Here is a 57,671-nt window from a genome sequence, read left to right as displayed (position 1 = left end):
ATATTGCGCAACAGTTTTACTTCGAATCTCGACACCCTTCTGAATTAATAAAGATACTCTCACCGATACATTTTCGAAGCGAAAATGAGTTCCAGAACTGGCTTTGTCAGACAGCGAATCTTTCGGAAGCTATTTTTAAGTATCTCTATTTCTCTCCCTCTCAACTATGCTGCCATCTTCTTGATATCGATCATCTTGCGGAGCTTAGAACGATAGTCCAAGGCATTGTAGATGAAGAGAAGAGGCATGAAAAGATTGAGGCAAGCAATCGCTCGGCACGATCTTTGCTTGTTGTAAATCGGTTCTTCTTTACTGAGCCCTTGTCGCGTGTGTATTCGCGGTATGGTCCCGAACTAGGGAAGGAGCGCTTTGACGAAGAATATGCGAAGATTCAGGCCGATTTACCGTTCGCCGAGCGTGCTTCGCGAGTCTATCAATATGCGGTTCGCGCGAACCTGGTATCGGCAATCGACTTTATGGGTATCTGCAAGCGACTTGCGATACAATATCACGCGATAGATTATATTGAACCAAAACAGATTTTTGAGCTGATTGTCGACGTAGGAGATATTTTTGACTGTAGAATAACAGAGCAGATGCTCTCGAACTGGCTTAGCCGGGGCAGATTGTATGGCGAGCTCGAAAAGCACTTAGGGGAGGCAGAATGAGCGTGGAGCACGAATTTAGACACGAGGATATAGAGCTGATTCGGATGTTAGGTAGGAGCCTGTCGGGCTCCGAAGAAACGGAGATATCGGACGAATCACTTTTAAGGCTCATCTTTTTCTCAGATCGCAGTGAATTGGAGCGATTTGCGAATGAACTCGCATCTTCTCCCACTTTATCGCGAAGATTTCTATCGCTGCAGAAGGAGTGCGACAAGTACTCAGCACAGCCCATCACTCAGACTCCAATCAAGAGCGGCGATGAAGTCTTAGCTTATGTTTCGGGCGCGATTGAAGAATCGACACTAACCGCAATCGCAGCGCGACAAATGAGCGATGAGGGATGGTCCTCCCCAGATAGCAGCATGCGTGAGATAGATGCGCTTCAAGCGGCGGCGATAACCTTGACGGGACACTCGCTAAGGGCTTCAATGAGCGACATTTACGTTTCGTCCTTTAGAGGAGCGGCAGTAGCCTCACCGATGTCAGGCGACGCCGAAGCAAGCTCTTCGCAAATCGATCTGCTTGACCCTTCTGCAGAGATTGACGCGGACGGGACGCTCCGATTTTCGGCAGAGTTCGATAGCAAATACGCTTTTGCACCGGGAACGAAGCTTGGGCTGCATCTCATAGACCCTTGCGGTGGCAGCCTCCTGTTGGGAACGGCAGCTTATTCCAGCCGGTGGTCCATTGCGATCGAGGGCTTTGAGCAGCTAGCCAGGCTGGAAACGAAGATCGTGCCATCCAAACTCTTTGCCGTGTGCGTCGAGGGTCACACCCCCAGAGTCGAGCAGTGGAGGTCTTACGTTTACGACAGCACCATGTCGGATGGTGAGGCAAGCACTCCAAGCTCAGAATTGCTTATCTGGTCCCCGCCCCGGGTGGAGGATGGGTCGTTGATTTTTGGTGTCGATTTTCCGGATGGAATGCTTGAGGTGCATGAGGATGACTCGCTTCGGCTCAACATGCGGATCGGATGGAGAAAACAGGCATTAGCCCAATGGCCGATGTCGGCATTCCTCAGTGACCGGTACACTTTCCGTGTGCCGTTCCCCTACATCGACAATCAGGGCATTCCTTTCGGATCGCTGTTATTCTTCGAAATCTGCTAGGGCGGCCGAAGTTAGGGCATGCCGGAGTACTTGATAAAGCTTGAGCCGAATGGTGAAGCCGTTAGGCAAACCTTTGTGCCGGCATTCGGGCGCAAGGTTTCTGTTCGAGATATCGACGGTAGCTTGCTGAAAGATGTCGCGGCTCGTTGGACGTCTCTTCGCACCCCAGGTGCTCATCAGTCGATTGATGAAACAACCGTTGCCAACATAGCCCGCGATCTCACAGATTCAATCCTTGGGGCAAAGGAAGCTTATCTTCTGCAAGAGGGCATTCAGCGGTCGATGGGTTCGGAAGATCGCCTGAGTATTGTTTTCGAGCTTGGCGATAGCAGTCTTATGGCATTGCCGCTGGAGTTGCTCTCACTTCAGAAGGGGAAGAGCGCTGGATACTTGGCGCTTGATCCCAGTCTTTCCATGGAGCGGAGGCTCGTCGCAGGGAAGAAAAAGATTGTTCTGCCGGAAGATCCAGTTCGTATTTTGATCGTCACATCCAATCCAGCCCATGCTGGTGCGAACGACCTTCCCGGCATTCAGCAAGAGACGCGCTCGGTGCTGGCTGCATTGCAGAGATTCCGAGCCCAGGGCGTCGAGGTTCGACTCTGCGAAGACCCCACACCCACAACCTTTGCGCAGGAGGTTGCCTCCTTCCGACCGGCAGTCATGCATCTTTCGGGTCATTTCGTCCCTACTGCCGAGGGGTTTGGCTATGTTGTGCGCGACGAAGGTGGGAAAGGTATCGCAGCTCTATCTGCTGAGGATATACGCAGTGCAGCTCTAAAATCTGAAACTGCGCTGTGTGTGCTCAATGGCTGCCGGAACAGTGGAATTGGGTCGGGAATAGCGGAAGGGATCGCGTCTACTGGCGAAATCTCCGTGATCGGACACCAGTTCGAGATTCTTGATGACGACGGAGTGTTCTTCGCCGAGAACTTCTATCCGGCGTTGGCCAACGGGTTTCGAGTGCGAGAAGCCTTGACCCTCGTTCGTCGCAGAATGTCAACACGCTCGCTGGCCTGGTTGGCTCCGATTTACTACGCGCACACCCCGAACCTCCGGCTTACGCCGGATCAACTGAACCGTAAGCGAACGAAAGCTCCAAAATTTGTCGGACGCAGAGCGATTTCGGAAGAGATTGCGCGAGCGATCCTGTACGACGACTCGACAGTGGTGAATGTTTATGGGGCATCGGGTATCGGCAAGTCGGCGCTCGTTTCATGGTTGGGCGCGGTGTTTGGCGAATATCAGGGATTGCAGGTCACTGCACTTGATGGCGCGGAGATGGGATTTGACGATCTCGTTTCCGGGGCAGAGCGCTTTCTTGATGCTGCAGAACTTGCTGAGGACTCGGAAGAGGGCGCTGCCCGTCCGGTTGACCGCATTCTGATTGTCGATCATTGGCCGACGGGGAAGGATGCAGGCGAGCTAATCGCACGATTCGAGAAGGATGGACCCAATCGTGGAGCGAAGGCGATCCTTGTGACTTCCCAGGCCATCGCCGGATCAGGGGTTCGGTCGTTTGAACTTGGGCCGATGCGTCTTGCGGGTCAGAGCGAGGAGATACAAGAGGCGACGCAGCTCTTCATCGATCATTGGAATGGGGACACGCTTTCCGAGTCGAGGACTCTTGAAGCGATTAACGAGATATGCCGTCAACTGCGGGGGCACCCCGGCCTGATTGAATCGGCTGCATCTCTTGCAAATTTTGTCCCGATAGAGGAGCTTGCCGGACAGATTCAATCTTCTCCCAGTGTCTTGGCTGGGCGGTTTGGTGAAAACGCGGCTGTGCCCGAAGCAACTTTGCAGGCGCTCCCTTCAAACCTGAAAGAGATCCTGTTGGCGGCGTCATTTTTTGCTAGCGATTTTTCGGCGGCGGAGTTAAGCCAGGTCAGCGGCGTTGCTCCAGCCAGCGTCGGCACGGCATTGTATGAGCTCATCGAGTCGGGTCTCCTTGTTGCGGCCAGCGACAATTCTGAGCCGACGTATGCGTTGCTTGCTCCAGTTCGTGCCGGACTGATGGCGATGGACAATCCTTCCGGGGAGAGTCATCAAAGGAGCTTCACGGACCTGATTCTTCAAACCGCTCGGGCGATGCAGAGCCTAAACCAGACCGATAAGTGGCAAGAAGCCGCTCGCCTCCTCCAACGCAAGAAGGGCGACTTCGTGACGGTGATGCGTTTTCTTGTTGAGACTAAGAACGACTCCGGAGTGCTTGAGGCGTTTAGCCTTCTTGGACGATCCTTGTTTGAGGCAGGGGAGTGGCATCACTTTGAGGGGATAGCGTTGCCTGCCCTTGAGGTGGCACGCCGCACGGGCTCCGCCGAAGACGAGATGAAAGCCTTGGGTCTTCTTGGGGCGCTGCGCGCCGTGCAACAGAACTATTCGGAGTGCTACACAATGTGGCGCCGACGTGCTGAACTCGCCCATGACCTTGGTGATCTGAGAACCGAAGCCGACACGCTGCTGGATATTGGATGGCAACTTCGTGAATCTGCCGACCCGCGTGCAGTTGAGCACATCCGTCAGGGTCTAAGAGCTGCGGTTCAGGCAAGAGCGCGAATCTATATCGCTACGGGGTATGCCCAGCTTGCCGTTGTTCACGCAGAAGAGGGGGAGAACGACGAGGCAGCAAAGTACATCCGCAAGGCAGACCGACTGTCGAAGAAGATCGTTGGCGACGATGCGATCCTTTTTGTTCTGGTGAAGACGGGGGACGCCGCGACTGTCATTGGCGATGTCCGCACTGCGGTGGGCATTTATCTGCGAACGCTGCCCTTGGTTTGGGAGAGCGCTCGACAGCAGCATAACGTGGAGGTTGCCTATAAGCTTGCGGTGCTGTTGGACCGATACGAGAGCTACGCTTTGGCTTTGGTTGCCGCTGAACTGGCGATTCGAGCCGGGCGCGGGAAGGGTTGGACCTATGAGCGGGAAATAGACCGGCTTAACGCCTCCCTTCAGAAAAAAGCGGCGGCCTCTGGGGGTGTGGGTGAGGACCTTTCCGGGCGGGCGACGTACGAGCTTCGCAGGGGGCTTGTACGTGGATTACAAGATTTTTTGAAAAAACAGCCGGTGGTTTGACAGTTTGACCACTTTAGAGAGCTTCTCTACATATAGACAATCGCTACTTAAGGATGAAGAATGGCGGACGGCAATATCACGCTTCTGGCACCAAATATATCGGACGACGACCGCTTGTGGATCGCCCGATGCGACTTGAACGGTTTGCGTGAGTTTATCGCCAACCCGATTCAGTGGGTTGCAAACTTGTCTCGGGATGCGCAGGGCGCGCCTCGGTATATCCTGACCTCGACCTACGTTGTGGAGTTCCGCCCGAAAATGGCGACTCCGCAGTCAAGTTCGGCGGTTGTGATCGAGGGCATCAGCAGCACTCCGTTTGTGACCGTGCGAATCTCGGCGGGTGCGCCGACACCCCCACCCAATCTTGCCCAATGGGATGCTTGGGGAGACCAAGATGTCGCCATTCGCGGTGTCTCGGCCGAGGGTCTTATCTACGGGCATCTCAAGATCGTGAATGCTACCGACGCGCCCGCTGTGCGAGTCTCGAAGCTCTTTGAGATGCTGGTCGGATTGTCGAGCGATCTCTCGCTCATGAATCGTTTGCTGAATCGGCGGGCTCGCAACGCGATCTTTGTAACCGCGATGTCGGCAAATGGGGTGAATCCGCCCTTTGTTGCCGAACAGCCTCCGACCCCTATTTCGTTTGCGCCAGTCCAAAACGGCGCCGATTCGATCACGATCGTGATGGAAGGTGATGCGAACGAGCAGATCGAAAGCTGCGCGATGTTCGTTGGAACGCAGGATCCGCCGCTCTCGCCGGTGATTATCGAGACGCTTGGGATTAAGACGTACTACCCGGAGATCTGAACTCTGTAACTCAGTTTCTACCCAACTCCTAAACGTGAAATTGGCCGCGACCTTTGGGGAGGCGAACCGCGGCCGTTTCTTTGCCTTGGCGTCATACCCTCCCTGCTCCACTCCGTATCGTCGACGGGATGGTGTAACCTCTAACCCGAATCCATCGGGCATGCTTTGGCACTGGGCGGTGGGCAAAGGATTCTGCGGGCGTGTTTACCATTGAACGGATTGAGTTGTTGTTGCTCATTGCGGCGCTTGTCGCGATGGTAGCGCGAAGACTGCGGCTGCCATATACGGTCGGTTTGGTTGTTGCAGGTACAAGCCTTGCTGCTCTTGGCATTCAAACGGGTGTTGAACTCACTAAAGAGCTGATCTTCAATCTTTTCCTGCCGCCGCTCGTTTTCGAGGCGGCCTTGTTTATTGAGTGGAAGCGGTTACGTCTTGACCTTGTTCCTGCGCTCGTCCTTGCTACCGGTGGTGTAACGTTGGCAACAGGCTTGACAGCCGCAGGGATGCACTATCTCGCTGGGTGGATTTGGCCCACGGCGCTACTGTTTGGCGCGTTGATCTCTGCCACTGACCCGGTTTCTGTCATTGCTGTCTTCAAGGAGTCAAAGGTCGAGGGTCGTTTGCGCCTTCTTGTGGAGGCCGAGAGCTTGCTAAACGACGGCGTTGCTGCTGTTATCTTTGGGGTCCTTGTCGCTTGGGTCTCTGGGCATCAACTCACTGCGGCAACGGTCGGTGTGGACCTCCTTCGAGAAGTCGGCGGTGGTGTGGCATTCGGTCTTGCAACAGGAGGCGCAGTTCTCTTTCTTGCGGGAAGAACAACCGACCATCTCGTCGAGATAACTTTCACAACCCTCGCTGCCTTCGGGTCGTTCTGGCTTGCTCAGCACTTCCATTGCTCAGGTGTATTGGCGACGTTGGTTTGTGGTTTGATGCTGGGCAATATTGGAACGTTAGGTGCATTTACAGACAAAGGCAGAGAGGCTGTTCATGCGTTTTGGGAGTACGCTGCTTTCGTCGTCAACTCGCTTATTTTCTTGCTTATCGGAGTGAGTGAGCAGGCCTTGTTCAATCACTTTGGAACACTGGCTGTCCCTCTTATCATAGCTATTGTGGTTGTGACGCTCTCACGGGGAGTGGTTGTCTATCCTTTGGCGGCTCTCTTCAACAAGTCTCGGCGGCCCATCGAAACCAAGCATGTTCACATACTGTTTTGGGGTGGGTTGCGTGGAGCGCTGGCCTTGGCGCTGGCGCTGGGTTTACCCGCCGACCTTCCCAATCGCACCGAGATTATTACGGTCGCGTTCGGAGTTGTGGCGTTTTCGGTGATCGTTCAGGGCGTGTCCATGCCATGGCTTCTCAACAAGCTTGGCTTGATTCAGAAGCCAGGAACAAGGGAACCAGAGCTGGAAGGGAACAACGGGGTTTGAGTTGGGCACACAAGTAACCCCAATCCGAGATCAGTAGATAACGACTAGCCCGACACGCTGATAAGGCTAGCAACGCTAGTTGAGATTGAGGTTCGTGCCAGGCTCTGACTTACAAACTGCCCTTGCCACCGCCTCCGCCTTTGGACTTGTCGGGGAATTTGGGCGTGGCAGGAACGGGGTTCGGGTTCTTGCGAATCTCCTCTTGCAGGTATTTGATCGCTGCTTCCAGCTGGGAGTCTTTGCCTGCGTAGGTGGCGTGAGGGAGGTTGTCTACGACAATATCTGGCTCGACGCCGTGGCCTTCGATGAGCCACTGGCCTTCGGGGCCGAAGACGCCGAACTCTGCGGCGGTCGCGATGCCGTTATCGACCAGCCCGTTCGATCCGGTGAGCCACACTTCGCCGCCCCAAGTGCGCGTGCCGATCACCTTGCCGAGCCCTAGCCTGCGGAAGCCCTCGGAGAAGGCCTCGCCGTCCGAGGCGGTCCACTCGTTGCAGAGCACGACCATGTGTCCTCGGAAGGCGTACTGCATGTTCCAGGTGCTCATGCCCTTGTGCTGGTTCCAGTACATCCATGCCCGGCGCATCAGCTTTTCGAGAATCCAGCTGTCGATGTTTCCGCCTGCGTTGTGGCGTGCGTCGATGATGAGACCCTGCTTGTCGAAAGCGGGGAAGAAGTCGCGGGCGAACTGGCTGTAGTCACCCGATCCCATCGCGCGAAGATGCAGATAGCCGATGCTTCCTTTGCTCGCCTCTTCGACGGCCTTGCGCCGCGAGTATTCCCAGTCGCTATAGCGCAGGTTGCGGGCCTGCCCCAGCGACAGCGGGGTGACGATGACGTCGCGCGCCTTCGTCTTGTCTGCGGCAGGGTAGACGCGGAGACGAATCTGCTTGCCTGCTTTCGTTCGCAGCAGGGCGGCGGCGTCCGGCACCGAAAGGGTGGAAACCCCGTCGATCTGGGCGATGACGTCGCGCACTTCAAGCATCACGTCCGAGCGCAGGAGGGGGCTCATTTCTTCGGGGAGATCGGGGTCGTTGCGGTAAATGCGGGTGATGCGGTACCCGCCTGCGGCTGTGTCCTTCTCCCAATCCGCGCCGAGACCGGCTGCGTCGATACTGCCGCCTGCTCCACGGATGTCTCCGCCATAGACGTTGGTGTGAAGAATGGAGATTTCGCCGACCATCTGGGCAAGGAGGTCGGACAGTTCGGCGCGGTCGGTCACCCGGTCGACGAGCGGGCGATACTTGGCCTTCATCGCAGGCCAGTTCACACCGTGCATGTTGGGGTCGTAAAGATAGTCGCGATGCAGCCGCCATGCCTCGTCGAACATCTGCCTCCACTCCTCTCGGGGGTCGAACGAGAAGCTCCAGCCGCTTAGGTCCACGCGGCTTTCTTCGGGGTTGGGCGTAGCGCCGTTCGCGTCGAAGACGAGGATGTTTGAGCCGAGACCGGCAAGAATCTTCTTCCCGTCAGGGGTCGTCTCAAAGGAGCCCGCTCCGGGAAGGATCGGGTCGATCTGGACGTTTTGGCTGCGGATGGCGACGGAAACGATCGCAGGCGCGCCGTTTCCGGGCGTTGGGGAGCTGACGAGGTAGAGCCGTCCGCCGCATACGGCGAGGTTCCGGTAGTTGCCGGAAGGGACCGGGACGGGCTGCAGCCGATCCTGAATGCCGTCAAAGTCGATCTTCGGCAGTTCTGGCTTTTCACCCTCAGCGGGTTTCTTGGGGGTGTCGGGGACAGTCAGCTCGTCGTCCGGCTGGAAGGGGGAGCGAAGTCCCTTCTGCAACGGGATGAAATAGATCTGGTCCTGCTTGTCGAAGAACGGCTCGGGAGCCCGCGTTCCCCAAGGGCTGCCGACGAGCGAACGGAGACGGCGGTCGGAAAGGAAGTAGAGGAACTTGCCGTCCAGTGAGAACGTGGGGCTGGAGTCGTTGAAGCGGTCGGTCGTGACGGTGTGGGTTTTGCCTTCCTCGACGGAATAGATGCGGATCTGTCCGAAGGTGTTCGGGGGACCCCAGACGTAGGCCAGATAGCGTCCGTCGGGCGACCATGCCAGGTCGCCGATGTCGTCGGCTTCCGACTCGTCAACCTTTTTGTTCGCTTTCGTTGCCGTGTTGTAAAGGAACAGGCACTTGTTCTTATCGGTGTGGGCGATCCATTTTCCATCCGGCGACGGTCGGGATTGCCACTTGAGAATCTTGCTGTCGGTGGTGAGCTGCTGAGGCGCGAAGTCGGCTTCGCCGAGAATCCCAAGCTTCCACAGCTCGACTTCGCCGCTTTCGTCGGAGAGGGCGACGAGGGATTTGCCGTCGGCGAGGAACCGGGCGTCTCGGTAGCGCACGCTTTTGCGCCGCGTCGCCTCGACGATCCTGCCTGGCTTGACGGGTGCGACGAAGACCTGCCCGCGCGCGGTGAGGACGATCTTCGTGCCGTCGGGGGAGATGTGGGCGGCGGTGGTCCAGGCTAGCGGCTCGGTAACCCATCGCTCGCGCATCTGGTCAAAGTCGGAAGCGAGGCGGATGGGGATGAGGCGTTCAGTTCCGGTCTTGAGGTCGAGAACACGCAGGTCGGCGCCGTGCTGGTAGACGATGCGTCCAGTCCCCAGCGAGGGCGACTGCACGTCGTAATCCGAGTGCTTGGTGTGTTGCTTCAGGTCTTTGCCTTCGGGGTTCATTGACCAGATATTCATCACTCCGTCGCGGTCGCTTTCGAAGTAGATGCGTCCGTTCCAGCACATCGGGTCGCGGCTGGTGCCCTTATAATCGGCGGTGAGGGGCTTGGCCTCCTTGCCGTCGCCGTCCCATCGCCAGATGTTCTGGGCGGTGCCGCCCTTGTACCGCTTTGCGTGGCTGCCTTGGAAGGCGAACCGGGTGAAGAAGAGGCGACCGTCTTCGGCGAACGAGCCGTCGCTGGCTTGGGAGAGTGGAAGGATGCGGTGCTGGCGGTCAGTCGGACTGACGACGCAGAGCTGCATGTTGGGGAGGGTCGATTCGGCGGAGGTAGAGTAGATCACCCTGCCGTCTGCCGTCCATCCCCGGACGGTCGCATTCCGTCCGTAGGTGAGCCGGGTGGGAAGTCCGCCGTCGATGGGCATGGTGTAGACTTCGGTTGGGCCTTCGTAGGACGCGGAGAAGGCGACGAGCTTTCCGTCGGGCGAGATGGCGGCGCTGGTCTCGGCGTTGAGATGGGTCGTCAGGCGTTGAGCCATCCCGCCGGATGCGCTGACCCTCCAGAGATCGCCTTCGGACGTGAAGACGACGGTGTCTCCGTGGATGGTGGGGAATCGGTAGTAACCCAGCGCTCCGCCCTGATTCTGCGAACTTTTCTTAACGGCTGCGGCAGAGGAGGGCGTCGGGGTTGCGGTCGCGTCCCTTGATGCAATTTCATGCGCGAAAGCAATTCCGGCGATGAGGGCAAAGCCACCAAACAGGAGGCTCCGAGAGCGAAGTCCGAAGACGCTTTTCAGCATGTTTCGACTATACCGAGCCGTGCGTCATACGCTAACTCTCATCTTAAAAAAACGTACATGCTTGCACGAAAGCGCGGCAGTCGGTAGGCTGATGCAATGGATATCGGTTGGATGGATCTTTGCTTAAGGGTGGCAAGCGTTAAGAGATCGCGCGAATTCTATGAAGGATTGGGATTTCACAAAGTAGAAGGAAAAGACGATGAGGGTTGGGCCGTGATGACAAACGGCGATGCTCGGATTGGGTTGTATGAGGCTCAGCACATGGGCAAGGATGCGTTTTCACTCAACTTTCGGGGGTCGGATGTGATGGCAGTTGCCGAAGAGTTGAAGGCTAAGGGTTATGAATTCTATGACGGCCCGACCCAGACGGAGCAAGGAAGTTCAGCTTGGATGAAGGACCCGGATGGCTACACGCTCTTCTTTGATACGATGGTTGGGGAAACCAAGAAAGAGTAGTTTTCGAGCCTTACCGCCAGACTGACTTAACGCCGCGAACGGCAGGCTTGATGAGACCTCCCACCAGAGCAAGGGGAGGATCAATCTGGGTGAAGGCGTGAAGGACAGAGTAGAGGGAATGCGCCGAGAATCGCGGTTCGCGTGTGATGACGTAGATTGGCTCCCAGGCTTCAGGAGCGAATTTGGCCTTAAATGCCTCAAGACCATCAAACCCATAAAAGCGACTTCCAAACCGACGAGCGTACTTGAACACGCGGTCCACCCAAACGGGGTTGAGCGACTGCCCAGCCTCCTGCAGATGTGAGAGCGGGACAAGGCCCATCGTAAGGTAGCTTTCTCCCTCTTCGGCAAGACTCCTTGCGGCGGTGTCCATAAGGAGTTCGACTGTGCCGTTCGGAGCATCAGGAGTTCGTGGAAACTGCTCGGTCAGCCACCCCTGACGTGTGGCGACGGGGGCAAGGGTTAGGAATGCAACAGGTTTACCCTCTCGGAGAGCTACGAAAAGGCGACGCCCCTTCAGGTCGCCCAAGGTGTCTGGCTCAACAAGAAAGTGCAGCGCGGGCAGGCCGCGAGTAGCCAGCCATCGGTCGAGACATATCGTCAACTGGGGGTGATTTTCTGCCTTGGCCCAGGGCCATTCTTCAATAGTGACTCCTTTGTTTCTTGCGCGGGCAAATTGGGCTCGGAGGGATCGGTGGTTAGCCGTCCGCTCGTTCCAATGGGCGAGGTTCCACACGGGCTGCGAACCTACCTGGATGCATGAATGTCCGGGTGAATGAATGAGATGTCTCTGAACCCGACCTGCTGAACCGAAGTAGCAAAGCCGATAGCCCCCATCTGTGCAAGCCCGTTCCCATTCGGTAAATGCGCTACGAAGTTCGTTGGGATGGCAGATCGGCCCACCGGCAACAATCCGAGCGCGTCGCCTTTCGACGTAACCCACGACGGATTCACCGTTTTCGGCAAACCAGAGCTTGAACCCAGGATTGATGATTTGGTATGCCGTTGCATTCCACCCATGCCGCAACACTATCTCTCGGGCGCGTTCTTTGGCGGTTGTTTCGTCAGTCATGCCAGCTACGAAAACTATACCGACGGCCCTGAGTCACCTTCGCGCATTACACCTAGACTTGGGGCAATTCAGGCGGTAAGATTGACGGGTGCCTTCTCCAAAAGCGACGGATAGTTCGTCGGAACAGGCGACTCGTTGGAGACTTCTTAGCCGCTTAGATCGTCGCCGCACACTCCTTCTCGCGGGCGTCGTTGGCGTCATCGCGGGCCTTGTCGCGGTTGCTTTTCGCTATATCATCGTTGCAACCGAACACGCGAGTTTGTATTTTGCCAAGGCTCTTGACACGTCGAACTTGTTCATCCTGCTGGGGATCTTAGTTGCCGGTACGGCTTTGGGCGGTTTGGCCGGCTGGGTTACTGAGCGCTTCTGCCCGGAGGCTGCTGGCAGCGGTATCCCCCAGACGAAGCTCGCGATCTTAGGCATCCGACCCTTGCGGTCGGTTCGCGTGTTGCTCGTCAAGCTCGTGGGTGGCGTTCTTGCTTTGGCTTCGGGAATGTCACTGGGAAGGGAAGGCCCGACGATTCACATGGCGGCAGCTTCCGGCGAACTCTTCGGCAGATTGGTAAAAGCGCCGCGTCGTTCACGGCGAGCGTTGCTAGCATCTGGGGCGGGGGCTGGGCTTGCCGCGGCATTTAATGCTCCCCTTGCTGGATTCCTCTTTGTGATGGAAGAGCTCAAGCGTGAGATGTCACCGATCACGTATGGCACGGCTCTGATCGCGTCCGTTTCTTCTGTGGCAGTGGCTCGCTTTGCGATTGGTCAAGAGTCGTCATTCTTGTTGCGCGAAACTCCCATCATTCCGCTCCGAAGTTTGTGGATTGTTGTTGTCGTCGGTATTGTCGCGGGCTTGATTGGCATCCTTTTTAATCGAATGCTCTTGCGGGGGATGGACGTTCGAAAGAAGTTCCGCATTCCTCGGTGGTTGGCTGGCGGAATCGTCGGGGGTTTTGCTTCGTTGATGCTTGCTCTCTATCCACGGATCGCGGGTGGTGGTCACACCGTCGCCGAGAGCGTTTTGCGCGGAGGTTTTGACAACATCGCTCTGCTCGCGCTCGCGACCATCCTGATTGGCAAACTTCTCATGACGATAGCAAGCTATTCCACCGGAGTTCCCGGAGGAATCTTTGCGCCGCTGCTTGTCATTGGAAGCTTGGCGGGACTGCTGATCGCCCTGACTTTGCAAACTTTAGGCGTCGATATTCAAACCCCGCCCGAGGTGTACGCGACAATCGGCATGGCGGCAGTTTTGTCGTCGTCAGTGCGCGCACCCCTCACCGGTGTTGTCCTTGTCGTGGAGATGACGAGTCAATATACGCTCCTCTATGCGCTGTTGATTGGCGCGTTCGTGGCCTATGCGGCAGCCGAACTTTTTCACGACAAGCCGATCTATGAAGCGCTCATGGAGAGGCAGCTCGAAACCGAGTCGATCGATCACGATCATGACGGCGAGGTGGTTGAGTTTGCTATCGAACCGGGGTCGATCTACGAGGGCTCGCGCGTTGATTCTTTGGGACTGCAGAAGGGGATCCTCATCGCGGCGGTCGAGCGAGATGGTCGGGTGCTGGCTCCCCACGGCAAGACGGTGTTGCTTGCGGGGGATATGGTGACGTTTGTTCTTTCGGCGGGCCTTCCGCCGACCCTCCTTGCCGAAGCTATGGAGCATGCGAAAGCGCCGTAGCCGCCTTAACCGCACACTCAACAAATAGGCAACGGGCACTCAAAAATCAGGTAGCCTCCCCCAACGCTCAGCCAACCAAAGCTGCAACGGCGCGACTTCTCAGCGGCGAGCGAATTTCAGGGCAAAGACGGCCCTTGGAATCTGAATCTCTACCGCGCCAACACCCATGGGCCGGTCAAGATCGTTTTCCTTTGAGCCCATCGGAACCCACGATTTCAAAGCCAATCCGTTTTAGCTTGGTTTGTGCATCCGAATGCACGAGTGAGCTTAACGGACAGAGAGAATCTAAGAACCATGTCCATCCCGATTAACAGACCACACCGCAGCCGTCTTTGCCGAGCGACCCTGCGGTTCACAGCGCTCGCTACTGTCCTTCTCGGAGTTTCTTCTGCATATGCTCAGCCATTCGGTCCCCAGCCGCAAAAGCGCGATTTCAGCAAGGGCAACACGCTCTACGTCGTGCCTTATGCCCACCTGGATACCCAGTGGCGCTGGGCTTACCCGCAGGTGATCCGCGAGTACATCGCCAACACCCTGCACGACAACTTCAAGCTCATCGACAAGTATCCGAACTACGTTTTCAACTTCAGCGGGTCTCGTCGCTACGAGATGATGAAGGAGTACTATCCCGCGGAATACGCCCGGCTGTCGCAGTACATCAAGGACGGTCGGTGGTTCCCGTGCGGGTCGTCGGTGGATGAGGGGGATGCGAACGTGCCTTCGGGCGAGGCCCTGGTGCGTCAGGTGCTTTACGGCAACCAGTACTTCCGCCGAGAGTTTGGGATCGACAGCAAGGAGTTTATGCTTCCCGACTGCTTCGGGTTTCCCTATTCGCTCCCGTCAATTCTGGTGCACTGCGGCCTGAAAGGGTTCTCAACGCAGAAGCTGACTTGGGGATCGGCGAACGGTATTCCGTTTAAAGTCGGCGTGTGGGAGGGTCCGGACGGCAAGAGTATTGTTGCCGCGCTCGATCCGGGCGCGTATGTGGGCGACGTGACGGAGGACCTCAGCCAGAACACAAGCTGGCTGGCCCGCATCCAGAACACCGGGAAGCAGTCCGGCGCGTATGTGGACTATCACTACTACGGCACGGGCGACAAAGGCGGCGCTCCGAACGAAAGCTCGGTTCAGTGGGTGGAGAAGAGCATCGCCGGGACCGGGCCGATCAAGGTGGTTTCGACCCGGGCTGACGAGATGTTCACACTCATGAAGCCGGAGCAGATCGCCAAACTGCCGCGCTATAAGGGCGAGCTTTTGCTCACCGAGCACAGTGCGGGCTCGATCACGTCGCAGGCTTACATGAAGCGGTGGAATCGCAAGAGCGAGCTGCTGGCGGATTCGGCAGAGCGGGCTTCGGTTGCGGCGATGTGGCTGGGCGGGGCGGCGTATCCGACGGACCGGCTGTATCAGGCTTGGGACCTGATCCTGGGCACACAGATGCACGACATGCTCCCCGGCACCAGCATCCCCAAGGCGTACGAGTTCTGCTGGAACGACTATCTGCTTGCCATGAACAAGCTCGGTGCGATCACTGAGGATGCGGTGGGGGCGGTGACTTCGGTGATGGACACGCGAGCCCAAGGGCAGGCCTTGGTCGTCTACAATCCGCTCTCTATCGACCGTGAGGATGTCGTCGAAGCGACGCTGAAAGGCTTCGGAGCTTCGGCGGTTCAGGTCTACAGTCCGGACGGCAAAGCGGTTCCGACGCAGGTCGTCGGTCGGAACGGAGCCGATGTGAGTGTCCTCTTCCTTGCCAAGGTTCCGTCGAACGGCTTCGCGAGCTTTGACGCGCGGAAAGTTTCCAAGCCTGCGCAGACTTTGAGCACACTCCAGGCGTCCGGGAATCGCATCGAGAACAGCCGCTTCCGCGTGACCATCGACAAGAACGGCGATATCGGATCGGTTTACGACAAGACGAACAAGCGCGAAGTCTTGAAGTCGCCCGCGCGGCTAAGCATGCATTTCCACAATCCCCGGGCGTTTCCGGCGTGGAACATGGACTGGGAGGATGCCCAGAAGCCGCCGCGCGGATACGTGACGGGTCCGGCGGAGGTTCGGGTGATCGAGAACGGCCCGGTTCGGGTGACGGTCGAGGTCGAGCGCGAGACGGACGGTTCCAAGTTTGTCCAGCAGATTCGGCTGTCGGCGGGGAGCGCGGGCGACCGCGTCGAGGTCCGCAATTTGATCGACTGGCAGACGAAGGAGACGGCGCTGAAGGCGACTTTCCAGCTGAACAGCGCGAACCCGGAGGCCACCTACGATCTTCAGCTTGGCGCGATCAAGCGCGGCAACAACGACCCGAAGAAGTATGAGGTGCCGCAGCACCAGTGGTTCGACCTCACCAAGGGCGACGGCAGCTACGGCGTGGGCGTTCTGAACGACAGCAAGTACGGTTCGGACAAGCCGAGCGACGACACGGTGCGGCTGACCTTGATTTACACTCCTGGCGTTCGGGGCGGCTATGCCGACCAGGCGACGCAGGACATCGGTCGGCACGAGATTCTATATGCGCTGGCTCCTCATGCTGGCGACTGGCGCAAGGGCGATGTGGCGTGGTCGGCTAAGAGGCTGAACCAGCCGCTGGTCGCCTTTGCCACGCCTTCGCATTCGGGCAAGCTGGGCAAGACGTTCTCGCTGCTGAAATCGAGCAACCGCCAAGTGGAGATTCAGGCGGTGAAGAAGGCAGAAGACAGCGGTGAGATCATCGTTCGGCTGCGCGAGCTTTATGGACAGACCGCCAAGTCCGTTCAGATTTCGGCGGCGCATCCGATCGTCGCCGCGCGCGAGGTGGACGGTCAGGAGATGCCTCTCAAGGCGGCGACCATGCGCAACGGAACGCTCATCACCGACGTTCCCGCATTCTCGCTCAAGACCTTTGCGATCAAGCTTGGGGCTTCCACGACAAAGGCGGCTCCGGCAGCGAGCAAGCCGGTGACGCTGGCTTACGACCATGACGCGGCTTCGACCGACAAGAACCCAAGCGACGGCTCGTTCGGGGCAAACGGCAAGGCGTATGCGGCGGAGATTCTGCCCGCCAGCCTGACCGTGGGCGGCGTGCAGTTCAAGCTCGGATCGGGCAAGGATGGCATGAAGAACGCGGTGGTGGCGAAGGGTCAGAAGATCGCGCTTCCTGCGGGCTATTCACGGGTGTATCTGCTGGCGGCTTCGTCGGAAGGACGCGCCACCTCTCAGCTCATCGTCGGCACGAAGAAGTACCCGATCAACGTCCAGCACTGGAACGGCACGATCGGCGGCTGGGACGATAGGCTTTGGGACGGCGACCTTGGTCCGAACTTCACCAACTACGGCGACATGATCGGGCTGAAGCCGGGATTCGTCACGACCGACGAGGTGGCCTGGTACGGCTCGCACTGCCACGATCCGAAGTCGGGCAACACGTTCTACGACTTCGCCTATATCTATAAGTATGGGTTCGACGTTCCGGCTGGAGCGACCAGCCTGACGCTGCCCAACGACCCGCGCATCAAGGTGTTTGCCGTCAGCGTGGCGAAGGGCGCGCATGATGGCGTGTGGGCGACGCGACCGCTTTATGACGACCTCGGCGAGCATCGGGCGGGCGGTTCGCCTTCGATCTCGCCCAAGGGTGGCACGTTCAGCGACACGATCAGCGTGAGCCTGACGCCGCCGCTCTATTGGTATAAGAACGGCCTGCGCTACACCACGGACGGCTCGAACCCGACCGCACAGTCGCCGGTCTATCGAGGGCCGATCTCGGTCTCCGATCCAACGACAATCAAGGCGGCGATGATCCGACCCGACGGGAAGATGGGCGAGGTGGCGAGCGTTCGGCTGAACGTTAACGATACGACCGCGCCGAAGATCGTTTCGGTCTCGTCTCCAAAAGCCCTCGGCATGGTGCGGGTGGTCTTCTCGGAGAAGGTGAGCAAGGCGACGGCGGAGAATCCGGCGAGCTATCTGCTGAGCTCGGCGACTCCGGTGGCTTCGGCAAAGCTGGGTCAGGATGGAAAGACGGTCGAGCTGACGCTTGAACGGCCTCTTCCGGCAGGCCAGCGCGAGACCATCGTCGTCAACGGCGTTAAGGACCTCTCCAGCCGCGAGAATGCGGTGGCGGGAGCAACGGCCGAGGTTGCCGAGAAGGGCGCCGTTTTCGCGAGTCCGGCGTTGGAGCCCAAGACGCCGCGCACGTTCAACGAGCCGAAGCTGCCCGTGAAGGCGACCGACTCTTGGACGCTCAACCTGTTCTGCAAGATCGACGCGCAGCCCGAGGATCGGACGCTGATTGCGGGCTTTGGGCGTGCGGTCGACGGTCGCACCGGGACCGGGCGGTACTTCACGAAGTTCCCCCGGGGAATCAACTTCTGGGCTGCGAACAAGGACACGATGACCAACGTTCCGCTGGATACGGGCAAGTGGCAGATGCTGACGGCGACCTATGACGGCAAGACGATGCGGCTGTATAAGAACGGCGAGCTGATTGCTGAGAACGAGGTTGAACTGTCGAACGATCAGGCGCAGGTGCGGGTAATGCCGCCCGACGCTTGGGAGCGTCGTCGGCGGTTTGATGGCGAGGTGCGGGACTTGACGGTATGGGATCAGGACCTGTCTCCGGCGGCGATCAAGCGGCTGTGGGAGGCGGGCAAGGGCAGCTAAGCGATGAGCAGGCGTATGCGCTGCCGAGCCGCCGCCGATCTTGCGGACGGTCTGCGTCAGACCCTCCTCCCCCAGGAGGGTGGGGGTGGTGGACGACGCTTGCTTGAGTCCTGCTTTGCATGCGGGGTTAGGATCGCGTTTGCGATCCTAACCCTGATCTCCTTTGCCCTATTGCCAGCAATGGCCTGGGGGCATCCGACGACGGTCTGTGCGGCTCAAGCAAAGGTTCAGCCAGACGGCTCGTTCCAGCTTCGCGTCCGGTTTGACGTTCCTGCGTTTGCACTGGAGACCCCGCCCGCGGACGTGGATGACGACGCGATGCGTGTGCTTCTGCAGGGCACGGACGCGGACCTCCAACGTCGTCTGAACGAGGCGAGGGACCGTTTTGGCCAGCAGCTTCGAGTGACGGGCAGCGGGGCGGCGACGATTTCGCCGTTCTCCTTCCCCACCGCGAAAGAGGTCGTGCAGGCGGCGGTGGTCGATGGGAATCTGCGTCTGCCGATGATGGCTTCGGTGACCTTGAAAGGGAAGCTACCGGCGGGCTCGCGGACGATTGCGTTTCGTTTTCCCGAGGCGCTGGGGACGGTGATCCTGACCGTCGAGTTTCCTTATCGAGAGCCGATTTCGGAGCCGGTGGAGTCGGGGAGCGAGAGCACCCGCCTGCGCATTCCGACCCAGAAAGAAGTCGATGATCTGGCGGCTTCGATGGGGATTCGCGCGGGAGGGAACCGCTCCGTCGGTTCCTCCGGAATCTCCACCCCCCAGCCCCCTCCTCATCAGGGCTCCGCCGCTGACAAGGAGGGGGAGTCGGGAGTGAACCGCTCCGTCGGTTCCTCCGGAATCTCCACCCCCCAACCCCCTCCTCATCAGGGCTCCGCCGCTGACAAGGAGGGGGAGAATGGACCCCATCCCAGAACATCCTCTCCATCTGGGCTTCTCGCTGACAGTGAGGGTCACGGGCGGGACGCCCATGCCACGCCTCCCGGAGTCTCCACCCCCCTACCCCCTCCTCATCAGGGCTCTGCCACTGACAAGGAGGGGGAGTCGGGAGGAGTCACCCACATCCCTTGGTACCGGTCGTTCGGCAGCTACGTCAAGCTGGGCTTTGTCCACATCATTCCGGCGGGGCTTGACCACATCCTTTTCGTGCTTGGCCTCTTCCTTCTCAGCCGCAAAGCCAAGGACCTCATCAAGCAGATTACGGCCTTTACGATCGCGCATTCTCTGACCCTCGCCTTGTCGCTCTTTGGCGTGTTCCAGCTTCCGGCGAGCGTCGTTGAGCCGCTGATCGCTCTGAGCATCGTCTTCGTCGCGGTCGAGAACATCTTCACGACGGAGATGAAATCGTGGCGGCCTTATGTGGTGTTCGGCTTTGGCCTGATGCACGGGCTCGGGTTTGCCGGGATTCTGCACGACGCGCAGCTGCCGCGCGGGGACTATCTCTCCGCGCTGATCGGGTTCAACGCAGGCGTGGAGCTTGGGCAGCTGGCGGTGGTTGCGGGGGCGTTTCTGCTGGTGGGGTGGTTCCGCTCGCATGACAAATATCGCCAACTCGTAACGATGCCAGTATCAATGGCGATCGCACTGGTGGCGATATTCTGGACTGTCCAGCGGATATTCTTTTAGCTTAATGCCTTTATCGGCTCTCAAAATGGACTGCTGGTTGTCGCTCAGAATGGGGCTACGGCCCACGAAAACCTATTTCGTCTGTTTGACATTCTCATTGATCGGAGTCACGAAGGGCACATCGTATTCGCCGAAGCGCACGCGTCCACGAATCTGCGCCGATTTAGGCAATTTCAAATCGACATAGGGGATTGCCATACGTTCCACTGCCAATGCCGAGACGAATCGAATGTGTACTTGGCCATCCTTGATTCCAACGATCTTTCCCTCCTGAAGCGGAATTTCGTCGAATCCAACCCGTAGAAAGAGGCTTGTCGGAACAATGTTTTCCGGTTTGTAACCGTTTGGAATACGTATGTAGGCGTCGATCGTATCTCCGCGAATGGAGTACGAGTCGGTTTTTCCGTTTAAGACGACACCGATGTAAATGTCATCTATCCATGTTGCCCAATCAAATGACTTGTATTCCGCTCCCTGATCCGTCATTCCGTGTCCGCTAGCGGTGCTGAACTCGATGGTTACCCCTTGCGTATCCACGACGGATGTCGCCCTCAGCACTACTGGAGTCCATTCCGTGAGCCTGCTGAAGGATGGCAAGTCAACGGACTGAATGGGCTCTTTCGCGCTGACGTCGCCGAGATAAAGCCCGGACGAAAGCCACTTGTTTTGTACTGACCCGCCGTTCGGGGAAAGAACCCACGCCGTGAAGGTGACCAGCGTTCCTCGTGGAATTGGAATGTCAATTGTGCGTCGAACAACGCCCCCCCAATATCGGTGGTAAAGCTTTAGCGATCCTTTACCGGCATGTCCTACCGTCTTGTCAATCTCCCAATAGTTCTCGATTCTTCCATCTGGAAGCACCATGGGAGGCTGCAACGGTGTGAATTTCATCGAGTCGAGGCTGCCAGTATCGAAGTCAAGGAATCGAGACGCCGGAATAATTCCATCGGTACCAAATTGAGCCGCAATCGCAACGGGCTGAATGCTTGGATGAGGCATGAACAGCGCAACGACTGTAATCAACAACGCCAGTAATGGGATCGCTGGAACAATGACTTTCCGACTCGCCGCAACGCCAAGTATGCGGGCGACCTTGAATTTGACCGGATGGCTTACGGCCTGCAAAATTTCGTCGCGAGTTTTTTTGTCGGGTTCAGGTGTGTGCAAGGCGCCAAGAAGGACTTGCCCAAACGGTGCAATCTGGCTCTCTATCTTGAGACGGCAGTCAGTGCACTGTTCGAGATGAACATCGATGGCATCAAGTTCGGCATCGGTCAATTTACCGGCAGCATAGGCCGCAATTTTTGAGGCGTCGCAGTGTGTATTCATGGTGTATTCTCCTCACGAAATCGGTCGTGTGTTCAGTTGTCTTCGGCTGGTGGATCTTCGGCATCACGATCCGCGTCGACATCGTGGTCTCCGCCAAAACCTGGGCCCTGGACTTCATTGCGGAGCCAAACAAGGAAGCGTCGAATCCATGCGTGGACTGTTCCAGGAGGTTGTTCCAGTATCTCTGCGATCCGTGTATTTCCCATACCTTCGATAAATCGAAGGAGAAGCGCTCCAAGTAAACGCATACGGGCCAAACAGTCCATTCGGGGGTGAGGTCCTGAACAGTAGTTCAGTATCACTCGAACCAGTTTTGCCTCGAGTCCGGCGGAGTGGGCAAACAATATCACGACAACCTTGGGGTCAAAGTCCTCGGGCATTTGACACTCATGGGCATCCTGGCTTTTGCACTGTCGCAAAGTATCGCGACAGACATTTCGGGCGATACCGAACAGAAATGCAATCGGATCTCTAGCACTTTGTAACCTTGCATACTCTTCTTTCGCCTTCAACATAATCGCTACAGTTGCGTCGTTCGCAAGATCGGGATTCTTGAGCCATGCCCGACAGAAGCGATAGACGCCAATAAAATTGTCGCGTAAAAACTTGTCGAAATCCTTCATCATGCCTCCCATCAACAACTTCAAGGCGATGCAAAGAGGTTGCTGAAAGTTCTCTTCACTTTATTAGACAGGATCACGTTTTCTTCCCATGCACAAGCGAGAAAATAGTTGAATGCTCTCCAATTTTTTTAATAGCAACGCATGGAGAAAAAGATTTGCTGCACCTAACCTAGTGCGTGAATTGCTATCGCGGTTCGCCATTCACCGATAGGGGTGCAAAATTGAAAAATGTTTCAAAATTGAGAATCATTGTTGCTTTCTGCATTGCTTTAGCGGCAAGTTTCGCAATGAGCAACGAATCAGTATCAATCGATTCACAGACTAATGTCCTTGAATTGACTACGACAAACTCCGCGTACTTGCCTGGCCTTGGCGGATCACTATCCCTTGAAGCTCAAGGTAGTCCACGCTACGGGGCTCCGGCTTCTGCCATCTGGAAGTCCATCGTCTGGCAGTTTCATCCGCCGGGCAGTGGCATCTCATACATGCGAGTCCCGATCAGTGGGAACTCGAACCTGAATGCTTTGAGCCCCGGGATTGCATTCCTGACCGATGCCCAGGGGAGTCTATTCGATAACTCAGGTCAGGTTGACCTGATATTACGCGATGGTGCGAACAACGTTCAGTTTGCCGGGACGCTCTTTGCAAACACGAACGTTGCAGAGCACACGCATACAACAGTTCAGCCTTTCTTGACAAGCTCAACCATTGGCATATACAAGGTAAGCCTGTCGGGTTTTGCCCATCATGGATCTCCAAGCTCGCCGTATCATGGTGCAATGTTGCAATTCATCACGCCGGACGGCGCGATTGATTACGCCCCAGTTATGGTTGGGGGCTCGACTGAAGTCTTTGGCCGAGACGTTCGAGTAATGATCACCGACACAATCGGTACACTCTCCGATAATAGTGGAGTTCTAACGGCGACTCTTGATCCGGTTCCAGAACCCGCATCATTAGCGGCATTGCTGATGGGGTCAATAGCATACATGACAGCCCGAAAAAAACTTTCATGTAAGTAAACTTGCGCCGACAACGGGATAGACGTTGCCTCCCTCTGTCCCGTTGTCATTATAAGTTTGAGCTCGCCAGATCTGTGCAACAATCTAAAAGTACATCAGCATATGCTAAACCCCTTCTTGTATTATTGTCACTGACGGCTATTTTTACGGCTCCGTCATTTCAGACTATAGAACGCTAAGGCAGTCACTTGGTCTGCTGATCCAGTTCTCGGACAAATTCGGAAGCCAGACGGGATGAATGCTTCACTGCGGATTGGACAGGACACTGGAAGTATTGCTCTGCGAATCCCAAAATTTTGTCGTAAAGAGTTTAATTGAGCGCTGACATTCGTAACCTTCCGTTCAACAGTCTTTGCATATGCGATTTTTTTGGGAAACCAGAGTCTGAATGATTTAGGCTTCTCGTCATCGGCTATCGGTTTCGCCTTTGGCGCTGCAGCGGTGCAACAACCTTTTGCACAGCATAGTACGTTGAGTACCGACGCAAGTAGGGTAAACCTGAGATGTGATCGTTAGCTACTTTAAAGCGCAGCCGACCGAGTATGTGATGCAGGTAGTCGATGGCAAGACTCGCCGGCAAGGGCTTGGTCTCTCCTTTCCTTATATGCCATTGAAGACCAATATCGTCTTGGTGCCAACCAGCAGCATGGATGGCAATTTCGTCTTCAACGAGGTGACGAACAACTTCCAGCAGGTCACGATTCAAGGGCAGTACACCTATCGCATCGCAAACGCGGAGCGGGCGGCGGAGACGATGAATTTCACCATCGATGCGCGCTCTCGCAAGCGGATGAGCACCGATTTGGAGCGTTTACCGCAGAGGGTTGCGAACGTGATTCAGCTGCATACGCGGGCTGAAATCCAGGCGCTAACCCTTGAAGAAACGATCCGGCAGTCGGATACGGTTGCCAACGCGGTCTATGCACAAGTGCAAAGCTCGGAGGTGCTGGCTGAGTTAGGTGTGGCGGTATTGGGTCTGCACTTCCTGTCGATCACACCTACCCCAGAGGTGGGCAAAGCGCTGGAAGCCGATTATCGTGAGACTTTGTTGAGGAAAGCCGATGAAGCGATTTATGCCCGTCGGGAAGCCGCAGTCGAGAATGAACAGAAGATTCAGGAGAAGCAAATGGACGCCGATATCGCTCTTGCGGCACAGCGCGACAAGCTGTTGGATTTGGAGGGGGCGAATGCCTTGAAGGAAGCTGAGACGCGAGGCAAGGCGACTGAAGAAGAGGCAGCCTATCGAGCAAGGGCCCTCGAAATGGAGTTGAAGGCTTACAGTGCGCTTACGCCCCAAGAGATCCTCGCTCTCGGGATCAAGTCGATTGGAGACAATGCCCAAAAGGTAGGAAACCTGACCATCACCTCCGAGGTTTTGGCCGCGCTCTTGGACAGCAAGGGAACACCTAGTGGAAAGAGTTGATAAGATTGTTCTTATCACTAAGAAGACCCCGCTGGAAGAACTGATCGAGCGGTTTGGCAGCGCGGAACAGGCCCGCTTTTATCTGACCCATGGTGGAGGCTCATACGACGACTTTGCTGACTTTCATGCCCGCTATGAAAGCGCACTGGACCTCATCCGGGCGAGCATTCCCGAGGGCATTCGGTTTCAAGAGGTCGACCGGAAGTTTCTTCCTAACTTCGTATTCGGGCCGCATGATCTGGTCGCCACGCTTGGTCCAGATGGTCTTGTCGTAAACACGGCAAAGTATTTGGATCATCAACCTATCATTCCTTTTAACCCGGACCCCAGTCGGATCGATGGCGTGTTGGCGACCTTCTCGACTTATCATGTGGAAGCAGTTTGGAAAGCTGTTCTTGCTCAAAGGCTGAATCTGACACAGGTTGTGATGGCCCAGGCTACTCTGAACAACGGGCAGACTCTCTTTGGTGTGAACGACCTTTTTATCGGTCAGCGAACCCACGTCTCCGCCCGTTACGAGATCGCGTTTGAAGGCCGTCGAGAAAGGCACTCTTCCAGTGGGATCATTGTCTCGACGGGGGCGGGCTCGACGGGGTGGTATCGGTCGGTGGTGACTGGCGCCGAGGAGATTAGCGCGTCGGTATGGAATGAGCCTCAAAGAGAGCCGGACTATGCTTGGTCGATGAGTTCACCAGAGCTAAGATTTAGCGTGCGGGAGCCGTTCGGGAGCAAGATCACGCAAACGTCGCTTTGTGCGGGTCGGATTGTCGAAGGGGAGGAGCTTCTTCTTGTCTCGGAGATGCCGCAGAACGGGGTGATCTTCAGCGATGGAATTGAAGAGGACTTCTTGCCGTTCAATAGCGGGTCGAGCGCCCGGATTGGGATTGCGGAGCGGCGGGTGTCCTTGGCGTACAAGTGACCTGTTCTTGAAATACTGCTATAGGATATGTGAAATAGACAGAAGGAGATAATGATTGCCTAAGCATGGGTGGAAGTGGCGAAAGGAACAACTGCGTGCGATGAGCACGAGTCAGTTGATGCTCTGCCTCGAACCTAGTCGCAAACATGGTGCCTCGGCGAAGACTGCGAGATGGGTATATGAAAATCTATGCGAGGGCGAGGACAAAGCAGGCATCAGAGTCACAGCGCTGCTAGCCATGGCGAGGGATGACCGGGCTCCATGGGTTGCCCACTATTTGTGGAAACAGCTTGACCTTCACAAAGCCCAAGAGTTTGGCGACTGGGTCATCATTGCGCTGAACCGTTCTCCGCAGATCAATTCCCTGAACGTTGAAAGACTAATCGATATCTACGAGGATGAGTCGGCTCATGACTCAACGCGAAGTTCGGCAATCTTTGCCCTCGCTAACGCTGCACAGAACGCACAGTGGGCAGAGCGGTGGAAGGGCAGAGGAATGCATCAGCTACCAGACACGGTGTGGGCGCGGATTCATTCAACTTGCAAGAAGGCGGTCGACGACCATAAGCGACCATACGCACGGGCTGGTGCAGCTTGGTTGGCAACGATCCTGGGAGGCTATGATGCGGAACTCGCCATTCTTGCTGAGGACAAAACGCCTGTCTATGACGGTTCCCAATCCCCGACGGTTTCAGACTACGCGAAATGACCTTATAGATCGGACGGCAAAACCGGGTGCATGAACCTCGTATCTACAGTAAGTGGTCGTATACGTAGGTGTTTCCCATGAAGTCACGAGTTAACACTGCGAATAGAGTTGCTCTCAGTATAGTGGCGTCGCTGTGGGTTTTGCTTTTTGTCGTGGGAATGGGTTCGGAAACTGTCGAACAATGGTTATACCATGTGTTCGTAACCATCCCTTCCTACATTCCCGCTGGCATCGTAGCCCCAATGGATGAGACAACCAATTTTCATGCACACCTCGGCGGCTACCAATTCAAAGAAACCTCGCCCGTGTTCTGGTACTTAGGATGGCTGATTTGTGGATTCCTGGTTTGGACAGTTGCTGGCTACCAACCGAATCTTCAATTCAAGTGGCCTCGCTTTATCTGGATAGCACTTGCCTATGCTCTGATGATCTTAGAGGTACGGGGCATATTAATCGTACGCATTGCTTCTTTGCCCGATGTGATAGTGGCTTACGGTGTCTTAGGGGGCTGTGCCGCTGTCGTGCTCTTGTTTTCAAGGCAGCACGTCACAAAGCCGAGTTCAGCTCCGATCCGTATCCAACAAAGCAGCTAACTTCGCCGGGGCGACCGTTCGGTAGGCATTCTCAACAATCCCAGCAATCTCATCCCAATCCAAGGGCACATCCAAATACACTCCCAACCAACCTTTCGGGCCGACATAGGGCGGGCGAAAAAACCTCTGAGGCTCGTCTGAGACTAACGCCTCTTGGACTCCTGGCGGAGCCGCACACCAAAACGCCAGTCGATTGTCGTGGTGATGGTTGGCGTAAATGACAAACTGCTTACCCTTGCCGACGAACCACGACGGTTCGCCATGACTAAGACGTTCAGTCGCTTCTGGCAGCGCCATACATAGGGTGCGCAGGCGATCAAGTGTGTCTCCATTCACGCTTCAATTGTAGCATGAAGTAACGCAATCGAATGCGCCATTAGAACATATAGTGAGGCTTTGTTGGCAATCAAGTCAGATTGTCTTTTTCTTAGTCAAGAACGATATGACAGCCATGGCTAAGAAAACAAAGAACAGAATCTTGGCGATACTTGCAGCCGTTCCGGCAATGCTGCCGAATCCAAAAATAGCCGCAATGATCGCTATGATCAAGAACACAACGGCGTAATGTAACATATGAATCTATACGCCCGATTCTTCGGGTTATTTTAGAAAGTGAGAAAAATGCCCAAAGTTAACTTCAATCCAATATCAAATGACCGTAAAAAGGCAGCAGTGTCAGAGCTCAATCCTTTACTTGTCGACAGCATTGATCTTTATAATCAGATTAAGCTGGCCCATTGGAATCTTCGCGACCCTGATTTTATCGCCGTGCACAGGCTTTTTGATGAAGTCGGAGCCGCGGTTTTGGAAGGGGTTGATCTGATTGCTGAGAGGATTCGTCAGCTCGGCGAACCAGTCGTGGCTTCGACTGCAGTCGTCTCAAAGCAAAGCTCCTTGAAGGGGTTTCCGACGGGGGTAATTGCAGGCCAGACTGCGATCAAGGCCGTCTGTGAAGCTGTGGGCCACTGCGTTGAAATGCTCCATCAATCCATAGTTCGCATGGACGAAGCGGGTGACCCTATCACTGCCGATCTGCTCACGCAGGTAAGCCGGGGACTGGAAGTCCAGCTTTGGTTCCTCGAATCGCACCTGTCATAGTACGTTTCCTGGTGTGAGAGGCGTACCTTGATAGGGGTTTATGAAAGGCAAGTTTTCTGTTGTCCTCAATGCTCATGCACGGAGTGGTGACCAGGTTATCGATCTGATCCGTGAACGATGGGGTGAGGCTGCTAAAGAAATCTGCGTGGTCGAGAGTGTTCAGGCGTTCGAGAAGGCGATCACAAGCGCCAAAAAGGACGTTGGCACTTTGATCGTCGGTGGTGGCGACGGCACCATCCGTAAAGCGGCCGAACTCTTGTTGGGCACGGATACCATGCTTGGTGTCTTACCTCTGGGAACGGGGAATGCTCTTGCTCATGAACTTGGAATCCCTATTTCGACTGCCGATGCGATGACATTTCTCGACGAGCAGGCCGTACCCGCCAAGATCGACGTTGGCAGGTTCAACTCGGATGTCTTTGTAAACGTCGCGACGCTTGGTATCACTTCCAAGATCATGGATATCATCGCGAACTCTCCCAAAGGGAAGTTTGGACGTCTTGTTTATATCCCAGCCCTTTTTCGAGCCGTTCGATTTGCAAAGTCATTCCGAATCCGTATTGAGTCGGAGAAGGAGGCGCTTGATCTGCGTGCAGTTCAGTTTGTCGCGGCGAGTTCTCAACAGCATGGCGGCCCTTTTCGCGTGACGGAATCGGCCTCCATCACAGACGGAAAACTCTCCGTATATGTGGTGAAGAAGGGTGATCGCGGGAGTCTCTTTCGTTATGGTCTTGGGCTCTTGTTTGGACGGCACACGGAGTTGCCCACGGTCTGGAGTGCTGAGCTCTCCCAGGTTCAAATCACCCTTTCAAAGACGGGACGATTTGTGCTCGATGGCGACGCCGTCAAAGCCCGTGAGGCTGAAATCCGTGTCGAGCCAAGCTCACTCAACGTGCTCGTTTCACCCGAATCCGCAGCGTCGAAGAAGGCTTAGGCTGTTGGATCGGCATGTACGTGCTCAAACCGACGATCTGGAACAAGCCACATCAGCGCCACGAGCACATAAAGGGCGCATGCGAGTGATGGCATGAGCCAAGCAATTCCCATCGAAGCAGCATAAATCAGGATTGAGATTTTGCCTTTGAAGTCCGCTCCAAGACTCTTCGAAATTGCCGAGTCCTTGCCATTGGCAGCGACGAGAGTTCGGGCAAGGATGTAGTACGCGATCGCGCAGAGCAGGAGTACGCCGCCGTAGGTCAGTACGGGGCCGCGAGCGAAGTGTTCGGCCATCCATGCCGTCACAAACGGGATCATCGAAAGCCAGAAGAGCAGGTGCATGTTCGCCCAGAGCACCCTCCCGCTGATGTGGTGGGCCGAGTGCAGCATATGATGGTGGTTGTTCCAATAGATCCCGAGGAACGTGAAGCTGAGCGCATAGCAAAGGAACCCTGGCCAAACAGCGCCGAGCGCCTCCAGTTGGGCGGAGATTGGGGCCCTGAGTTCCAAGACCATGATGGTCATCACGATGGCAATGACGGCATCACTAAATGCTTCCATCCGTCCGCGTGTCATGTTGCCTATTCTGCCACCATCGACGTTCGAGTTGTCGTTAAATCGAAATACAGGTGTCGCTCAACTTGAGTTGAGCGTATTCCCAAGAATAGGAGACGACCGAATGAGAATGATCTTAGCCTCTTTCATTGCTTGTGTGATCGCGTTAGCGGCTTGGGCTCAGACCCCTGCAGAACAGTTACCCAGCATCAATCTGCCGCCCGACCTTCAGCGTGTGCTTTCGGACTATGAGGCGGCTTGGCTGAAGAAGGATGCAAAAGCGCTGTCTGAGCTGTTTGCTGAAGATGGATTTGTGCTTTCGACGGGCAGGCCGCCTGTGCGCGGCAGGGAAGCGATCAAGGTGCGCTATGCGAATTCCGGTGGTGATCTGTTCCTGCGTGCTTGGGCTTATGCCGCAGAAGGCTCAACCGGCTATATCATCGGCGGCTATTCCAAGGCAAAGGGCGAACCCGACATCGGCAAGTTCACCTTGACTCTGCAAAAGGGCAAAGATGGCCGATGGCTGATCATGTCGGACATGGACAACGGAAACGCCACCCGCAATTAGCCTGTTGAGGTTTGCTATTGGACGCTACGATGGCAGGCTGACTATCGGCCCCATGGGAACCATCGCACGTTTGTGCTTTGGTCAAAAAAGGCCATGAGGATAGCAAAAATAATGACGCCGACGGCGACTCCCGCGACAATATAGAAAGTTTCGTGTGCCGCTGCTTGATGCCGCTCATTGCGGTCTGGCGGCTTCCTAAACGGATCGCGGTCCATATGGTTAATTATACGGCAAGAATCGGGTTAAACGTAGGTTCAGCGGCAACGGTTGGGCGTCGCAGACTGAATATAAGATTGGGAAGAGGAGAGTGGCTGCCGGACTAGGATTCGAACCTAGACGTACGACACCAAAAACCGTTGTCCTGCCATTAGACGATCCGGCACAGCCAGGGGATATTATACTCGGCTGCAAGCTGGAACGGGCCTTTCGGGGGCCTACACCTGTTTGCGAGCACGCCCTTGATAACCGCAGTTATCGAGGGCGTGGCTTTTGCGGGGAGTTTACGGACACCGCAGCTTCAGCGTGATGATCTCGAACGGTCGATAGTTGAAAAGCACTCGGCCATCTGCCACTTCAATATCTTCGACGTTGTTCTCTTCCATGTCGCACATCCAAGCGCTCTCGATCGGGCGTGCGCAGAACAGATCGGCAAAGCCCCGACTGCCGTGACACTCATACAGCCGTACAATCAGATCGTTGCTGTCCTCCGCCTTCTTCACCGATTCGACCACCACGTTGCGGTCATCGACCTGGATGAGCGGGGGCAGATTGCCGTCGGCTCCGGCTCCGGGCTCAAGCGCTACTGAACGCAAGGGCGCGTTAAGGGCATAAGAAGCCTGGACAACGCCTGCGTAGTTGTATGGCCCAAAGTGTGGCATCAGCACGTAGGTGAACCGATGCTTGCCCATATCGCACTCAGGGTCTGGAGCTTTGGGTGCGCGGAGAAGGGTCATGCGCATCACGTTTCCGTTGATGTCGTGCCCATACTTGCAATCGTTGAGCAGGGCAACCCCTTGATCGCCTTCGCTCAGGTCTACCCATTTCTGCGCGGGCACCTCAAAACGGGCCATATCCCAACTCGTGTTGTAGTGGGTTGGACGTTCCACGTTGCCGAACTGGATTTCGTATGTTGCGCGGAGAGCGTGGATGTTCACGGGGAAAGCCACCTTCAGCATCTTGTCCTCTTCGTGCCAGTCGACTTCGGTATCGAAGCGAATACCGGGGGTTGGGCCAAGACTGATGCGTTGGCGAATCGTACTCTTGTTAAAGCGCTTGACGACTTCAATCGCACAGCGCACGGGACCACGTTCAGCAACCTCGACGCTTTCACTCTTTACAAGATCGCGGGAGGTCTCATAGCTGAACACTTCCACATCCCAGGCCGACCAAAAGTTTGGTTTGTCCTCGAAAATCTGGAACATGTTTGCCAGCTTGCCGGGCTCGACGAATTCGGTTCCGTCTTCAAGACTCTGAATGGACGTGATGTTTCCGTGCTGGTCGAAACGAATGAGAAGCTCGCCATTTTCTAACTTGCGAGGGCTAGCCTTGAGGCGATACTTGCTGACAGAGGCCTCTTCGCGGATATCGGCAATCGCCACCGCACCGAGCGCGGACATCGGAGTGGGGAAGATGAGCTTGCGCTCGCCGAACGCCTCGATCACTTGTACGGGCAGATTTTCATCTTCCGTTGTGATGGACTGAGGTTCGTCCTTGCTGGTCCAGTCGATCTCTCCCTGCGATTGCACCGATGCGTTTTGGAACATCGCATAGGGCCGCTCCATCTCTGAGCGGTCCATCTTGTTTCCGATCTTTGATAGCGCTTTGCCGATCAGACCATTGCAGACCCTTGCGATCTCTGCGTAGTCACGGGCGGCATCGCGGTAAACCTCGTTGACCGAAGAACCGGGCAGGATGTCGTGGAATTGGTTGAGCAGCGTGAGCTTCCAAGCATCCTCAATTTCGGTTTGCGGATATGCCTTTGGGAAGTCGGGGGTGAAGCAGCTCAGTAGTTCGGCATCGCGGAGCAGAAACTCGCTAAAGCGGTTGCCTTTCTTGGTCGCAGCCTGACTGGTGTAAGTGCCTCGGTGGAGCTCCAGATAAAGCTCGCCGTGCCAATGCGTGAGATCTTTGCTTTTGGCTTTTGCATCGCGGAAAAAGTCAAGAGCTTTCTTCCCACGGTTGATTTCTGGCAAGGCGGGGGCTGTGCGAGCGCGGCGAAGGAACTCAATATGCCGCTCAGTGGGGCCACCGCCACCATCGCCGTAACCATACACATACAGCGAATGATCGCATCGGGCGTGATCCTTGTAGTTCTTCATGTTGAAGAGCAGGTTCTCGGGCTCGCAGCTGGCGCAATAGGTGTCAGCAGGGAGGAAATGAGACCAGACTTCCGTACCGTCAATTCCGTGCCACCAGAAAGTGTGATGGGGGAATTTGTTGAACTGGTTCCAACTAATCTTCTGGGTTAGGAAGTAGTCGATGTTGAACTTCTTCAGGATTTGAGGGATCGACGCTGCGTAGCCAAAGACATCGGGCAGCCACATATCCTGCGTTTCGTAGCCAAGCTTGTCGCGGAAGTATCGCCGTCCATAGAGGAACTGCCGCACGAGCGCTTCAGAGCCAGAGAGGTTGCAGTCGGCCTCAACCCACATCGATCCAAGCGGCTCCCACTGTCCCTTCTTGATCGCCTCTTTGATGCGCTCAAAAAGTACGGGGTACTCCATCTCGACCCACTCGTATTGGGATGCTTGCGAGTGAACGAAGACGTATTCGGGATAGCGGGCCATCAGGGCAAGCTGGTTCGCGGCTGTATGGGCCATCTTCTTGTGGGTGACGTCCAGCGGCCACAGCCAAGCGGTGTCGAGGTGGGCGTGGCCAACCGCAGTCATTGTGTGCTTATGGCTCTCGGGCAGGCTTGCCATTGCATCGCGCAAGACCTTTCGGCAGCGACCGTAAGTCTCCGGGCTTCCCAATCGAAAGAGATTGCATGCGTCGTTCAGTCCTCGAAGGATCGTGTGGAAAGCGGGCTCGTCCTGAGGGAGTTTCCGGACGAGATTCAGGCAAAAGTCGATGTCCCAAAGAAGCTCCTTGATGTCGTGATTGATGATCACTAGGTCAACGCTCTTCACCGTCGATACGAGGTCTTCACGCGGGAGTTCCTTCACATAGACGCGGCACTGAGGGTTCGGTGTGTATGCCTGAATGTAGACCGTAACTTTCTTTCCGGGTTGGGCGTCGATGGGGCAGGGACCATAGGTGTCGCTGCTGAACGGCATGACGTCGTGCTGACTGTCAAGGCCTAACCACGGGGAGTTGTCCGCCCAAACCGTGCGCTCGGTGTCCAGGTCGGCTCGCATTCCGTAAAGCTTGCCTGCCCAGTTTTTAGGGACAGTGCCGCTGACACGGAACCAAAAAGTGGTGTAAGCGGGGCCATATTTATAGCCTGGTTCGACGGTTTTGAAGGGACCCTTCTTTGCGTCCTTTTCATTCGTATGAGGTACGTCGCAGATTTCGACGGTCAAGGGAACACTTTCGCCGTAGATGTTCGGCTTGAGTTCGTTGTCGATAAGGCGCAGGACGCGCGTGATCGTCAGATCCGAGTGTTTCAGCATGAAGAGCGGCTCCGGGAAGGGCCAAGTTTACACGCCGATGACCCTTCAATGAGGAGCCTCACCTCAAAAACTACTCGGTATATGGCATAAAGTTGCTGAGGGCGACCATTGCCCTCAGCGATTCCATAGTAGAAGCCATGCAGGCTGCTTCGGATAAGGCAAGCCTGCAATGGCATTGGTTGGTGGCACGCATCCCCTTGTGCGGAGGAGTGCGTGGCACACTCGTTTTATTTGCGCTCTCGCCAGCTCTGATTCTTCAGAGTGAAGAACAGCTTGTCTCCTGGCATAGCTGGAGGCATATTGGTTGGCAGCGCGGGGACTTGATAAATCTTGGGGACGTTTGTGCCGAGATCGTAGAAGTTCGCCACAAACGTTCCCATGATCTCGTTCTGCTTCGCGCTCACAATCTTGCCTTGAGCGTAGAACGCGCCGGCAAGCTTGAGCTGGGCGTCGCCGCCTCCCGTCGCAATATTCAGGTTGTTCTTGGCGATCAGTCCTATCCGTGCCGACGTTGGGAAGATCTTGCCGCTTGCGGGCAGCAAGTGTGAGCTAATCGAAATGTTCCCCTTTGAAAAGAGAGTTCCATTGCCTTCGTAGGTGATGGTCTCCTTGGAAGCGCCGATCTGTATGTCTCCGGTTGTCCGAATAATTCCGTTCATGATCAGCTTTGCGGGAGGGTTGCCTTTGTTGCCTTCCGGCACAAAGGTGATGGAGTTGCCTTTGAGGTCGAAAAGAGTGAACGGAAGGGTTGTCGCCGTGATCGAGCTGAGATTGATCGTCAATGCTTGGCTGTCGAGGTACGCCTCCTGATTGCTCCAAATGGTGCCGTTCGGGGCAACGAAGGGCTGTGCGCCGATGCCACTGATCAACGGGAACTCAATACCAACAGAACCGAGGTCATAGGCGTTGTTTGTCCCGTTATCGCTAAAGACTGCGGAGGAGCCCTTGGTTCCGGTGAACCCGTCGCTCACATACGATCCGTCGATGGTGCCTTTGCTTGTGCCGCCATCGATCGATCCTGTTGCGCCAATCGTCGCGCTTCCGCTGATTGCAATCCGTCCGTGCTTGACACGGACTTCGGTGGAGAGCGTCTCGATGCCCGAGATCCTTGGTGCAGCGGGTACGAGGGCTTCGAGTCCTGCATCCATCCCACTGTAGTTGTTTCCGATATAGGCGTTTCCACTAAAGCTGGAGTTGAGGTCCGTTTGAGTCAACGGCGGGTCGTAAAAGCCGTTCTTGTTCGTATCGTTGTAGGGCTCGGCTGAATTCCAGATTCCGTCAAGGTTCGTGTCGGTAAACGGCTCACCTGGATCCCAAACACCATTCTTGTTCGTGTCGGTATAGGTTTCGGCGGGGTCCCACACACCGTTCTTGTTCAGGTCGGAGTAGGCTTCACCTTCACCGAGAATGTGCACCGAACCACGGATGTCGACGTTGCCGTTGATGGCTTGCCCCGAAGCGCCGGTACCGGCAAAAATCGCGTTGTTCCAGATGCCGACATTTCGCGCTCGAATTAAGCTCCTCACACTCTTGGTGACGCCTTTGTATGTCACCGTGCTGGTAACCCACGCCCACGTATTGTCGGGCTGTGGTGAAACCAGAGTAGTTGCGACGCATCCAGGCGCGAGGTCGTTTAGGTCCGAAGAGATCGTCCGACTGCCAGAAAGAAATATGCCCTTGTTTGCGGCAAGGTCGGAGTAAGCGCGTGAAATGCCAAGTTCAAGGCCAGCTTGCGATGCTTGGAAGGCTTTCTGTCGATCCTCGTCCATTCGCGAGCGGTACATGCCCTGCACGGAATATCCGGCAACGCCCATCGTCACGATGAGCAAGATCACCATTGCGAAGAGGGCCATCAGCGCGGTGGAGCCTCTTTTTATGCGGTTTGTCATTTTGCGTTCCTTATCAAGACTGTCGTCTTCATGCGCACATAGCGAGGCTCGCCGCGTACACCTTGCTGTGCGATGATGTTGATCGTGATCGCACGTCGCGAACCGATCGTGGTGACGGTGAAGGGGTCGTAGACCTGGTTGTACTGGCTTGATGTTGGATCAGGGTCCTTTGACGCAACATTCTTGACCAGAATCCTATTGGTCGAACGATCTATGAGGTTGCCGCCTGTAACTTCGAAAAGCCGTGCTGTCCCATCCGAAACGATGGGTATCTGATATTCGCTTTCACCGGTGATTGCGTCAACGCCTGCAACCTTCGGCATGTAGTAAGTCAATTTTTTGCCGTCGGCAGAGACGCTCACATCCACTGCAGCTCGAATTGTTTCAGTCACTCGTCGCATGGTCTGCGCGGTCTTATTTGTGTTTTCAACGTCGACGGTGGTCCGCTGGTAGGATCGGAGTCCAAACACGAGAAGGCTAAGCAGCCCGAACAGGACGAAGGACATCATGCCCATTCCGACGAGCAGTTCAACAAGGGAGAAGCCCTTTCGTCTCATTGGTAACCTCCAAGGATCGTTCCGGTCTTAAAGCTTCTGTTTTTTCCGGTCGCGGACTTCCACGATATCGTCACGTCGACGCGCATGGAATTTGCATCGGCAGGATTCACGTCCAGTGTGGCAGTGCCTGCGCGAAGAGCTTGGCTAGGGCTATAGCGCGAACCTTGATCCATTGGGATATTCGAAAAACTGTAGGGCGGCTGCGATTGACCCGTATCGATCAAGTTCAGCTTGGTCAGGGTGACAGCTGTCATGTCGGATCGCTGCAACATCTGAACCTGTTCAACCATGCGCTGGGCCATCGCCTGCGCAACACTCTCCTCCTTCGCCACAGTTTGTGATTTGTGGATCATCGGGATCAAGGCGAAAAAGGCGGCGGCGGCAAGTGTGAGCATAAAAACGCCGATCAGGACATCGATCAGCAGCGCACCTTTTCGCTGTCTTCGTGTTCGCGCACGGTTAGCCATGCTGGTTCTATCGGTGTTTATGGAGCCGTCTTTAGCAACGGCAGATGCGTAAAATATAGTACTTCAAACTATAATTTTCTCTCATAAGATTCATATTCTTGAACCGTCTTTTCTTGCCGTATTTTCGCGTAATAGGCTGAAAATACGACAGAAAATAAAATGAAAATTTCTGACAGATTTGCCGGACACTGAGCAAATGGTCTCATTTCTCGCTTTTGAATGATAGTGTGAAAACCACTATAGTTCTATCGCTCGTTCGTAGTGTTCGATCCTCGTCCCTCGGGCAACAAGAACGCGTTGTTGAGATATTCAGTCCGACTTCTCTAAACTCCGATAGGACATCCTCTATCGAAACGGGCTCTTGGGCGGTATCCTAACGCCTCAGTGAAAGCGATTTCCAAGGTCCGCCCTGAGCCCGGTGTCGAACTCGTCGATGTTCCCGAACCAGATATCCGCCCCGGCTGCGTCAAAATCAAGCTTGAAGCCGCGTCTGTCTGCGGCACCGACTTGCACATTTACTCTTGGGATGCGTGGTCTGCCTCTCGAATCCTGCCCCCGCGCATTATCGGCCATGAGTTCTGTGGAACCATCGTTGAGGTTGGAGAGGGCGTTACTGACCGTGCTGTCGGCGACTTTGTCGCTAGCGAATCGCATATTATCTGTGGGCGCTGTCGTCAGTGCCTCGCCGGACAAGGCCACGTTTGCGTGAACACCAGAATCCTCGGTGTGGATGTTGACGGTGGGTTTGCGACTCATGCCGTCATTCCAATGGACAACGCACGTCCGACGAGCCGTGAAATCCCGACAAAGATCGCGGCCTTTCAAGATGCGTTGGGGAACGCGGTTCATACGGCAATGGACGGCCCCGTCACAGGGCAAAGAATCCTCATCACAGGGCTCGGGCCGATCGGCTTGATGGCAGGGGCGATTTGCAAAACCCTTGGTGCAGAACTGGTCGTGGGCACTGAAGTTAGCTGCTATCGAATTGAGCTCGCAAATAAGATCGGTTTTGACCACGTCCTGAATCCGATGGAGCAGGACGTTAAGGGCGAGCTTGGACGGATCGTTCCGGAAGGCTTTGACGGCGTTCTTGAGATGAGTGGGCATCCTTCGTCGCTTGATCTTGCGGTTTCGCTGGTTCGGCCGGGCGGTCGAATCTCGCTCCTCGGTGTGTTTGGCGAGAACGTGCAGCCAATCCGTGTCAACGACGTGATCTTTAAAGGCGTACAAGTGAACGGCATCGTCGGACGCAACCTTTGGAAAACGTGGGATCAGATGCACGGGCTCTTGACGGGACATCAGCTTGACGTCTCCGCAGTGGTAACGCATGAGATGCACTACACCGAGTTTGCAAAGGCGATGGAACTGATGAAGTCGGGGATGGCTGGGAAAGTCGTCTTCACCTTTGAGTAGATTTCGCCACGTTTGTCTTTACAATCCTTTCAGTGCATGAGCACGCTTTTCCTTCGCGTACACTTGGGTTGACGTGGACTTCACCGAAATCATTGCGAAACGCCGAGACGGTTTGCTTCATTCGCCCGACGAGCTAAATGTCCTTGCTCAGGGAGCGGCGACGGGCACGGTCCCCGACTACCAACTCTCGGCGTGGCTCATGGCTGCGTACCTCAATCCCCTTTCCGAAGAAGAGACGACAGAGCTAACGGTAGCAATGGCAAACTCGGGCGAGCGGGTTGATCTTACCGGTCTCCTCAAACCATGGGTGGATAAGCACAGCACGGGCGGCGTAGGCGATAAAACGACAATCGTGCTGCTACCTCTTTTAGCGGCATGTGGGTTGACCGTGGTGAAGATGAGCGGAAGGGGGCTCGGCATCACCGGCGGGACGGTCGATAAGCTCTCCTCGATCCCTGGCTTTCGGATGGACCTCACACCCAGCGAGTTGAAGGCTCAGGCGGCAGAGATCGGAGTTGCGATCACCGGGCAAAGTCCTGACCTTGCACCCGCCGACAAAGTTCTTTATGCATTACGTGACGTTACTGGAACGGTGACGTCGATGCCGCTAATCGTAAGCAGCATCTTATCCAAGAAGATCGCCGGCGGCTCCGAAACAGTTGTGATTGATGTCAAATGCGGGTCTGGGGCATTCATGAAGACTCTGCAAGAGGCACAGGAATTGGCAACGTGGCTCAAGCGGATTGGTGAACGTGCGGGCCTGCATGTACGGTGCGCTATTACCGATATGGATCAGCCTCTGGGCTATGCGGTAGGGAATGCTCTTGAGGTGAAAGAGGCGATCCGGGTGTTGAAGGGTGTGGAGTCGGGAAGGTTCCAGACGCTGTGCCTTGAGCTTGCGGGCCTGACGCTCTGTGCTTGTGGCAAAGCTGCATCCCAGGAGGAAGGGAAGGCAATGGCGCTCAACGCACTGATTCATGGGGAAGCGTTGGATAAGGCAAAGGTGTGGTTTGCGGCTCAGGGTGGGGATATGTCAGTCTTTGAGACTGAGGATTGGGAGCTAGCCCAGCACGTTGTAGAAGTCCGAGCGGAGCAGGAAGGTTGGGTGGAGAAGATCGACGCTCAGATGATCGGGCAGGCGGTGGTCGATCTTGGCGGGGGGCGCAAAACGAAGTCAGATGAGATTGACCCATCGGTTGGAATTGTGCTGAAGGTTGAGGTGGGGAGCAAGGTCGGGAAGGGGGATGTGTTGGCGGAAGTGCATGCACGCTTATCGCAGGCTGACGAAGCCCGATCAGTTCAAGAGGCCATTTTGATTTCTGAAGCGGAGGTTGCCGCTCGCCCGTTGATTCTTGGGCAGGTTTAGCGTCATTAAGTTGGGATACTCCTATTACGGTTATTCTCGAATCGTACGATTTTCACGCAAAGGATTCTCTGTGAGTTCTGCGTAGTATCCGGGGCTGCTGGTAGTCGCCTAGGGACCTCCCACCCCAACCCCTCCCTCCATTTCGACTGCGTCGAGATGGAGGGAGGGCTCCGGATTTGGTAACTAACTGCGTGGAAATGTATAGAAGGATTCTCCGGCCCGGAGCCTTACTTGGCCCCAAGGTAAACTCCCGCCTCCCATGGACCTCAAAAGTACGCTCCATTTGCCGGACCCGAACTTCACCATTCCGATGAAGGCCGACCTGCCCCAGCGCGAGCCCGAAATTCAAGCCCGCTGGGCTCAAATGGAGATTTACCACAGGATTCAGGAGGCGCGAAAAGACGCCCCCAGCTTTGTCCTGCACGACGGTCCTCCCTATACCAACGGCCCGATCCACGTCGGCACTGCGATGAACAAAATCCTCAAGGACTTTGTCGTGAAGTCGCGTACGCTCCTCGGCTACCGTGCGCCGTACGTGCCGGGATACGATAACCATGGATTGCCGATTGAGCAAGCCGTGATGCGTGAGTTTCACGAGCGCAAGGAAAATCCGGACATCACGACGTTGCGCAAGGCTTGCCGTGCCCACGCCGTCAAGTATTTGGACATCCAGACTGCACAGTTCAAGCGTCTGGGCGTGTTTGGACTTTGGGAGAAGCCTTATACCACGATGGGCTTCAAATACGAAGCTGAGATCGTGAGGGTGTTTAAGCGTCTGGTCGAGGGGGGCTTTATCTATCGTGGCCTGCGCCCGACTCTTTGGAGTCCGACCAGCCGCACCGCTCTTGCCGATACCGAAATCGTTTACAACGACCACACGAGCAAGGCGATCTATGTCCGGTTTCCATTGAAGTATGACGCCAATGGATGGTCGCGAAGCCTCCCGAACGTTTACACGATCATCTGGACGACGACTCCCTGGACGATCCCAGCAAACCTTGCCTGTGCGTTTCATCCGTTCTTGGAGTATTCGCTCGTTAAGGTAGAGGGGGACCACTATCTCTTGCTAGATGCGCTCGTTGAAAAGGTCGCAACTGAGCTTGGATGGGAGAATTTCACCAAGATCGAAACCCTCATGGGTGTGAGCCTTGAAGGCAGCTCCTTTAAGCATCCTATCTTCGAGCGTGATTCGGTCGCAGTCATGGCGGAATATGTCACGACAGAAGACGGCACGGGTGTGGTTCACACAGCGCCCGGACATGGGCGCGATGACTTCTTCACTGGCCTCAAGAACAAGCTCGATATTCTATGCCCAGTGGATGAGAGGGGGATTCTCACGAAGGAGGCCGGAGAGTTCGAGGGTGTCTCTTACAAGGATTGCGACAAAGTGGTTGTGGATCGCCTGGCTGAAGTTGGCAATCTGCTGAAGGCGTACGACTACCAGCACTCCTACCCCTACGCCGAGCGCGATGGCAAGCCTGTGATCTTCCGCGCCACGGAACAGTGGTTCGTTGGGATCGATTTCAATGATCTTCGCGATCAGATGTTGGCGCAGATTGCGAACGTGCAGTTCGTGCCGGAGACAGGCCGAAACCGCATCGAGCCGATGGTGCGCAATCGCCCCGACTGGTGCATCTCGCGGCAGAGGCCGTGGGGCGTCGGCATCCCGGTGATCTACGGAAAAGAGTCCGGGGAACCAGTGTTGGATGCCGAAGTGATTGAAGCGGTGGCGCAGTTGATTGAAAACGAGGGCTCGGATGCGTGGTTTGAAAAGGAACCCGCAGAGTTCTTGCCGACTGGCTACAAGCACCCGATGACGGGAGAGACCGAGTTCCGAAAAGAGACGGACGTACTGGATGTATGGTTTGATAGCGGCGCGACCAACCTTTGCGTGTTGGAGGGCAACGTCGAGCCAGAGTGGAAAGAGAATTGGCCTGCCGACTTGTACTTGGAGGGCTCGGACCAGCACCGAGGCTGGTTTAACAGCTCACTCGTGATTGCTACCGCGATCCGAGGTGAAGCCCCCTACAAGACTGTATTGACGCACGGATTTGTCAATGACGAGAAAGGCATGAAGATGTCAAAGCGGTTTGGCAACGTCGTCGATCCCAATGCGGCCTGCGATACCTACGGTGCGGATATCTTGCGTTATTGGGCGGCAAGTGTGGACTGGGCGAACGACGTTCCATGCGGAGACAATCTGCTCAAGCAGATGGGCGAGTCTTATCGGACCATCCGAAACACGCTGCGATTTTTGTTAGGGAACCTAAGCGATTACACACCCGGTACAACTGCAGATCTTCTTGAGTTGGATCAATGGGTGATCGAGCAAACCGATCTGCTCGTTGCCGATTGCACGACCCGCTACGAGGAGTTTGACTTTGGTGCGGCGCTCATCGCTATTCACAATTTCTGTGTGAACGAGTTGTCGCGATTCTATCTCGATTCATCCAAGGATCGGATGTACTGCGATGGCAAAGATTGGAACTCCCGGCGTTCAGGCCAGGTTGCTTGTCTCTATGTGTTGGAGCGTCTGGTGAAACTCATTGCCCCGATCCTCTGCCACACCGCCGAAGAGGTTTATGAAAGGCTTCCGCTTGCTGCGGGGGAGAAGCTGGAAAGCGTCCACATGGAGACTCTGCCGAGAGTAAGCCGAGCGAGATTGGGCGAGATTCAGGGCTCAGAGCGCGAGAGGAAGTTTGGTTCTCTGCTTCAAACTCGTGCATGGGTCTTTGCCGAATACGAGAAGTGGAAGGTCGGATCGGGAGTCAAGGATAGTCAAGATGTGCGCTGCGCGGTTACGGTGTCTGAGAATGACTTTGCATGGCTTCGACAGTTTGACGACGAGGAGCTAGCCGTCCTCTTTAAGATGAGTTGGGTTGAGCTATCACACGGGACACCCACGGTGAGCTTTTCCGAAAGTCCCTTCCGAAAGTGCGAGCGAAGCCGGCTTCGCCGACCAGACGTAGAAGATTTCAACGGTACGCCGCTCACCGCTCGGGATCGCAAGGTCCTTGAGGAGATCGGCTTTTGGGCATGAATAGGCGTCACTGGTTTTGGATTCTGTTTGTCGGGATGATTGTCCTCGACCAGCTTGTGAAGTTTTGGGCACGCCATGCTGCCGACGGCGTGGAGGGTCGGGACTTCTTGGTTGTCTGGCCCAATGTCCTGACGCTTACGCTTACCTATAATCACGGCATCGCCTTTGGCATGCTCCAAGGGCTTGGCGTACTGCTTGCACCAGTGGCTATTGGCATTGTCGCATTGGCGGCGTGGCACAGTCACAAACATCCGCACGAGGGTCCGCTCACCCATGTGACGCTTGGGCTCTTGGCAGGTGGAGCGGTGGGCAACCTGATCGATCGGATGTGGCTTGGCAAAGTCACCGATCTATTTTACGTACGTGCCATCAACTTCCCAGTTTTCAATATCGCCGATATCTGCATCACTTCGGCGGCGATTCTGCTTGTTTGGAAATTCGGACGGGAGATGTGGACACAACCCAAGGAATCGGAAGCCGCCGCCATCTCATCTGCCGAGCCTGAGACGAAGGCCTAGCGCTTGCAACGATTTTAGACGTCTTACTGTATAGACTCTAAAAGGTAGGACATACACATGACGCAGATACCCATCCGTGGACTCTTTCAACTGACGAAGGCAGCGCTTGTTGTCGCCGCTGCGGTTGCTGTTCCGTACATTTTGAAGAAAAACAAGCGTGTCGCCGAGCAGCTTGGCGATACGCTGATGAAGGCTGGAGAGAAGCTAAAGAAGGATTCGCCTAGCAGCGAGCAATCCGGCGCCAAGGTTAAAGCCAAGCCTGCCGCTGCGACGGCAGAATCAAAGGATGCGTCTGCACCTGTGGCTGAAGCCGAAACATCAACGAAGACAGCGGCAAAACCGGCATCAGCAAAGAAATCGTCCGTAAAATCCGCGACAAAAGCAGCGGCAAAGTCGACAGCCAAGAAGTCTGCGGCAAAGCCCAAGAAGGCATCAACGACGACGCGGCCTAAGAGCTAACTTACGTCCCGCTTCGCGGATATCGACGAGGCTCTCGCGGTGGTCGTTGAACATGCAAATGGCCCGTACGCCGAACATGTCAGCGATCTGAACGGCTGAACTGTAGCTTTTTGGGTTCAGCTTGTCGTCCCGACATTTCCCGTTTTCTTCGTCGAATCGCGCACAATCTTTACAGTGCATCTTCGCCTCGCATTCGGTTCTCTCGCCGCATTGGCTCTGATCGCTCTGGGCTTGGCTCAGGGCGCAGGATCGACTGCTCAGCCCATCCAACTTCAGTATGCCAATGGCGTGTTTCGAATCGTCTCAGGATCGGAGACTACCCGGATATCTGCTCAAACGTCTACCGAAACAGAAACCGCCCGTCAACCGGAAAAACTGCTCTTTAGAAGGGACGACGCATTTGTGGTTTGGGATGCGCGTGGGCTGAGCGTACGAAAGGGCGACGAGGTGATCACGACCGGTCTTGAATACCTCACGCTGTCTCCTAAGCTCTTCTCGGAAGAGGAGATCACTTTGAACTTTGGCCTGTATTTCTTGGGACGCCGCGATTTACGGGCTGCCGAAGTTGTGGGCTCAAAGCGGGTTGGAAACAGCGTCTATCTCCTCGTCGAATGGACGGACTTTGTTGGAGACCCTTGGCTTCATGTCGTCGTCGAAGCAGACCTGACAACACCAAAACCGGATGTAAATGTTATTGGCAAGATTCCGGGAATAGCACTGGATGTGACCGACGACTGGGACCGCCTTCTTCTCACACCGCGCGGCTTGGTTTCTTTTGTCTCGGGGTCGGGGAGTTGGGGGCGATCCGTCCTTGACCTGAAGGCGAAAACTTTAACGTTTGAGAAGCTCGGCGAGCAGGTGGTTGAGGTTCGGAAACGATCTGACAACCTGGCTCACTATAAGTCCAGAACGACCTACGGGTCGCTGGTTATGGGTCAGGTCTCGCTTGCGTCGGGAAACGCTCTTCCTTTGATTGAGACGAAGGGCAATGTTCGGCTTTTAGATAGCGAGACGCCTTGGATCTTTGTTGAGGCTGACCAGCGCGGTCGCGACCTTCATAACGCGGATACCGGAGCCGAGAGGATGATCCCAGCCGACGCAGGGATAATGCGAACGCCCAAGGGTTTGCTGGTTTGGTCTCCTCAAAAGAACCCAACTCTTGCCGAATTGCTGGAAATGAATCGCCTAGAAGTGATTGCCCGCTGGACACCCAAGGCGGAGGTCAAACCTCCAGCAAAGCCCAAGAAGACCTCCGGTCGGGGTCGGGGCTAACGAATCTCGAAAGGTACTGAAACCTTTAGGGTTACGCTCATCCGAAAACTCCGCGCGTTCGGATCACCAAGGATGAAGAAGTATTCGGCGCCCTTGTTGCCGCTTCGTCGGAAGGCCAGATAGACGTTTGTGTCGCTCCCTCGACTTACGAGGCGGCCATTAATCGACTGGTCGTTTCCGATATCGTAAACGCCGCTGAGGATGAATTGGCTGTTGTCTTCGCTGCCAAACTTCACATGCTGGAGTCTTCCGTTCAGTTGAAGCCTTTGGACAGGGCGATAGGATATCGATATCCGCTCAGATTGGTAGTTTTCACCGGCTACTTTTCCAGTCGTGAACCCGAAGTCCCATCGACGGTACGGGTTGCCTCTTGGCTTTTCGATGCTGAAATCGAAAACGCGATCAATGTTTCCCTCAAACTCCTCATAGTCGTAATCGATGTCGATATCGAGTCCGTCCTTCATCGTCACGCTTGTGGATGCGCTAAATTCTGTGCGGTAAGGGTTTCCATCAAAATCATTGAGCTTCTCAAAACCAAGTGAATAGCCAGCCTCGATCACGCCGTTCCAGTCCATCGGCTTGTCGAAGCTGAATCGTCCGTTATAGCCCCTTAAGTTTCGTTCTCTTACAAAGCCCAAACGCGGTCTGTAATTGGGGCTAATTTCAACATACTCAAGGCTTGATGAGAGCCCCTGATTGCGGTAACTCAGACCTGTGTTGTATCGGTGCCCATCGCCTTCGTCCGTATCACGCGACGTGGATATCTGACCAAAGAGGGAGAGGCGGTCGATCCCGTGTGAGTAAGAGATGAAATCCGCTGAGTTTGAAATGCCCTTGCGCTGAAGGTCGGTGAAAGCCACGACTAAGTTGCTGCGAGGGCTGAATTGCATATTGGCTCTGCCAACAAGGGCATTTTCATCTCCGAAGTCGTTGGCATTGATAATCCCGATGTCTGTTGTGGGATTGATCTTTCCGTAGAACTTCAACCCAGTATCAAACTTATCAATACGTTGGGAAGCGAAGATTGGGGCATCTCGTGACGTACCAAAAAACGAGGAACCCTCCAGAAAGAAAGGTCGAGACTCTCCGGCAAGCCTCTCAAAATAGCTAAAGTCGATGGAGAGGACTTGATTCTCGATATTTCGGAAGTCGGGGTTGATCGAACCAACTGCTTCGAGCTGATCGGTGATGGCCATTCGGGCATCCAGGCCTGCGTTTGAAATCGTCTTGCCGTCATCGTAACCAAGATATCCAAAGGGCAATAGCTTGAGAGAGTTCCTGTCTGTCGCGGGCACATCGACGCCCACCCAGCGACCGTTGTTCTCGACCCGGCCATCGCCTGTGTGAGCCCATACAAAGTCTCTCTGGAGTCGTTTGTGGTTTCGAGAGGCGTTGAACGCCATGTCGTGCATGCCCTGAGATGGCAATCGCATGATGCCCCAGGGGATTCGTGCCTCCGCCTCCCACCCCGTCTCGGTGACTCGTGCATTGGCGAGAATCTCACCCAGCCATTCGCGCTTTGCGGCTCGTCCACCGGCGATGTCGATATTGGTCGCGCCGCGCGGGTTGATGCTGAAATGGTTAAAGTCGCGGTAGGTATTGAAGGGATCAAGGGCGAACGTGACCGAGTCATCACCACCGAGACTGACGTTCGTTCTGTACTCTGTGGCCTGAATTGTGTGCGGCTGCTTGTCGACGAGTTTGGCGGCAAAGTAGATGAACTTATCGTCGTATCCGATCCAGAACTGGGCTGTCTCGTCCGTCGGTTGCCCCGTCTCCTCGTCGAGCAAGCCTTGAAAAGTGGAGAGGTTTGCCCATTCACTGTCTTCGATGATCCCATCGATTTTTGGCGGATTGACGACCTTGACCGCGTCGAGCCTCCTCGTATCTTGTCCACCGGCCAGAGTAATACTGGCAAGGAGTATGGCAAGGCAGGCGAAGGGGATTCGGGGAGACATAGACCTAAGCATATTAGGCGAATAGGCGGCCCTGGATGGGCTGACTGCGCAGAACGTCCTAGACATTCAGGTACTCAAATGGCAGGCTCACACACAAAAAAGTGCCCCGCCGAGAGGGTTTTAATCGGCAGGGCACACTCTCCTTTCAATGCAATGTGTGTCCCTGTTTGACGAGGCTTGATTTGAGCTTGTTCCCGGAAAGTTTGAGAAAATTTTTGGGACCATGCCACTAGGCAGTTGCAACCTGGGGGCATGATTCTGGCGTAACCTAAAGCAACCATGTCTGAACGCACGATTCTGAAAGGAGTCTCGGCTGACGCTTTCATCGCCGATACGGACCGGATTGCCCTTGAGGCGCTGAAAAAAGTACCGCTTTTGCCTAAGGTGATCCAGAAGTTCTATGAGCTGGGGATTGACCGCTGGATGTACTGCTACAACATGTCGATGTCGGTCCGTTGTGGACCGACGCAGTACAAGACGCTTTATGACATCCTTGCCGAATCCTGCGAAGTCTTGGACATGCCCGAACCCGAGCTTTACATCACGAGCAACCCGTTCCCCAATGCACTTACCGGCGGAGTCGAGCGCCCGTACATAACCCTGCGTTCGTCAATCGTGGAGACACTTAGTGACGAGGAATTGTATCATCTTATGGGTCATGAACTTGGACATATCAAGGCAGGCCATGTGCTCTATAAATCTGTCGCGGCGGTGCTGATACCCTTGCTGGAGGCAATTGGACGGCGTACGTTCGGTCTGGGGGACGTGGCGAGCCTTGGACTGATGCTGGCGTTTTATGAATGGTCGAGGCAGGCCGAGATCAGCGCAGACCGTGCCGGGCTATTGGTTTCGCAATCGCTGGATACGTCCATCGACGCCAACCTTCGACTTACGGCTGGTCCCAATCGACTCTCCCATGAAGAAAATCGCGACGCATTCATGGATCAGGCGCGTGCTTATCAGGATGCTTCGGGTCTAGATGCGGTCGGTAAGGTGTTGATCTTTATCCTCATGAGTTCGACCTATACGCATCCGATGCCGGTTCACCGCACCCAGGAGTTGGAGCGCTGGGTCTTGTCAGGAGCCTATGACAAGATCATGAGCGGCGACTATAAGAAGTCGGATGTGGCTTAGAGTGAGATCAGATATCTGAAATCGGATATCCGATCTCTGATTACTCTTCATTATCAGGATCAAGGTGTGAGGTCTCAATCCGACGGATCGTGCGGGCTGACGAGACCATTACAATCGACTCAGTGAGCGTTACGCTGCGTTTGTAGCGCACACCTCGAAGGAGGTCGCCAGGAGTCACGCCTGTCGCACAGAACACGACATTTCCTGAGGCGAGATCTTCAGTTTTGAAGATACGGGTCACGTCTCCCCCGGCCATCTTCTCGGCGCGCTCACGCTGCTCCTCTTTGGTAAATACAAGTCTTGCCTGCATCTCTCCACCAACGCACAGCACCGCTGCGGCGGTGATGACGCCTTCAGGCGCACCGCCGATTCCCATGAGTCCGTCGACGCCCGAATCGGGGTCGAGGGCGGCGATGGCGACGGATAGGTCGCCGTCCGGGACGAGGTGGACACGACAGCCCGCTTCGCGAAGCTCGCGAATGGTGGCCTCATGCCGTGGGCGGTCGAGGATGCCGATGATGAGCTCGTCGATATCTTTGCCCATCGCTTTGGCCATGAGCCGAGCATTCACCCTTGGCGGAAGCGTGATATCCACCACACCGGCGCACTCTGGACCAACGACCAGCTTTTCCATATAGCAGTCGGGGGCGTGCATGAGGTGGCCTTCGCCTTCGACGCAGGCCGCAAGGACGGCGATGGCGTTGGGTGTGCCGTTCGCACACAGATTGGTGCCTTCGAGCGGATCAACGGCGATCTGGATGCGGGGACCCTTGCCGGTTCCGACGTCCTCACCGATGAAGAGCATTGGCGCTTCGTCGCGCTCGCCTTCACCGATGACGATCGTCCCAGACATTTCGATCTGGTTCATCGTATTGCGCATGCCCTCGCAGGCAGCTTGGTCGGCAGAGTTGCGGTCGCCTTTGCCTACCCAAAGGGCAGAACCAAGGGCGGCGTTTTCGGTGACACGGACGAAATCAAGATAAAGACTATGATCCAAGAATGGACTCCTTTGTCGCGGTTGGACTTAGGAAAGAGTTTACTTGAACCCATCGCCTGCGCCATCCTCACAGGAGGAAGGATGAGACGAAAGATGTGGATCATGATCTCGGGGCCGTATCGGCATGGGGCAAAAACTGCCGAAGAGCGTGCAGCAAATTTGCGCGCGATGAACGACGCAGCTGTTGCTGTCTTTCGTCTCGGGCATGTTCCGATCATCGGCGTGAACATGGCGTTGCCGATGATCGAAGCTGTGGGAAGCGACAGCTACGACGAGATCATGATGCCGGTTTCGTTGGCTCTGGCAGAGCGGTGTGATGCAGTGCTGCGCATTGGTGGCCCCTCAAAAGGTGCCCATGAAGAGGTGGAGAAGTTTCGGAGCGTGGGGAAGCCTGTATTCGGGTCTGTATCGGAGGTTCCGTCGGTGACTGATTGCACTTGAAGGGCTATATTTCTGCGGCTTCTCCGCCTTAGGGCGCTCATGTGCGGCTTGCCTCAGACTGCCTCGGGCTGGGTAGAGCTCGGGTCGGTTCAAAATTTCGGCTGAGGTCCCATTCTCTGCCTGATGTGGGACCTTGCCGCGTCCAAGAATATTAGGTATAACTTTCGTTCGCGTTGCCGCATAGCTCAGTTGGTAGAGCAGCTGACTGTTAATCAGCGGGTCATAGGTTCGAGTCCTATTGCGGCAGCCATCGTTTTCGGTTCAAAAAGCCGCCTTTGAGGCGGCTTTTTTGTTTTTTAGGCCGCCTGTGTTCCCACACCTACACTCCGCGCTGAAGTATTGCGTCCCGTCCCCGAGCTCTTGCCCGTTGCCTGCTTGGGTGACGCACTCGCTGTGATCGTGAGGCTGAATGCTAGCTTGAGCCATCGTATACTGAGTTCGTGAGAGGCTTGCCGTTGATTTAGGCTCTGGCAGCGGGAGTGGAGCGAAGGGAAGAAGGACTGGCACTCTTAGGCATCGGAGGTGTGATGGCGGTAACTGTGGTGAACGAGAAGATAGTATGTCGTGGGATCGTGTTTATTGCAGCCGCGACGATCAACTTATACGTGGGTTTGAGTATGAGGTGAGTTATGATTAGCTTGGTAATATGCACAATTATTTGTAGCCGAGTAGATGAGAAATCTCCAACTGTAAAAGCAGATACGGCTGTCATTGCGAAAGTAGAAAAAAACGGAAGTATTCTTGTAAGAAAAAATCTGTTCGATGCTGATAAATGGACCATTAATCCAGAGCCAGATGAGGTCCGATTGAAGGGCGAAAAAGTATTCAAGTCAGTAACGCTCTGGGAAAATTCAGATTTTAGTACTGCTCTCGTATGGGCAAATGAAATGTATGATTATAAGTTATGGATTCTCAACACGAAAACGTTTGCTGTAAAGGGACCTATTTCATATAGAATGACCGCAAAGAATCCGAAGTGGCTATCCAATACAGAGTTCGAGATCGAAGAACCTGTTTCTATGATTTCCAGGCAGGCTGTCGTATCAACTGGGGAAGTACGGAGAGATGGAACTGTTCAATGGCGCAAGACTGAACGGATGGGTGGGAACTCGTCGTCCACGGGAGTTAAAGATAAATCATTGCCGATGGCGTTAGTGAAGAAACACGATCTTGTCGGGACCGTAGGTGAAGGACTAGTATCACCTGATTTCCGTGAACATATGATTGGTGAAAAACGAGGGCCTTGGATTGTTACTGATTCAGATAGGACAGTAATTATCCGCGGCTTAAGAAGAGTCGATTATTCCGCTGGCAGCACTCGATTGTTTGTATTCAAGAAGAACGATAATTACTTACTACATGAATTTGGCGTAGTTTCTTCGATAGACGAGATGAAACTATCAAAAAATTGGTTTGTAATACGCAGACGTCAATTGGGTGGCGCAAAACTAGATGTGTTAAGTCTACGGTCTTTAACATTGATGTGGCATTTAGATGCTGACGATGTCATATTTTTGGATGAATAGAGGCGTTGATTGAGATTGAAGTGTTAGCCGTAGCGACGTGCGTTGCTTGATCGTGACAATGCCTCGTGATGTCGCACCGCCAAGAAAACTGCCCCACCCGTTGATTACGAATAGGGTCACCCTATTCCCCACTCTCTCTGACCAACGCCGTCAACCGATCCAGCGCCTCAGGGCTAGCTTCGGGACCCTTATTCTTCTTCAACTGGGCGATCATCTCTTCCAGGTGCTCCAAGAACTTCCGGCATCCCGGACATCGCGCGGCGTGGGCCAATGCATACCATTTCGCAAAGCCACGGGAGGTCCCGTCAGCGGTGCGATTAAGGAGGCCCTCCATATGCCGACAGGGCTTGTGGACGGACCGTTTGCGGCGGAAGATGTTGGTCATTCTAAACCCGGCTGAATCACAGCCAACCTTTGTCGTAAGAGTCGACGGCCCCGGAACAATCGTGACTTCACCGTTCCCTGCGGTACGCCAAGCGCTTCTGCAGCTTCATCATAAGTCATTTCTTCAACATCGCAAAGAGTGACAGCAAGTTTGTATTCGTCAGGCAGCTTGTCAAGCTCCTCCTGAATGAACTCCCCTACGAGCCTCCAATTCACACTTGCCCAAGTGTCGGACGACTCTGGGATATAGTCTTCGAGGGGAACTGTCGCAGGACGGGAAGAAGCTCGCCGGAGATCTTTTCGATACACATTCTGCAAAATTCGGATCAGCCAGCTTCGGGGGTAGCGGCCGTCGAATCCACTCCAACCTTTAGCCGCTTGCAGGAGAGTTTGCCCGACCAGGTCCTCCGCCCACACATCATCCATCGTCAGCCGTCGAGCGACTCGATAGAGGACTGCCATCTCGGCAAGAGCCACGTCCTCAAATTTGGGACGTGTGCTCATGCCGAGAGGCATGGATACCGTGGTTTCCTTTACGATTTACGATTTCTCCTCTTACGGATAAGCGCCAAAGCGCCCAAACCGAGCACTGCCATGCTTGCCGGTTCTGGAACGGGGGTGACCTGCACACGTAGCAGATCGGTATTCTGCGACCATGCTGGCATCTGGTCCCAGCTGTCTCCTACTCCATTGATGATACCGGCGTGAACCCGAATGTGGTCGTCGCCAGAGTTCTCCGCCGGGTTGCCGTTACCGCCAAGGAAGGCTAGGTCGGCGGCGTTCTGGGTGTTCAGCTCAGTGCCCGCATCCCATGCTCGTGCACCGGTGATTGTCAGATCAAATCCCACCGGATTCGAGCCGCTAAATAGCGAGAGCCCCATCGAACTGAACGACTCGCCAAGGAATCCATCGTTGGTCTTGCCAAGCATCGTAGCAAACGAGAAGAACCCGTGACTCATGTCGGTCGAGAAGCTCATCATGCGGGTGTCGCCAGGCCCCAGCGGGGACATGCCGATCACACCGAACGCCCCCACCGCGCCGCCGGCCGCGTTCGTGATGTTCAGCATCTCAGCTGTATTTCCCGTCTCGGCGATGTCTTTGATGCCGAGCGAGGACGTCCCGCCGACGTTGAAGATATTGAAGCTGTTATCGGCAGCGGCAAAGTAGAAGGGGCTCAGGGGTTGGGGACCGACGTTGGTGATCGTGATTTGAAAATCCGCCGCCTGGGCAACGCCAGCCGACGCAATTAATGCGAGTGATAGTATTCGTAGACTTCCTTTCATCATTTCCTCCGCATGGCGCTGACACAACGTTCATGCGGAGAGGGGAATCCCTGGCAGTCCAAAAGTGTTTCCGGAATTATGAGATTGATTTTGGGGAAGGCACGACAGGGCATTGCTCTCCAACTGATTCGCCTCCACCCTAAGGAGGGTGGAGGCATAGTGGATTGATGGCTTGCGTGGAATTTACTTCCTCGTGCCACCATCCTTGGCGAGGTCTTCACCCAGCGCACCGGGGTTGGAAGAGGACGTTCCCGACATAGGTGCGGGCCAATTGCTCTTGCCGTCTGGAAGGGTAACTCCACCTGCCTTGCAGACCTCCTTCACAAAGTCCGTACAGTTCGCCTTCGCAAGGTTGTACTTCTTATCCTTCCACTTCTTCCATTCCTGCTTCATCTTCTCGACGTCGGCAAACTTCACCTTGAACGTCTTCTTGACATCCCAGGGGTGATCTTTATCGTTGACGAGCTTGCCATCTTTGTCGGCGCCAGTGAGGACGTCCACCGTGCTCACCGGACTGCCCGGATAGAATCCACCCATAATCGACTTTCCGCCACCCGAGATTTCAATGAAGGTGTGTCCGACATCGCCATCTTCATAAGCGTCTCTGTCGCCGCCATTTCCAGGCTGGTCGCAATAGACGGTGACCTCGAATTCGGCGACATCTTTCGTCGCGGCGTTGAAGTCGTCGATCCATTTCACAGGATCCCACGCTTCAGGGGTTGCCGGTGGCTTCTTGCTGCTGCCGCCAAGGCCCGAGCCGCAGAGGATTCCGGGAAAAACGGAACCCACCTGATTCCACATCATGTTCGGGCCGCCCGCGTTGACAACGTAAGCATTGACCAGAGACGGCTGGATCATTTTCGGAACGGTAAGCGAGCAGTTAGCGATGTTGTTGCGGTTGACCATCGCCCGCTCATAGCCGACGCCACCAGGGTACGTGACCATGACGTCGACCATGCCGTTTGGAACGGGTTTGTCGCTTTTTAGGGTTGTGGAGACGTCAACCTTGGTCGTATTCGTTCCTGAGTTCGGCGTACATTCGACCTTAGGGTCTGAAACTGAGAAGACGCCGGGGTTTTCGATCTCCTCTTGCGGCGGTTCGTCGGAGATGACAGCGGTGACGGTGTAGTTTCCGGTCACGTTTGCTGTGAACGGAATCTTCGCCGAGCCTCCTGCTTCCACGTAGGCATAGCTCTTTTGAAGCGCGATCTGCGGCTGACCACCACGCAGCGTGACGAATCCAGACGCATTGGAGGCGATCTCAATCTCGCCCGTCGCACCACGCTGAACCGTACCTGGTCCCGACAGTCTGAGCGAAGGCTTGACCGACTTGTTGGGGGCTTTGAGCAGTTTGCCGTCGGGGGTTTCCGCCTGGAAGGTGTACTCGCCAGCGGGCACGTTCTGCGCGACAAAGAGCTGCTCCATTGAAGAGCCTGCGTCGGTGTCGCCAATGGGGATCGTTTGCCCAGTGGACGAGACCAGAGCGGGATTCTTCAGTCCATTCAAGTTCGTGCCGGTGGCTCGAACAACGCCGTCGGTGCCAATCGTAGGCGTCGAGTTGACGATCGAGGGAGGCAACTCCTCCTTCGGCATTGGAACGATGGTGCAGGGATCGCTCTTCGGCTTCGACTTCTTTCCGCCGAACTGCTGCGACATCGTGACGATGATCGGGATGGCAGCGAGGGGCAGGAAGTTGCTGAGCGTGCTTCCGCCCACTTGTCCCTTCGGTCCAACCTTTTCAACACCCGCGACAGTGCCGGAATAGACGGCGACCTCTTCGCCCGCCAAAGCGGTCGGGTCGATGCGACCCTCTGGAAGTTCACCCACAACAAGGCCGGTAAACGATTCCCCCTCTGCAGCAACGCTGGGCATGATCACGTCAAACCCGGTCGGGGTGAGCAGAACGGCGTTCAGGCCCGCGCCAACGGCCTCTGCCGCTGTCTTGATCGCACCTTGGATTGCCGCGCTGGCGTTGCGCGCTCCGGCGGCTGCCTGTTGCAAAGCCGATTGTGCAAGACGGGTTTGTGTGGCGGCGCGGTCGAAGTCGCCAGCTTTCGCGGCTCCTAGCGCCCCTCCAATCTGTGCTTTCGCCTCACCGAGGGGTCGGGCAGCTTCCGCTCGTCCGGCGGCTTTCAGGGCATCGTCCACCTTGACGGCAGCCGTGCCCAAAGCTTCGGTGGCTCGGTTTTCGGCTCCGCGAACGCCGACTTGAGCGACGGGCGCAGACAACGATACTGTGGGCGTGTAGCTGAATGCAACGGTTGCGGCGAAGTTGCCGCAGAGCAGACATAGCCCAACTTTGCGTAAAAGTGATTTCATCAGGAACCTCCCCTAAGGTTCGCCGACGGCTATCAGAAGCCGACGGCTTCTGCTGCCAGTATAAAGGATTCGGTTTTTTGAATCAAGGTAGAGCGATTTGAAGAATATTGCCGCGTATGCGTGGCATTCTGGATCAGGCCGAAGCCAAGGGTCAGCAGATCCCTTCGTGTTCCTCACAACGACAACCTCCAGGTAATCTCCCCTTCATGCGGCATGCCCGGACATTTTTGCTTCTGCTCGCTCTGATCCCGACCCTTGCTCTTGCCCAGCAGAAGGTCACCGACCCCAAAATCTTCTTCGGCCACGAGATCGGCGCGGATTATCAGCTCCCCAACTACCAAGCTCTGAGCAAGTACTGGGCGCTGCTCGATAAGGAGTCGGACCGCATGACCGTCAAGGTCATGGGCAAGACAGAGGAGGGCCGCGACCAGTTGATGGCTATTGTCAGCTCGCCGGACAACATCAAGAAGCTTGAGCATTATCGAAAGATTTCCGAGAAGCTCGCCCGGGCGGAGAACCTTAGCGACGCCGAAGCCAAGAAGCTCGCTGCGGAAGGGAAGGCTGTAGTCTGGATTGATGGTGGCCTCCACGCCAGCGAGGTGCTGTGTGCCCAGGTTCTGATGGAGTCGGTTTATCAGCTGATCAGCCACAACGACGAAGAGACCAAGCGCATTCTGAATGACGTGATCATCCTGTTTGTCCACGCAAATCCCGACGGGATGGACCTGATGAGCGACTGGTACATGCAGGAATCCGACCCAAACAAACGAGGTTTCAATATCCCCCGGCTGTATCAGAAATATATCGGGCACGACAACAACCGCGACTTTTACGCGGCAACCCAACGCGAAACCAAGAACATGAACCGCGTGATGTACCGGGAGTGGTACCCGCAGATCATGTACAACCATCACCAGACCGGACCGCGTGGAACCGTCATGTTTGCGCCGCCATTCCGCGATCCGTTCAACCATAACATCGACCCGCAGGTGATGGCGGGCATCGAGCAGGTGGGTATTGCCATGCACACGCGCTTCATTCGGGAGAATAAGCCGGGCGTGACCATGCGCGATGGCGCGTCGTATTCGACTTGGTGGAACGGCGGCCTGCGCACCACAGCCTATTTTCACAATATAGTCGGCATCCTCACCGAAACCATTGGCAGTCCGACACCCATGCGTATCCCGTTCGTGGCGAACCGGCTGGAGCCTAAGGGAAATCTAATTTTCCCCATCGGACCCCAAGAATGGAAGTTTCGGCAGTCGGTCGATTACTCGGTAACAGCCAACTATGCGATTTTGGACATCGCATCGCGCTATCGCAGCGAGTGGCTTTACGGCATGTATCAGATGGGTCGTCGGCAGATCGAGAACGGATCGAAAGACAGCTGGATCGACTATCCTTCGCGGCTGAACGGAGTAAGGAATCTGGAGGACGTGCGCAAGCCGGAGCTTCGCTCTCCCCGGGGATATATCATCCCCCGCGACCAGGACGACTTCTTTACCGCTGAGAAATTTGTGACCGCGCTTGTGGAGAACGGGATCGACATTCACCGTGCCACTGCCGAATTTGAGGTCGGGGGCAGAAAGTACCCGGCTGGGTCGCTGATCGTAAAGTCTGCGCAGGCTTTCCGCGCGCACATCCTCGATATGTTCGAGCCGCAGGATCACCCGAACGACATTACGGCGCCGGGGGCTCCCCCCACCCCGCCCTACGACAACGCGGGCTATACGCTGGCCTATCAGATGGGCGTGAAGTTCGACCGGATTTTGGACGCCTTTGAGGGGCCGTTTGAGAAGATCGTCGATTGGAAGGAGTCGGACTTCTCATCGGACGCGACGCAGCTAAGCGATCGAAGCAACTACTCCTATAAGGCGGTTTTCGAGTGGTTCAAGGCTGGCAAGAAGGTCTATCGAAACGCGAACGGATTTGCGTCCACTTCCAACGGAAACGGCGACGTCGAGATCAAGCTGCCGCGCATCGCTTTGTGGGACCGCTATGGCGGGTCGATGGACTCCGGCTGGATTCGGTGGATCTTCGACCAATGGGGCATCCCCTACACCGTCGTCTTTGCGCGCGAGCTGGATACGGGACTGCTGAAGGAGAAGTACGACGTCATCATCTTCGTCGACGGCGCGATCCCGGCGACGTTGCGCGACCCGTCCGAGCCGAACTATGAGGGCATCCCTGCCAGCTATTGGCACATGCTGGGGTCGGTGTCGAAGGCCACCGTCCTGCAACTGAAGAACTTCCTTGAGGCGGGCGGAACGGTCGTCACCATCGGCGGGTCCACCTCACTGGGTAAACACCTTGAGCTGCCCATCGAGAGCCATCTGATGGAGGATGGTAAGCCCTTGGGGCGTGAGAAGTATTACGTCCCTGGATCGGTGCTGAGCGTGGCGGTGGACAACACGCTTCCCGTGTCGCGCGGGATGGGCGAACGGGCGAACGTCATGTTCGACAACTCGCCCGTGTTCAAGATCACCGGCGATGGCGTGAAGCCGATTGCATGGTTCGATTCTCCGAACCCTCTGCGCAGCGGCTGGGCGTGGGGCGCGAAGTATCTGGATAAGGGTGTCGCGATGGCGCAGGCCCCGGTCGGGAAGGGAACGCTGTATCTGTTCGGGCCGGAAATCACCTTCCGTGCACAGTCGCACGGGACGTTCAAGCTGCTGTTCAATGCGATGTTGAAGTAACGCGGCCATCAGCAATCAGCCATCGGTGAAGCTTGATAGCCGATAGCCGATAGCCGATAGCCGATAGCTGATGGCTGATAGTTGATAGCTAAGATTTCCGCCCAACTCGCCGACAATCTGTACTAAGAATTCCGAATGCCGCGCGAGCTTCTTGTACGTGACGTCTGGAGTCTGTTTGATGCGTCTTTGACGGTCGGCAGCGAAGGGCTGGACCGCTTTCTGTCGACCACCCTCGAACGGTGTGCCGCCTGGTTTCAGGCGTCTGGAGCCTCTCTTTTCCTCAGGGATGACCTTACCAATACCTACGAAGTCGCCGTAAAGGCCGGTACGGACATGCGCGTTCCCGACGGTGCTCGGCTTATGCCGGGGGTTGGGATTGCGGGAACTTGTATCGTGCGAGGCGAGCCGATGCTTATCGGAGATCCCGACGCCCATCCGGCGCTTGCTTTCAAAGTTCGACGAAAGCGAGCCGACATCGCCAGCTCGCTCGTTCTGCCGCTCATTGCCCCCGAAACGGGTTGCATTGGTGTGCTGAACCTTTCGCGCA

46 protein-coding genes and 2 tRNA genes (2 of these 48 running past the window's edge) are annotated in these 57,671 nt (G+C 55.7%); 29 read left to right on the top strand and 19 right to left on the bottom strand.

The window, feature by feature from the left end:
• The 5 genes from KF784_15550 to KF784_15530 all read left to right on the top strand — a co-directional run.
• Window positions 1–668, top strand: the 3' portion of a protein-coding gene (locus KF784_15550; protein MBX3120473.1) for a hypothetical protein. Its footprint begins 544 nt before the window's first position; only the last 668 of its 1,212 coding nucleotides appear in the window; its start codon lies beyond the left edge, outside the window; it ends in the stop codon at window positions 666–668.
• A complete protein-coding gene (locus KF784_15545) occupies window positions 665–1,777 on the top strand; it encodes a hypothetical protein (GenBank protein MBX3120472.1) in 1,113 nt (370 codons plus the stop codon). Before KF784_15550 ends, KF784_15545 begins: the two co-directional genes overlap by 4 nt.
• A gap of 18 nt (window positions 1,778–1,795) precedes the next feature.
• Window positions 1,796–4,852 (top strand): CHAT domain-containing protein, encoded by a 3,057-nt coding sequence (locus tag KF784_15540; protein MBX3120471.1) that lies wholly within the window; start codon window positions 1,796–1,798, stop codon window positions 4,850–4,852.
• Between the two features lie 60 nt (window positions 4,853–4,912).
• Entirely contained in the window at window positions 4,913–5,659 is a 747-nt protein-coding gene (locus KF784_15535; GenBank protein MBX3120470.1) for a hypothetical protein, read from the top strand.
• Window positions 5,660–5,859: 200 nt separating this feature from the next.
• On the top strand, window positions 5,860–7,086 hold the full coding sequence (locus KF784_15530) for a sodium:proton antiporter (protein ID MBX3120469.1): 1,227 nt from the start codon (window positions 5,860–5,862) through the stop codon (window positions 7,084–7,086).
• A gap of 109 nt (window positions 7,087–7,195) precedes the next feature.
• Here the strand turns inward: KF784_15530 and KF784_15525 are convergent, their stop codons facing one another.
• Window positions 7,196–10,555 (bottom strand): PD40 domain-containing protein, encoded by a 3,360-nt coding sequence (locus KF784_15525; protein MBX3120468.1) that lies wholly within the window; start codon window positions 10,553–10,555, stop codon window positions 7,196–7,198.
• Between the two features lie 96 nt (window positions 10,556–10,651).
• Here KF784_15525 and KF784_15520 point away from each other — a divergent pair, with 96 nt between their 5' ends.
• A complete protein-coding gene (locus tag KF784_15520) occupies window positions 10,652–11,011 on the top strand; it encodes a VOC family protein (GenBank protein ID MBX3120467.1) in 360 nt (119 codons plus the stop codon).
• Between the two features lie 10 nt (window positions 11,012–11,021).
• On the opposite strand, the gene KF784_15515 is transcribed toward KF784_15520, so the two are convergent.
• Complete coding sequence (locus KF784_15515; protein ID MBX3120466.1) at window positions 11,022–12,083, bottom strand: DUF2156 domain-containing protein; 1,062 nt, start codon at window positions 12,081–12,083, stop codon at window positions 11,022–11,024.
• 88 nt (window positions 12,084–12,171) lie between these two features.
• On the opposite strand from KF784_15515, the gene clcA reads away from it, so the two are divergent.
• The 3 genes from clcA (at window position 12,172) to KF784_15500 (ending at window position 20,019) form a co-directional block, all read left to right on the top strand.
• Window positions 12,172–13,761, top strand: coding sequence for a H(+)/Cl(-) exchange transporter ClcA (gene clcA, locus KF784_15510; protein ID MBX3120465.1), 1,590 nt, complete (start codon window positions 12,172–12,174; stop codon window positions 13,759–13,761).
• Window positions 13,762–14,055: 294 nt separating this feature from the next.
• The gene (locus tag KF784_15505; protein ID MBX3120464.1) at window positions 14,056–18,393 is read left to right on the top strand and encodes a chitobiase/beta-hexosaminidase C-terminal domain-containing protein; all 4,338 of its coding nucleotides are present in this window, start codon (window positions 14,056–14,058) and stop codon (window positions 18,391–18,393) included.
• 15 nt (window positions 18,394–18,408) lie between these two features.
• Complete coding sequence (locus tag KF784_15500) at window positions 18,409–20,019, top strand: HupE/UreJ family protein (GenBank protein ID MBX3120463.1); 1,611 nt, start codon at window positions 18,409–18,411, stop codon at window positions 20,017–20,019.
• Window positions 20,020–20,091: 72 nt separating this feature from the next.
• Here KF784_15500 and KF784_15495 read toward each other — a convergent pair whose 3' ends face one another.
• On the bottom strand, window positions 20,092–21,348 hold the full coding sequence (locus tag KF784_15495) for a zf-HC2 domain-containing protein (GenBank protein ID MBX3120462.1): 1,257 nt from the start codon (window positions 21,346–21,348) through the stop codon (window positions 20,092–20,094).
• 32 nt (window positions 21,349–21,380) lie between these two features.
• Window positions 21,381–21,974 carry an RNA polymerase sigma factor gene (locus tag KF784_15490; protein ID MBX3120461.1) on the bottom strand — a complete coding sequence of 198 codons (594 nt, stop codon included), beginning with the start codon at window positions 21,972–21,974 and terminating at the stop codon, window positions 21,381–21,383.
• Between the two features lie 218 nt (window positions 21,975–22,192).
• On the opposite strand from KF784_15490, the gene KF784_15485 reads away from it, so the two are divergent.
• From KF784_15485 to KF784_15465, 5 genes are all read left to right on the top strand, one after another.
• Window positions 22,193–22,993, top strand: coding sequence for a PEP-CTERM sorting domain-containing protein (locus KF784_15485; GenBank protein MBX3120460.1), 801 nt, complete (start codon window positions 22,193–22,195; stop codon window positions 22,991–22,993).
• A 505-nt stretch (window positions 22,994–23,498) separates the two neighbouring features.
• A complete protein-coding gene (locus tag KF784_15480; GenBank protein MBX3120459.1) occupies window positions 23,499–24,416 on the top strand; it encodes an SPFH domain-containing protein in 918 nt (305 codons plus the stop codon).
• Window positions 24,403–25,335: a hypothetical protein gene (locus KF784_15475; GenBank protein ID MBX3120458.1), complete on the top strand. Its 933-nt coding sequence runs from the start codon at window positions 24,403–24,405 to the stop codon at window positions 25,333–25,335. The genes KF784_15480 and KF784_15475 overlap by 14 nt, the downstream gene beginning before the upstream one ends.
• A 55-nt stretch (window positions 25,336–25,390) precedes the next feature.
• Entirely contained in the window at window positions 25,391–26,044 is a 654-nt protein-coding gene (locus tag KF784_15470) for a hypothetical protein (protein MBX3120457.1), read from the top strand.
• Between the two features lie 77 nt (window positions 26,045–26,121).
• Window positions 26,122–26,637: a hypothetical protein gene (locus KF784_15465; protein ID MBX3120456.1), complete on the top strand. Its 516-nt coding sequence runs from the start codon at window positions 26,122–26,124 to the stop codon at window positions 26,635–26,637.
• Here the strand turns inward: KF784_15465 and KF784_15460 are convergent.
• Entirely contained in the window at window positions 26,605–26,973 is a 369-nt protein-coding gene (locus KF784_15460; GenBank protein MBX3120455.1) for an MmcQ/YjbR family DNA-binding protein, read from the bottom strand. The genes KF784_15465 and KF784_15460 overlap by 33 nt on opposite strands.
• A gap of 75 nt (window positions 26,974–27,048) precedes the next feature.
• Entirely contained in the window at window positions 27,049–27,210 is a 162-nt protein-coding gene (locus KF784_15455) for a DUF1328 domain-containing protein (GenBank protein ID MBX3120454.1), read from the bottom strand.
• Between the two features lie 48 nt (window positions 27,211–27,258).
• Here KF784_15455 and dps point away from each other — a divergent pair, with 48 nt between their 5' ends.
• Entirely contained in the window at window positions 27,259–27,735 is a 477-nt protein-coding gene (gene dps, locus KF784_15450; protein MBX3120453.1) for a DNA starvation/stationary phase protection protein Dps, read from the top strand.
• A gap of 40 nt (window positions 27,736–27,775) precedes the next feature.
• On the top strand, window positions 27,776–28,669 hold the full coding sequence (locus tag KF784_15445) for a hypothetical protein (GenBank protein MBX3120452.1): 894 nt from the start codon (window positions 27,776–27,778) through the stop codon (window positions 28,667–28,669).
• Here KF784_15445 and KF784_15440 read toward each other — a convergent pair.
• Window positions 28,666–29,247, bottom strand: a complete 582-nt coding sequence (locus tag KF784_15440; GenBank protein MBX3120451.1) for a DUF1211 domain-containing protein — start codon at window positions 29,245–29,247, stop codon at window positions 28,666–28,668. The two genes, KF784_15445 and KF784_15440, sit on opposite strands and share 4 nt — an antisense overlap.
• A gap of 103 nt (window positions 29,248–29,350) precedes the next feature.
• Between KF784_15440 and KF784_15435 the strand changes: the two genes are divergently transcribed.
• Entirely contained in the window at window positions 29,351–29,794 is a 444-nt protein-coding gene (locus KF784_15435) for a nuclear transport factor 2 family protein (GenBank protein ID MBX3120450.1), read from the top strand.
• A gap of 41 nt (window positions 29,795–29,835) precedes the next feature.
• Here the strand turns inward: KF784_15435 and KF784_15430 are convergent, their stop codons facing one another.
• From KF784_15430 to KF784_15405, 6 genes are all read right to left on the bottom strand, one after another.
• Entirely contained in the window at window positions 29,836–30,009 is a 174-nt protein-coding gene (locus KF784_15430) for a hypothetical protein (protein MBX3120449.1), read from the bottom strand.
• A gap of 93 nt (window positions 30,010–30,102) precedes the next feature.
• Window positions 30,103–30,176, bottom strand: a tRNA-Gln gene (locus KF784_15425).
• Between the two features lie 118 nt (window positions 30,177–30,294).
• A complete protein-coding gene (locus KF784_15420) occupies window positions 30,295–33,405 on the bottom strand; it encodes an alpha-mannosidase (GenBank protein MBX3120448.1) in 3,111 nt (1,036 codons plus the stop codon).
• A 227-nt stretch (window positions 33,406–33,632) separates the two neighbouring features.
• Window positions 33,633–35,294: a hypothetical protein gene (locus tag KF784_15415; GenBank protein MBX3120447.1), complete on the bottom strand. Its 1,662-nt coding sequence runs from the start codon at window positions 35,292–35,294 to the stop codon at window positions 33,633–33,635.
• The gene (locus tag KF784_15410; GenBank protein ID MBX3120446.1) at window positions 35,291–35,851 is read right to left on the bottom strand and encodes a prepilin-type N-terminal cleavage/methylation domain-containing protein; all 561 of its coding nucleotides are present in this window, start codon (window positions 35,849–35,851) and stop codon (window positions 35,291–35,293) included. The genes KF784_15415 and KF784_15410 overlap by 4 nt, the downstream gene beginning before the upstream one ends.
• Window positions 35,848–36,318 (bottom strand): hypothetical protein, encoded by a 471-nt coding sequence (locus KF784_15405; protein MBX3120445.1) that lies wholly within the window; start codon window positions 36,316–36,318, stop codon window positions 35,848–35,850. Before KF784_15405 ends, KF784_15410 begins: the two co-directional genes overlap by 4 nt.
• Window positions 36,319–36,702: 384 nt before the next feature.
• Here KF784_15405 and tdh point away from each other — a divergent pair, with 384 nt between their 5' ends.
• The 6 genes from tdh (at window position 36,703) to KF784_15375 (ending at window position 44,386) form a co-directional block, all read left to right on the top strand.
• The gene (gene tdh / locus KF784_15400) at window positions 36,703–37,731 is read left to right on the top strand and encodes an L-threonine 3-dehydrogenase (GenBank protein MBX3120444.1); all 1,029 of its coding nucleotides are present in this window, start codon (window positions 36,703–36,705) and stop codon (window positions 37,729–37,731) included.
• A gap of 73 nt (window positions 37,732–37,804) precedes the next feature.
• Window positions 37,805–39,097, top strand: coding sequence for a thymidine phosphorylase (locus tag KF784_15395; protein MBX3120443.1), 1,293 nt, complete (start codon window positions 37,805–37,807; stop codon window positions 39,095–39,097).
• A gap of 259 nt (window positions 39,098–39,356) precedes the next feature.
• A complete protein-coding gene (gene ileS / locus KF784_15390; GenBank protein ID MBX3120442.1) occupies window positions 39,357–42,137 on the top strand; it encodes an isoleucine--tRNA ligase in 2,781 nt (926 codons plus the stop codon).
• Window positions 42,134–42,655, top strand: coding sequence for a signal peptidase II (gene lspA, locus KF784_15385; protein MBX3120441.1), 522 nt, complete (start codon window positions 42,134–42,136; stop codon window positions 42,653–42,655). The genes ileS and lspA overlap by 4 nt, the downstream gene beginning before the upstream one ends.
• Before the next feature lie 57 nt (window positions 42,656–42,712).
• Complete coding sequence (locus KF784_15380) at window positions 42,713–43,114, top strand: hypothetical protein (protein ID MBX3120440.1); 402 nt, start codon at window positions 42,713–42,715, stop codon at window positions 43,112–43,114.
• A gap of 174 nt (window positions 43,115–43,288) precedes the next feature.
• On the top strand, window positions 43,289–44,386 hold the full coding sequence (locus tag KF784_15375) for a hypothetical protein (protein ID MBX3120439.1): 1,098 nt from the start codon (window positions 43,289–43,291) through the stop codon (window positions 44,384–44,386).
• On the opposite strand, the gene KF784_15370 is transcribed toward KF784_15375, so the two are convergent.
• Complete coding sequence (locus tag KF784_15370) at window positions 44,383–46,344, bottom strand: hypothetical protein (protein MBX3120438.1); 1,962 nt, start codon at window positions 46,342–46,344, stop codon at window positions 44,383–44,385. The genes KF784_15375 and KF784_15370 overlap by 4 nt on opposite strands.
• Before the next feature lie 279 nt (window positions 46,345–46,623).
• Here KF784_15370 and KF784_15365 point away from each other — a divergent pair, with 279 nt between their 5' ends.
• The gene (locus tag KF784_15365; GenBank protein MBX3120437.1) at window positions 46,624–47,478 is read left to right on the top strand and encodes a M48 family metallopeptidase; all 855 of its coding nucleotides are present in this window, start codon (window positions 46,624–46,626) and stop codon (window positions 47,476–47,478) included.
• Between the two features lie 40 nt (window positions 47,479–47,518).
• Here the strand turns inward: KF784_15365 and glpX are convergent, their stop codons facing one another.
• A complete protein-coding gene (glpX, locus tag KF784_15360; protein ID MBX3120436.1) occupies window positions 47,519–48,475 on the bottom strand; it encodes a class II fructose-bisphosphatase in 957 nt (318 codons plus the stop codon).
• An 81-nt stretch (window positions 48,476–48,556) separates the two neighbouring features.
• Here glpX and KF784_15355 point away from each other — a divergent pair, with 81 nt between their 5' ends.
• From KF784_15355 to KF784_15345, 3 genes are all read left to right on the top strand, one after another.
• Window positions 48,557–48,916, top strand: a complete 360-nt coding sequence (locus KF784_15355) for a hypothetical protein (protein ID MBX3120435.1) — start codon at window positions 48,557–48,559, stop codon at window positions 48,914–48,916.
• A gap of 174 nt (window positions 48,917–49,090) precedes the next feature.
• Window positions 49,091–49,166 (top strand) — tRNA-Asn (locus KF784_15350).
• A 379-nt stretch (window positions 49,167–49,545) separates the two neighbouring features.
• Complete coding sequence (locus KF784_15345) at window positions 49,546–50,442, top strand: hypothetical protein (protein ID MBX3120434.1); 897 nt, start codon at window positions 49,546–49,548, stop codon at window positions 50,440–50,442.
• A gap of 121 nt (window positions 50,443–50,563) precedes the next feature.
• Here KF784_15345 and KF784_15340 read toward each other — a convergent pair whose 3' ends face one another.
• The 4 genes from KF784_15340 to KF784_15325 all read right to left on the bottom strand — a co-directional run bounded on the left by KF784_15340 (window position 50,564) and on the right by KF784_15325 (window position 54,428).
• Window positions 50,564–50,827: a hypothetical protein gene (locus KF784_15340; GenBank protein ID MBX3120433.1), complete on the bottom strand. Its 264-nt coding sequence runs from the start codon at window positions 50,825–50,827 to the stop codon at window positions 50,564–50,566.
• Window positions 50,824–51,330, bottom strand: coding sequence for an RNA polymerase sigma factor (locus tag KF784_15335; GenBank protein MBX3120432.1), 507 nt, complete (start codon window positions 51,328–51,330; stop codon window positions 50,824–50,826). The genes KF784_15340 and KF784_15335 overlap by 4 nt, the downstream gene beginning before the upstream one ends.
• Window positions 51,331–51,359: 29 nt before the next feature.
• Window positions 51,360–52,109 (bottom strand): spondin domain-containing protein, encoded by a 750-nt coding sequence (locus tag KF784_15330; protein MBX3120431.1) that lies wholly within the window; start codon window positions 52,107–52,109, stop codon window positions 51,360–51,362.
• Window positions 52,110–52,292: 183 nt separating this feature from the next.
• Complete coding sequence (locus KF784_15325; protein MBX3120430.1) at window positions 52,293–54,428, bottom strand: hypothetical protein; 2,136 nt, start codon at window positions 54,426–54,428, stop codon at window positions 52,293–52,295.
• 206 nt (window positions 54,429–54,634) lie between these two features.
• Here KF784_15325 and KF784_15320 point away from each other — a divergent pair, with 206 nt between their 5' ends.
• Window positions 54,635–57,124 carry a hypothetical protein gene (locus tag KF784_15320; GenBank protein MBX3120429.1) on the top strand — a complete coding sequence of 830 codons (2,490 nt, stop codon included), beginning with the start codon at window positions 54,635–54,637 and terminating at the stop codon, window positions 57,122–57,124.
• A 135-nt stretch (window positions 57,125–57,259) separates the two neighbouring features.
• Window positions 57,260–57,671, top strand: partial view of a GAF domain-containing protein gene (locus tag KF784_15315; GenBank protein ID MBX3120428.1) — the beginning only. 1,133 nt of this gene lie beyond the right edge of the window; 412 of the gene's 1,545 nt are visible here — the first part of the coding sequence; the start codon lies at window positions 57,260–57,262; its stop codon lies beyond the right edge, outside the window.

Source organism: Fimbriimonadaceae bacterium (assembly GCA_019638775.1).
Taxonomy (GTDB): domain Bacteria; phylum Armatimonadota; class Fimbriimonadia; order Fimbriimonadales; family Fimbriimonadaceae; genus JAHBTD01.
This window is presented reverse-complemented; position numbering and strand designations above follow the sequence as displayed.

Coding starts and splice junctions, on each gene's coding strand:
- KF784_15435 (MBX3120450.1), top strand. CDS start 29,351: ATGAGAATGATCTTAGCCTCTTTCATTGCTTGTGTGATCGCGTTAGCG.
- KF784_15420 (MBX3120448.1), bottom strand. CDS start 33,405: ATGCTGAAACACTCGGATCTGACGATCACGCGCGTCCTGCGCCTTATC.
- KF784_15405 (MBX3120445.1), bottom strand. CDS start 36,318: ATGGCTAACCGTGCGCGAACACGAAGACAGCGAAAAGGTGCGCTGCTG.
- ileS (MBX3120442.1), top strand. CDS start 39,357: ATGGACCTCAAAAGTACGCTCCATTTGCCGGACCCGAACTTCACCATT.
- KF784_15525 (MBX3120468.1), bottom strand. CDS start 10,555: ATGCTGAAAAGCGTCTTCGGACTTCGCTCTCGGAGCCTCCTGTTTGGT.
- KF784_15445 (MBX3120452.1), top strand. CDS start 27,776: ATGAAAGGCAAGTTTTCTGTTGTCCTCAATGCTCATGCACGGAGTGGT.
- KF784_15415 (MBX3120447.1), bottom strand. CDS start 35,294: ATGACAAACCGCATAAAAAGAGGCTCCACCGCGCTGATGGCCCTCTTC.
- KF784_15355 (MBX3120435.1), top strand. CDS start 48,557: ATGAGACGAAAGATGTGGATCATGATCTCGGGGCCGTATCGGCATGGG.
- lspA (MBX3120441.1), top strand. CDS start 42,134: ATGAATAGGCGTCACTGGTTTTGGATTCTGTTTGTCGGGATGATTGTC.
- KF784_15540 (MBX3120471.1), top strand. CDS start 1,796: ATGCCGGAGTACTTGATAAAGCTTGAGCCGAATGGTGAAGCCGTTAGG.
- KF784_15535 (MBX3120470.1), top strand. CDS start 4,913: ATGGCGGACGGCAATATCACGCTTCTGGCACCAAATATATCGGACGAC.
- KF784_15430 (MBX3120449.1), bottom strand. CDS start 30,009: ATGGACCGCGATCCGTTTAGGAAGCCGCCAGACCGCAATGAGCGGCAT.
- KF784_15345 (MBX3120434.1), top strand. CDS start 49,546: ATGATTAGCTTGGTAATATGCACAATTATTTGTAGCCGAGTAGATGAG.
- KF784_15335 (MBX3120432.1), bottom strand. CDS start 51,330: ATGAGCACACGTCCCAAATTTGAGGACGTGGCTCTTGCCGAGATGGCA.
- KF784_15340 (MBX3120433.1), bottom strand. CDS start 50,827: ATGACCAACATCTTCCGCCGCAAACGGTCCGTCCACAAGCCCTGTCGG.
- KF784_15365 (MBX3120437.1), top strand. CDS start 46,624: ATGTCTGAACGCACGATTCTGAAAGGAGTCTCGGCTGACGCTTTCATC.
- KF784_15515 (MBX3120466.1), bottom strand. CDS start 12,083: ATGACTGACGAAACAACCGCCAAAGAACGCGCCCGAGAGATAGTGTTG.
- KF784_15410 (MBX3120446.1), bottom strand. CDS start 35,851: ATGAGACGAAAGGGCTTCTCCCTTGTTGAACTGCTCGTCGGAATGGGC.
- KF784_15330 (MBX3120431.1), bottom strand. CDS start 52,109: ATGAAAGGAAGTCTACGAATACTATCACTCGCATTAATTGCGTCGGCT.
- KF784_15495 (MBX3120462.1), bottom strand. CDS start 21,348: ATGAATACACACTGCGACGCCTCAAAAATTGCGGCCTATGCTGCCGGT.
- KF784_15520 (MBX3120467.1), top strand. CDS start 10,652: ATGGATATCGGTTGGATGGATCTTTGCTTAAGGGTGGCAAGCGTTAAG.
- KF784_15465 (MBX3120456.1), top strand. CDS start 26,122: ATGAAGTCACGAGTTAACACTGCGAATAGAGTTGCTCTCAGTATAGTG.
- KF784_15320 (MBX3120429.1), top strand. CDS start 54,635: ATGCGGCATGCCCGGACATTTTTGCTTCTGCTCGCTCTGATCCCGACC.
- KF784_15440 (MBX3120451.1), bottom strand. CDS start 29,247: ATGACACGCGGACGGATGGAAGCATTTAGTGATGCCGTCATTGCCATC.
- KF784_15370 (MBX3120438.1), bottom strand. CDS start 46,344: ATGTCTCCCCGAATCCCCTTCGCCTGCCTTGCCATACTCCTTGCCAGT.
- KF784_15380 (MBX3120440.1), top strand. CDS start 42,713: ATGACGCAGATACCCATCCGTGGACTCTTTCAACTGACGAAGGCAGCG.
- KF784_15455 (MBX3120454.1), bottom strand. CDS start 27,210: ATGTTACATTACGCCGTTGTGTTCTTGATCATAGCGATCATTGCGGCT.
- KF784_15500 (MBX3120463.1), top strand. CDS start 18,409: ATGCGCTGCCGAGCCGCCGCCGATCTTGCGGACGGTCTGCGTCAGACC.
- KF784_15490 (MBX3120461.1), bottom strand. CDS start 21,974: ATGATGAAGGATTTCGACAAGTTTTTACGCGACAATTTTATTGGCGTC.
- KF784_15505 (MBX3120464.1), top strand. CDS start 14,056: ATGTCCATCCCGATTAACAGACCACACCGCAGCCGTCTTTGCCGAGCG.
- KF784_15545 (MBX3120472.1), top strand. CDS start 665: ATGAGCGTGGAGCACGAATTTAGACACGAGGATATAGAGCTGATTCGG.
- dps (MBX3120453.1), top strand. CDS start 27,259: ATGCCCAAAGTTAACTTCAATCCAATATCAAATGACCGTAAAAAGGCA.
- KF784_15325 (MBX3120430.1), bottom strand. CDS start 54,428: ATGAAATCACTTTTACGCAAAGTTGGGCTATGTCTGCTCTGCGGCAAC.